This is a genomic window from Streptomyces sp. NPDC107765 (genome assembly GCF_055657085.1).
Window position 1 is genome coordinate 56,439 of record NZ_JBVKBL010000009.1, and the last position, 55,017, is coordinate 111,455.

Genomic DNA, 55,017 nt, shown 5'->3' on the forward strand with positions numbered 1-55,017 from the left:
GTCCTCGGCGTTGCAGATCCCCGCCGACGGCTTCCTTCCCGCCCGGCGGCGCCGGCTCAGGGGGGGAGGTGAAGACTTTGGCCGCTTTGTGAACGCAACCTTTTGCCCGCGGCTCTCAGGGGCATCTCGGCCAGCGCCTTCCAGAAGTCCGGGCACCGTCCTCACTGCGGGCGAGCACCAGGCGCGCATGCCCCGGCGGGCACGCCACCGACGCTCCGCGGCCTGGCTATTCCTCCGGGCGGATCCAGGTCCTGGCACGTTCCGCCACCCAGGCAGCCGCCGCATCCGGACCGGGCGGCGGCGCACCGACAACGACGAGTTCGGTGACCCCCGCCGCACCAAGTGCCGGCAGCTGCTCGGGAACGCCGTCGCTCAGCGCCACCGCAACCGTCAGCTCCTCCACAGCGCGACCATGGCGGGCGCACTCCTCGGCAAGAACGGCGATGCGCCCCGGCACATCGGCCGCCGCAACGTTGAAGCCGTACCAGCCGTCGGCGAGCCTGGCCGCGCGGCGCAAGGCGGCATCGCTGTTGCCGCCGACCACGACCGGCAGCCGACCGCCGCGCAGCGGCTTGGGGTTGACCCGGATCGCCTCGAAGCGAGTGAACTCCCCTGTGAAGGACGCCGGATCCTCCGCCCACAGGACGCGCATCGCGGCGAGATACTCCTCGGTGCGCCGCCCACGCCTGGCGAAAGGGACTCCCAGCGCCGCGAATTCCTCGGCCGACCAGCCGACGCCGATCCCGAGGCTGAACCGCCCGGCGCAGAGCACGTCGAGTGTGGCGGCCTGTTTGGCGACCAGGACCGGGTTGTGCTCGGGCAACAGCAGCATCCCGGAGGCGAGCTCGATCCGGTCGGTGACCGCCGCCGCGAAGGTCAGGGCAAGCAGCGGGTCCAGCCAGTCGGCGTCCGCGGGCACAGCGATCCGGCCGTCCGCGGAGTAGGGGTAGCGAGAGGCGGGCGCGTCCACGAGCACCACGTGCTCACCGCACCACAGCCTCGCGAAACCGTGCGTCTCCGCGGCCGTGGCCACCGCACGGATCACCTCCGGACGGGCACCCTCACCGATACCCAGCGCGTGCAACCCCACTCGCATCCGCCACCTCCGGGCGCCACCTTAAGTACCAGGCGCGGACGCGCCCGGGCGACATGGCTGGCGTCGGCTGAAGAGGCTCGTGGAAATCCCCATCCGGCCCGGCCACACAGCCGTCCGACTCAGGCGCGCGCCATGCGAGACGATCAGACATGTGAGCAAGACTGTGAGCCATTCAGGCGCTCATTCGATCTCCCTACGCTGGATAGCACCACACCGAATCAACACCGAAACACACAGGGGAGATCCTGATGCGAGCTGTCATCCAGAACACCTTCGGCGGTCCTGAGGTCCTCAAGGTCACCGAGGTCGAACGCCCCCGCCCGCTCTCCGGCGAGGTCCTCATCCGGGTCCACGCCAGCGCGGTCAACCCCGTCGACGCCGCCGTCAGGTCCGGCGCGTTCCCGCTCCTGGGCGAACCGCCGTTCGGGGTCGGCTGGGATGTCTCCGGTGTCGTGGAGGAGGCGGGACCCGGCGCCCGGTTCGCGGTGGGCGACGAGGTGTACGGGATGCCGTTCTTTCCCCGCGCCGCCACCGGATACGCCGAATACGTCGCCGCTCCGTCGCGGCAGGTCGCCCGCAAGCCCACCACCCTCGATCACGTACACGCCGCCGCCCTGCCGCTCGCCGCACTCACCGCCTGGCAGGGACTGGTGGACGCGGCACACGTCAAGGAGGGCGACCGGGTGCTGATCCACCGGGCGGCCGGCGGCGTCGGCCACCTCGCCGTGCAGATCGCCAAGGCGCACGGCGCGCACGTCACCGCGCTCGCCAGCGCCGCCAGGCACGAGTTCGTGACCAAGCTGGGAGCGGACGAGGTGATCGACTACCACACCACCGACTTCACCCAGGCGGTACAGGACGCGGACGTGGTCTTCGATTCCACCGCCCAAGGCGCACGTTCGCTGCGCGCACTGCGCCCGGGAGGCGTGCTGGTCAGCATCCTCGAACACGGCGACCCCGACCTCGCGGCCACCGTCGCGGCGGCCGGGCGGCGCTTCGCCGGAATCTCCGTGGAGCCGGACTACGCAAGCCTGGAGGCGATCGCCGCGCTCGTGGACGCCGGCCGGATCCGCCCCCACGTCGAGCAGACCTTCCCGCTGGCCGAGGCCGGCAAAGCACATCAGCTGATCGAGTCGGGGCGGGTGCAGGGCAAGGTCGTACTGACGGTCTGATACGGATACCGGCCGCTCTCTCCCCCGAGGGCGGCCGTATCGTTCCTCATCGTTCGTCATTGTTCGTCATCGAAGAAGGGGGAGCGGCGGTGGACATCCTCACCGAGGCACTGGCCTCCATGCGCACCGGCAGCCCGGCGTCCGTCCGCACCGACGGCCGCGCACCATGGGGACTGCGGCTGCCGCCGGTCGCGGGGGCGGGATTCCACGTGGTGCTGCACGGAACCTGCTGGCTCGTCCCGCTGGACGACACCGCGCCGATCCCGCTCGCCCCCGGCGACGTGGTCTTCGTACGGGACGGCCGAGGCCATGTCCTCGCCGACCACCCCTCGACACCGGCCGAGGAGCCCCGCCCCGAGCAGTTCAGCGACTCCATGCCGATCGGCTCCGTCTCGCTGGGCGGCGACGGCCCGCGCACCAGTCTGCTGTGCGGCAACTACCATCTGGACCAAGGCCGTCCACACCCCCTGGTCACGCGGCTTCCGGAGATCATCCACCTGCCCACCCGGCACGGCCGCCATCCCGAACTCAGCGCCGCCGTCCAGCTGTTGGGCGCCGAACTGGACAACCCGCGCATCGGCTCCGAAGGCATCGTGCCCAGCCTGATCGACTCACTGCTGCTCTACATCCTGCGCGCCTGGCTGGACGACCAACCCACCGACACCACCCAGGGCTGGGCCGCCGCCCTGCGCGACGCCGCGGTCGCCCCCGCTCTGGCAGCCATCCACCAGACACCCGCGACGCAGTGGACCGTCGAGTCCCTGGCCACCCGCTCCGGCCTGTCCCGCGCGGCCTTCGCCCGCCGCTTCACCGCACTGGTCGGCGAGCCGCCGATGGCCTACCTGACCCGCTGGCGCATGACGAGGGCCGCGCAACTGCTGCAGCAGTCCGACGCACCACTGACGACCGTGGCGGCACAGACCGGGTACGGCTCCGAGTTCGCCTTCGCCAAGGCATTCAAGCGGGAATTCGGCCTCGCCCCCGGACTGTATCGACGCCAGACGCGCGCCGCATGACACCACCCCCAGACCGAAGAGACGCCGCGGGAAGGCTTGCTGGCCCTTGCTGAGCCTGTTGGACCTTGCTGAAGCCCTCCGCGTGGCTCTTCAACAGCCCCGCCCCGCTGCACCGCTGGAACCTCGGCATCTGGCTCGTTCGAAGTCGCCGCTGAGAAGCACAAACCCGCGGTCCATATCGCTAGGTCTTCTCCGAACTACCGAGGGCGTCCCGTGATCGGGTTGTCCCGTCTCCGATGACCTGGTCCGGGAGTGGGGCCGTTGCCTGCGCCGACCAGATCGGTGGAGACGCCGCGTCGCCGGAGATCCCCGTCGGTCTGGTCCCTGTCGGACAGGTGCCTGACGCTCTCTCAGTCAATCAGGTCCTTCTCCACCGTTTCGTGAATGGACTTACCGGAGCCTCGTCGATTCACGGCGGGTTCGTGATCACCAGGGGACGACGCCGTCGTCCTCGAAGAACGAACCGGTCGGGCCGCCGTCGGGCAGGGTGGCGAGCCGGATCGCTGTGGCCGCGCCCTGTTCAGGAGTGCGGGGCCCTTGGAAGCCCGTGAAGTCGGTCGCGACCAGGCCCGGACAGGCGGCGTTGATCAGGATGTTCGTACCGGCGAACTGCCGGGCGTACTGCACGGTGAGGGCGTTGAGGAACGACTTCGACGGCGCGTAGGCCGCCATGATCGGGAGCTCGATGTCCGGGTCCGTCTGCCGGGCCAGGGAGCCGACGCTGCTGGAGACGTTGACGATGCGTGGCGAGGCCGAGCGCCGCAGCAGTGGCAGCATCGCGTTGGTCACCCGGACGACACCCATGACGTTGGTATCCACGACCGTGCGGAGCACCTCCAGGTCGAGCGCGGTCGGGTCCTGCACCCACCCCGGGCCCATCTCGCCCGAGATGCCGGCATTGTTGACCAGGGCGTCCAGGCGCCCGGCCAGCCGTTCGATCAGTTCCGTGGCATCAGTGACGCTCTGGTCGTCGGTCACGTCCAGCGGTACCCCGAACGCGTCCACGCCGACGGCGCGCAGCTTCCCGACGGCGGTTTCGCGTCGGGCGGCGTCGCGGGCTCCCACGCCCACGCGGTACCCGAGCCTGCCCAGCCCGGCCGCGATCTCGTACCCAATGCCCTTGTTCGCGCCGGTCACCAGCGCGATCATCGTTTCGCTCATGCTGATGATGTTGGCTCGCGGACGAGTGGCACGGCCAACACCGATACGGTGTCCTGTCATACCTGCCAGGTATCACCGCGTATGCTGCGGACGTGGACACCCTGGAGACCCGCGAGCTGAGGTACTTCGTGGCCGTCGCCGAGGAACTGCACTTCGGGCGCGCCGCCGAGCGCCTCGGCATGGCCCAGCCGCCGCTGTCGCGGGCGATCCAGCAGCTCGAACGGCGCCTCGGGGTCTGCCTGTTGCAGCGCAACCGCCGTGGCGTCCGCCTGACCGGTGCCGGAGAGGTGCTGCTGCACGAGGGCCGGGCGGCCCTCGACGCGACCGCTGCCGCCGCTCGCCGCACCCGGCGCGCCGGGGGTGCCGACAGCCCTGGCGGCCCCCGCGGTCGGCTGGTCCTCGCGGTGAAGGCCGCCGCGTCCCACGAACTGCTGCGGAAACTTCTCGACGCCTACGCGGCCGAGCCCGACAGTGCCGAGATCGAGGTGCTGCCGTGCGGCATTTCCGAGCAGGAAGAGCTGCTGCGCGACGGACGCGCTGATGTCGCGCTCATGCACACGCCGTGGAATTCCCTCGCCGGGTTCGACAGCGAGGCACTGACGACCGAGGGGCAGGTTGCCGTCCTGCCTGCCGGGCACCCCCTCGCCGCCCGCGAGACCTTGTCCCTGGCCGATGTCAGGGACGTCCCCGATCTGCCGCTCGCCCGCTGGCCCACCCACGGCACCTACGCACCCGGACCGGGCCCCGAGATCCACAACCAGACGCAACTGGCCCAGTTGATCGCCCTCGGACGCACCGTGGCGGTCGTCCCCGACTCCGCCCGCTCCTGGCTGTGGGCCGAGCACACGGCCGTCCCCTTGACCGACGCGCCTCCCGTCGTGACCCACATCGCCTGGCCCGCCCACAGCCGCTCCCTCGCCCTGGCCGGCCTGATCCGCACGGCCGCACGGCTATGACCAGCGGTCGCCAAGGGCGCCGCAGTGTTCACCACAGCGGGTGGTGGCGGCCTCGAGGGATGCCCTTCATCCAGGCATCCTCCTGGTAGAGCCGCAGTCATACGAACGCGTCGGGGTGCTGGGCAGCTCCTGGTATTCGCGGCTGCCGGGGATCCGCCGCGGGACCTGCTGAGGAGCGGTAGGACGGTAGAGGCCCGTGCGCCGGTTCCGGTGCCTTTTCTCACCATCGCTCTGTGACCCGGGCCGAGCCGAGCGGCGTTCGCGAACCAGCGGAAACGGGTTGACGAGCAATGCCCCGACGTTCCCCTCCAGATGGAAGTCGTAGGACTACCGCAGCACCGTTTCACAGTGAGCACGAGTTCTCGGCGAGCACTTCGCTCCGACGGTGGGCTTGCCGGTCACCGGATTCGGTGTTCCCGGCACCGGCCTGTCCATGCGAGGCGGCGGGATCTCTCAGGGCACCTTGCCTCGACGGCGCCAATGCACGAGTAACGGCTTGTTGGCCACCTTCATCCACAACATGAAGTCCCGGGCATCCTCCCGGGTAGCACGGTCCCACTCGATCCGGAGCACCCACAACAACCGGAACCAGCACAGCACATCCATGCCGTACGACCGCGGCGTCAGCGGCGACCTGTCCCTCGCCGCCGTTGTGACCACGCGCCGTCTAGAGTGCGGGCATGATCTCGCAGAGCTACCTGTCCGAACTGTTCTCGCTGGACGACCGGGTCGCCGTGGTGACGGGCGGCAGTTCCGGTATTGGCCGAGCGATCGCTGAGGCTCTCGCACGAGCGGGGGCGAGCGTGGTGATCGTGGCACGCAAGGAGTCGGAACTGGCCGCCACGGTCGATGAGCTCGCGGCGAACGGCTGCCGGGCGGCCTGGGTGAGCGCGGACCTGAGCACCCGCGACGGAGTGCGCGCGGCTGCGGAGCAGGCAGCCGAGGTGTTCGGCGAGCCCGACATTCTCGTCAACAGCGCCGGGATCAACCTGCGGCCGCCGATGGGAGAGCTGGGCGAGGAGGTGTGGGACGCCACGATGGCGGTGAACCTGGAGGCGCCCTACTTGTTGGGCCAGCGGTTCGGGCCGGGCATGGCCGAGCGGGGCTTCGGGCGCATCATCCACATCACCTCCCAGCAGGCGCGACGGGCGTTCGTCCAGAGCGGCGCCTACGGGGTCTCCAAGGGGGCGCTGGAGTCGCTGGCCCGCTCTCAGGCCGAGGCGTGGTCGCCCCACGGCGTCACCTGCAACACGCTGGTGCCCGGCTTCGTCATGACCCCGCTCAACGCACGGTTGTCGTCCGACCCGGAGCAGGTGGCGGCGCTGGCGGCACGCACGATGGTCGGGCGCAACGGCCTGGCCGAGGACTTCGCCGGAGCGGCGGTGTTCCTGGCCAGCCGTGCATCCGGTTACGTCACCGGCCAGGCGATCTTCGTCGACGGCGGGTTGTCCGTTCACTGAGCCCAACACCGCACGTTCACTGCTTCCCATGCCCTACGTTGACTGAGCCCGCTCCTCGGTGAGCCCGCGGTGTTGTGGTCATGTGCTGCGGCTCCATGCGTCGACAGTGGCGGCGGCCCAAGCCCTGACGCGTTCCGCGAACTCTTCGGCGGGGAACGTCCCGTCGACGGCAACCTCTTCGATCGTGACGGAGAAACGGGATGGTGGCGCGTCCCGGCGCGGCAGCGGCGCGTCGCGGACGACCCGTGCGGGGGTGTTCTTCCCGCGGTGGGAATTGCCACGACGAGCCTGGCCGACAAGCTGGTTCACTTCATCGAGGCCGCCTTCGAGATATGCGTGCAGGAGGGCCCAGGCCCTCGCACCCCCGTCGGCGGGAAGCCGACTGGGATGCTGCAAGAGGAAGCAAGAGACGGAGACACCGTGCAACGGCCCCCACGGTGCCTGACGTGCATGGTCCAACGCGAGCAAGACATCGAACAGGTCGTCACAGGATCGTGAGTCCATGGACGCACCGCATTCCGCGCAGCGTTTCATGCCTCCTCCTTGATCGTCGATTTCGCGTTCAGTAGTGGGGGTTCAGTAGTGGGGCTTCAGTAGTTGGTGTTCAGTAGTTGGGGCGGATGGGCTGCTCAGCGCTCCACGCGCTGCACATTCTTCAGGCCGCGCACGGCTGGGATCGTCAGCAGCAGGGCGCAGGCGACGAGCGCCATGGACGCGGACACACACAGGAGCGGCACCGTCCCTGCGACGACCGCGAACGGCCCTGCCACCGCCTGCCCGACCGGCTTCATCACCAGCGAGCCGGCCGCGTCGTACGCATGCACCCTTCCGAGAACGGCCTGTGGGACGTGCGTCTGCACGCTCGTGTGGAACATGACGATCCAGAATGCCATGCCCACGCCGCTCACCCCGTAGCACCCGGCGATGAGCGGCGCGGGAAGGCCGAGAGCGACCCCCAACGGCATGAGTGCCCACAGGGGCATGGAGAGGGCGCCGGCCCGGAGTGGATGCCGCGGGCGGAGCCTGATCGCGACGATTCCGCCCACCACGCTTCCCGCGCCGAGGGACGACATGACCAGGCCGAACGTCGGTGCTCCGTAGTCGGTGACCAGCGTGCTGTTGCCGAGAGTCATGGTGGGACCGGCCCCCGCCAACTGCCAGAGCATGAAGACGACGATGACGCTCCACAGCCAGGTTCTGGCCCGGAACTCCCGCCATCCCTCGACGAGATCGGCCCGGAAGGACGAGGCGCCGTCCCGCGCGGCCGGTCCCATCGGGACCGAGCGGAGCAGGAGCAGGCAGGTGCCGCTGACCGCATAGGTCAAGGCGTCGAGGGCGACCACCGTCGCCGGGGAGGAGACGACCAGCAGCAGGCCGGCCAGCGAGGGGCCGATGACGGCGGTGACGGACTCCGAGATGCGCAGGGTGGCGTTGGCCTTCAGCACGTCCTGGGCCATGCGCGGGGTGATGCTGGCGACTCCGGGCTGGAAGAGCGCGCTGCCTGCCCCGACCAGGGCCAGCAGCACCAGGATCTGCCACAGCTGCGGCGTACCCAGCAGGAACAGCAGGGCAAGCGCTGCCTGGAAACACAGCCGGGCCGTGTCCGAGATGACCATCAGTCGTCGGGCGCCGAAGCGGTCGGACAGCACCCCACCGAAGATGATCAGTGCCGCGAACGGTGCTACGAGCGCGGCCAGCGCATAGCCCACCCCGCTTGTCCCGTATCCCGCCCGGATCACGGCGGCCGTGATCGCGACGGGGAGCATCGCGTCGCCCAGCAGAGAGGTGGTGCGGGCGGCGAAGAACAGCCGGAAGTCCGTTGTCCACAGCGGCAGATCGGACGAGGTCTCCTTGACGTGCAGGTCATGGGCCATGTCCGAGCCAGCCACCGCTCACCGTCCCCCATATGCCGTTGGTCCCGACCAGGGCGACACTTTCCTGCCTCGGACGTCCCTCGGTCAACGGAATATCTCCGGCAGGCTCAGCATGCACCGCGAGTGCGAAGACTCCGCGCAAGGGCCTCACGGGAGGGGGCACTCGCGATGCCGGAGACGCACGCCAGGGCGTGCCGCCGTGGCGCCCTGCCCGCGCCGCGAGCACCGGGGAGGTGGTGCTCGCGGCCCGACCGAGCAGGAACCACCGAAGTGGCCTGTCACAGCGTCAGGAGAACGGGCTCAGGGCGCGCACCGCTGCTGGAGTACTAACCCTGCTTGCGTTCCAAGTGGAGGTGCGCGCGCATGAGTTCGCCCGGGTTCGTCAGCGCGGCCATGGTGGAGAGTTCGCCGCACAGCACCGTGGCGGCCGCGAGGACGGCGAGTCGGCGTGCGTTCTCTCCCGGTTCGCGCTCGGCCCGGCAGCCGAGCCGCGTCAGATTGGCCTCGACGAAGTCCAGATCCTTGCCGTTGCCGACCGTGCCCACGATCAGGTTCGGCAAGGTGCACGAGAAATAGAGGTCACCCTCCCGGTCCTCGGCCACGGTCACACCCTGTGAGCCTTCGACGATATTTGCCGCGTCCTGGCCGGTGGCCAGGTAGAAGGCGAGCAGCATGTTCGCGTAGTGCGAGTTGGCCGAGCGTATGCCGCCGGCGAGCAGCGTTCCGATCAGATTCTTGCGCACGTTCAGCTCTGCTATCTTGGCGGCCGTGGTGTGCAGCATTTCGGTAACTACGGTGCGCGGCACGAGCAGTTCGGTTACCACATTCTTGCCACGACCCAGGATTCCGTTGACGGCGGTCGCTTTCTTGTCGGTGCAGTAGTTCCCGGAAATCGATCCGTAGGAAACTCCCGGAATGTTTTCCAGGATGTGCGCCAAGAGCGCGTCGGCCGCGAGCGTCGCCATGTTGTGGCCGGACGCGTCGCCGGTGGTGAACTCGAACCGGATGAACAAAAGGTTGGCCGCGATCTCGTGCCGGATGCCGACCAGTTCGGCGAATCCGCTGCAGGCGCGCACGATCTTGTTCAAGTCGTCGAACTGCGCGTCGAGCCGGCGGGCGGCTGCGTACGCGGTCTGTGCGTCTTCGGCTTCGACGAGCACCGAGCGGGTCATCCGTTCGTCGACGAGGGTGGCGACGATACCGCGCTCGGTCTGCCGGGATATCTTTGCGCCGCGCCCCACGGAAGGCCACAGAGGCGACTCGTAGGTGGCGAGCGGGACTTCGGTCTCCGTGGTCGCTACATTTCCCGAGATCTTCAGTGGTCCCACCCACCTCATGGGGACCCCGGCAATGCCGTGCATGTCGTTCATCGTGCATTTCCCGTCGTCTGGCGGATGGCGCGAGGCGCCGGAACACGGGTCCGGTCGCACGCGTCCCGACTCCGCGGTCGGTCCGCAGCAGCGTAGAGTGCCGTGGATCATGAGGCACACCGGTTTCCGCACGGTGTGAATCCCCCTCGGGGTCGGATGCGCATCACTACCGCACTCGGGAGCCTGCAGCCATGACGAACTCCCTTCCGGCGTCGAGAGGCTGGCGCCCTTGGTCGCACCGGACCCGTCGGGGCGTGGACCTCGCCCTCGCGATTCCGCTGTTCCTGCTGGAGACCGCGTGGCTCGTGCTGGACTGGATGTTCGGCCTCGGTATGGAGGTGTGGGCGGCGCAGGGCGACTGGGAGCGGGCGCGAACTGCTGAGCAGGGGCTGCCGCTCCTCCTCACCCAGGTCCAGACACCAGAGGTCCAGACACCAGAGGTTCAGACACCAGAAGTCCAGACACCAGAGAACCGGAAAGCAGAGTCCCTCAATTCCGCAGGAAGTAGGAGCACGCGTACGGGCCGAGGGAATCGCCGCCGGCGCGAAGGGTCACCTGGACGTCGTCCGGGCGGACCTCGGGGTGGAGGGTGGCCTGTGCGCGGGCCAGGCTGCACACCAACTGTCCGTTGGGAAGCCGTGCGTCGGCGGAGAGGTGGGAGTCCGGCGCCTCCAAGGTGACGCGGTGGCCGTTTCCGGATACCTGGTACGAGCCGTCGAACGCGACGAGGTTGGTGAGTCCGCTCTTCTGCTCCGATGCGTTCGGGCCGGCGATGAGGAGTTTGACGACGGCGCTGAGGGAGCGCACCTTCACGTCGGGTCGTGAGACACCACGAAGGCCCGTGTCGGAGGCGAAGTAGATCCGCATGCCCTTGGTGAGGCCGGTCACGGGCTCACCGGCGTCGATCACTCCGGTCGGCCTGATGCCGCAACCGGCGACTGTCGACAGCAGAAGCAGGACTGTGGCGGCCACGGTGCGTGTGCCTCTCATCGCACCTCCTCGGGAGGGTTGCCGGCGGGCAGTCGGAGGGTGAAGACCGCGCCGCCGCCGGCCCGGTTGGCGGCCGTGAGGGTGCCACCGTGCAGGTGGGCGTTCTCCAGGGCGATGGCGCTGCCGAGGCCGCTGCCCTCGGACCGTCTGCGGGCGGTGTCGGCCTTGTAGAAGCGGTCGAAGACGTGCGGCAACGCCTCGGAGGGCAGTCCGGGGCCGCGGTCGGTCACCTCCAGTGTGACGTCGTGGCCGGTGACGCGGAGCACCACGGTGACGGGCTGCTCCCCGTGCTGCAGCGCATTGCCGACGAGGTTCGCCACCACGACGTCGATCCGGCGACGGTCGACCCGCGCCCGTATCCCGTCGGGGAGGTCCGTGTGCACCTGGTCGGTCCAGCCTCGGCGGGTGAGCGTCGAGCGGACGAGCTCCGCCAGGTCGGTCTCCGCGGCGTCGAGCGAGACGGTTTTGGCGTCGAAGCGGGAGATCTCGATGAGGTCCTGCACGAGGCGGGTGAGCTGGGCGATCTCCGCGCTGACCGTGCGGGCGGCCTGGGCGGAGTCGGGCGGCAGTTGGTCGGCGTCCTCGTCCAGCACGGTCGAGACCATGGTCATCGCGGCGAGCGGGGTGCGCAGTTCGTGGGAGACGTCCGCGACGAAGCGGCGGGCGCGCGCTTCCTGGGCCCGCAGTTCGGCAACGGAGCTCTGCAGGCTCTCGGCGGTGTGGTTGAAGGTGTCGGCCAGTTCGGCGAGTTCGTCCCGGCCCTTGACCGCGACCCGGGCGGAGAGTTCACCCGCGGCGAGCATCCGGGTGGCCCGGCCCAGGTCCCGTACGGGCCGCAGCACGGTGCGGGCGGCGAGCAGGGCGAGTACCGCCGCCAGCAGGACGACGGGTATGAGTCCCTCGCGTACGGTCGTCAGCAGTACGGCGATGTCCTCTTCCTCGGCGCTGAGCGGGGCGATGGTGAAGACGTCGAGATCGGAGGTGCGCCCGGTGTCGAAGGCCACGGAAGCCCCGACCACCACATAGGGCTGGCCCTGCCGCTCGACGCGTTGGAAACGCATCCGGCCGGTGGTTCTGACCGCGGTCCGCAGCTCGGGGCTGATCCGTGACTGGTCCGCGCGGGTATCCGAGGTGGCCGTCAGGTCGTGGTACCGGGCCACGACGACGGCATCGCCGAGGCCGTGCGCGACGCTCGTCGTGAACCGGCTGAGGGTGTCGTGGTCCGGGGGGATGTCCAGGTCGGCGGCGACTTCGCCGACCCGGTTGCGGAAGTCGGTCTGGATCGCGTGCTGGGCCCGTTCCAGCACGGCGTTGCGGGCTTCGCGGTAGGCGAGGGCGGTCGCGGTCACCGCGGTGATCAGGGTGACGAGGACGAAGGCGACCACGAGTCGGGTGCGCAGCCCGCCCGTAGGGACCCGGAGGCGTCTCATCGGTGCGTCACACGGGGCCGAAGCGGTAGCCGAAGCCCCGCACGGTCTGGATGTAGCGGGGCTTGGCGGGCAGGTCCTCGATCTTGGTGCGCAGCCTGCGCACGGCGGCGTCCACCAGTCGTGAGTCGCCCAGGTAGTCGAGGTCCCAGACCGATGCCAGGAGTTGCTCGCGGCTCAGGACCCGGCCCGGCGCGGACGACAGTTCCAGCAGCAGCCGCATCTCCATCGGCGGGAGCGGGACCGGAGTGTCCAGCTTGGTGACGGTCAGGGCGGCCCGGTCGATGACGAGCCCGCCGTGGTGTTCTCCCGGCCGGGAATCGGGCACCGGCTCGGCGCGGCGCAAAGCCGCCCGGATACGGGCTTCGAGCACCCGGGCGGTGACCGGTTTGACGACGTAGTCGTCGGCGCCCGCTTCGAGGCCCGTGACGATGTCCTGGTCGTCGCCGCGTGCGGTGAGCATGATTACCGGGATGGTGCTGCGGGCCCGGATCGCGCGGCAGACCTCGAACCCGTCCATTCCGGGCAGCATCAGGTCGAGCACGACGAGCTCGACCGGTTTCCCGGGTGGCCCGGCCAGCAGCGGAAGGGCCTCCTCCCCGGTGCCGGCGACGGATACGTCGTAGTGGTGTCGGCGCAGTACGAGTTCCATCCCGTCGCGTACCGAGATGTCGTCCTCGATGAGCAGCACATGCGGCATGCCCACGATTATGCGGGAGCGTTTGCCCATGTCAGACCGGGTCGGCCGGGGGATTCGCGGTCCGCGGCCGATTGTTACCTCCCCATCATCCAGGCATCCACGGTTGATGACGTGACTGGCCGAGCGTGGTGGGCATGGACATCCGCACGTCATCCCCAACCGCCCGCCGCCGCCACCGCCTGGCGGCACTTGTCACCCTTCCCGTCCTGGTCCTCTCCGCCGCTTGCGGTGGAGAGGACGGCGGGCCGGGGGCCGGCAAGGAGGTCGCCTCCGTTCCCGGTGATGCCCCGGCCGACAGCAAGAGTTCGGACAAGCAGCCTGGCACGGGTGACAAGGGGGCCTTCTACGACGCACAGATGAAGTACGTGCAGTGCATGCGGGGGAAGGCCGGCATCGAGGACTTCCCCGACCCGAAGATCAGCGGCTACCTCGACTGGACGAAGATCGACCAGATCGCTCAGAAACCCGGGAACGAAGAGGCGTCCAAGGGTGGCAAGAACGGCGTCTGCGGCAAGGAGATGTCCGCTGCCATGCGTCTGGAGCCGAAGCGCGATGTGCAGACGGAGTACGAATCACTGCTGTCGCACGCCACATGCATGCGCAAGCACGGCGTCTCGAAATTCGCCAACCCCACGATGTCCGGCGGCAACGTAATACCCGGCGGTGACCCCAACCCGGTCGCTTCGTCCATCGACACCGGATCTCCCGCCTACAAGCGCGCCCGTCAGGCATGCAAGGACAAGCTGCTGGACGGCCTGGACGGCATGCAGTGAAGCGCCGCACGACGCTGATGACAGCGGGCGCGGTGACGGCCGCCGTCGCGCTCGGCGCCGGCACCTTGGTCATCGCGGCCGGCGACCACGACGCACCGGCCGACACAAGGAACGACCTGCCGCCGGCCACCACCGAGATCACCCGCACCGACCTGGTACAGAGCAAGACCGTCGACGGACACCTCGACTACGCACAACGGCGCACGGTGAAGTCGCCGGTGGAGGGGACCGTCACCAAGGCCGCCGAGGAAGGCCGAACGGTCAGGACCGGACAGCGGCTGTACGAGCGGGACGCCCGGCCGGTGATCCTGATGTACGGGCCGACGCCGGCGTTCCGGGCGTTGAAGGTCGGTGACCGGGGGCCCGACGTCCTCCAGCTGGAGCGCAACCTCCGCGACCTGGGATTCGGCGCCGGCCTGTACGTCGACACCCGCTACGACAAGGGCACCGAAGCCGCGGTCAAGAGCTGGCAGAGATCCCTCGGCATCGAGAACCCGGACGGCCGGGTCGGCAGGGGAGACGTCGTCTTCCAGCCCGGCACGGTGCGGGTGGTATCGGCGGATGCCGCACTCGCCGACCAGATCGGCCCGGACAAGGCCGTAGTGACCGTGGCCTCCACCAGACCGGTCGTACGGGCCCCACTCGACCAGAACGAAACGGCCCTGACGAGGCCCGGCACCAAGGTCGAACTCACCCTGCCCAGCGGCCGGACCGCCACCGGCAAGGTGGCCGGGACCGTACGGCCGGAGGCCCCGGAGGGCTCCGCCGCACCGAGCCAGGAGGGCATCACGGTGGAGATCACCTTCGACCACCCCCGGACCGCCCTGGCCTCCGAGGATCCCAAGGCCACCACCAGCGTGAAGTTCATCAGCGAGAGCCGCAAGAACGTGCTGACCGTACCGGTCGAGGCGGTCGTCGCCCTGCGCGGCGAAAACGGCGGCTACGGACTGGAAGTCGTCCAGGGCCGGACCACCAGGATGGTGCGGGTCACCACCGGCATGACCGCAGACGGACGCATCGAGGTCAGCGGCGGCGGCCTCGCCGAGGGGATGACGGTGGGAGTGGCCAAGCAATGACCGTCATCGAACTGCAGGCCGTCACCAAGTCCTACCCCGGAGACGTCCATGCCCTGCGCGGGGTGGACCTCCGCATCGAACCGGGCGAACTCCTCGCCATCGTCGGCCCGTCCGGCTCCGGGAAGTCGACCCTGCTCAACCTGATCGGCACCCTCGACCTGCCCACCTCGGGCACGGTCCGGGTGGCCGGTCACGACGTGGGCGCACTGTCCGACAGCCGGCTGTCCGCGCTGCGGGCCCGCCACATCGGCTTCGTCTTCCAGCACTTCCACCTCTTCCCCGGCCGGGACGCGGTCGACAATGTCGCGGACGGCCTGCTCTACACGGGCGTTCCGCGCAAGGAACGCCGCGCCCGGGCCCGGATCGCGCTCGACCGGGTCCGCCTCGGCCACCGGCTCTCGCACCGGCCGCACGAGCTCTCCGGCGGCGAGAAGCAACGCGTCGCCATCGCCCGTGCTCTCGTCGGCGAGCCCGACCTGTTGCTCGCCGACGAGCCCACCGGCGCCCTGGACACCGCGTCCGGCCGGATAGTGATGGAACTCCTGCGGGAGTGCCAGGCGTCGGGCACCACGATCTGCGTGATCACCCATGACAACGACATCGCCGCGTCCCTGCCCCGGCACATCCGCGTCAGGGACGGCGCAGTGGTGCGCGACGACCGCTCCGGGGCCGCCGCATGACCGGGCCCGCACTCAAACCCGTTCGCCTCGCGGGAGCCGACATCCTGCGCAGCGGCGCCGTCGGCCTGCGCGTCCGTCGTGCTCGGGTCGTGCTCTCCGGCCTCGGCATCGCGATCGGCATCGCCACGATGGTCGCGGTCGTCGGCCTGTCCAGCTCCAGCCGGGCCGACCTGATGGGGCGGCTCGACCGGCTGGGAACGAATCTGCTCACCGCCGAGGCCGGCAAGGACGCCCTGGGCCAGGACGTGAAGCTTCCGAAGAACGCGGAGGCCATGGTCGAGCGGATCGGCCCGGTGCAACGAGCCACCGCCCTCGCGCAGGTGGACGCCCGGATCCGCCGCAGTGACGTGGTTCCCGAGGACCAGCCGACCGGAGTGACCGCACAGGCCGCCCGAACGGACCTGCTGACCACGCTCAATGCCCGGACATCCAAGGGGCGTTGGCTCGACCGCGCCGCTGAGCAGCTCCCGGTCACCGTCCTCGGCGCCGTCGCTGCCCAGCGACTGGGCATCACCGCACCCGGCGAGAAGATCATGATGAACGACCACTACGTCGTGGTCATCGGCATCCTCCGCCCCGTCGAACTCGTCCCCAACCTCGACCGGGTGGCCCTGGTCGGCTTCCCGGCCGCACAGAAGTACCTCCGGTTCGACGGACACCCCACGACCGTCTTGGAACGGTCCCCGGACGCCTCGGTCGAGGACGTGCGCACCGTGCTCGCACGGACGGTCATGCCCGGCAACGAGCAGTCCGTGAAGGTCTCCCGCCCGTCCGACGCACTGGCGGCCAAGGCAGCCGCCGACCAGGGCCTCACCCACCTGATGCTCGGCCTGGGCGCGGTCGCCCTCCTGGTCGGCGGCGTCGGCGTGGCCAACACCATGGTCATCTCGGTACTGGAACGCCGACAGGAGATCGGCCTGCGCCGCGCCCTCGGCGCCACCAAGGGCGCCATCCGGCTGCAATTCGTCACCGAGTCACTCCTGCTCTCGGCGCTGGGCGGCCTCGCGGGCGCGGCCCTCGGCGCCGCGGCGACCGCTGCCTTCGCCATGGGGCAGGGCTGGGCGGTCGTCGTCCCCCCGTGGTCACTCGGCGGCGGTATGGCCGCCACACTCCTCATCGGCGCCCTGGCCGGCCTCTACCCCGCGATCCGCGCTTCCCGTCTGCATCCGACGGTGGCGCTCCATGCCACGTGAGTCCCTCCTCGGCAACGGGGGAATTCCGGCACTCACTTCGCCTGCCAACCTCGCGGACAGTGCCTCCTGGCCGGGGCGCTCCTGCGAGGGTTACCAGGGCACGGGCTGATCCTGGTAGTTGAGGAACTGCAGACCCGGTTCGCCGCTGTGGCGGTCGATCGTGTCCGCCACGCCAGGGATGGACTGGTCGATGGTCAACGGTGCGGCGGGACCGCCGAGTTGGGTGCGGACGTGGCCGGGGCAGAGGAGCAGCAGGGTGTGTCCGGCATCGGCGTACCGGGCGGCGTAGCTGCACATCAGCTGGTTCAGGGCGGACTTGCTGGCGCGGTAGACGTCGTGACCGCCTCTGGTGTTCAGACTGAGGCTGCCTTGACGTGAGGACATGACCCCGATGGTCCCGGTCGGCGCGACCAGCGAGCGGAAGGACTCGACCACCCGCATCGGGCTGAGCGCATTGGTGACCATGACCTCGACGAACACCTCCGTGGGGACCTCGCCCACGGGAACGTTGTCCCGCGCGATGGCGGCGTTGACGAACAGCAGGTCCAGGGTGCGGTCCGCCAGGCGTTCGCGGAACGCGGCGATCTGCTCCGGCTCGGTCATGTCCAGCGACTCGACGGTGACGCGTCCCTCGGATGCCTCGGCCAGGTCGTGGAGGCCGGTGCGCCGATCGCCCCGGACGGTCCCGATGACGTCCCAGCCCCGCTGTACGTACTCGGTGACCAGGGCGAGCCCGAGGGCTCGGGACGCCCCGACGATCAGGGCGGTCTTGGCGCTCATGCCTGGACCGCCGGCTTGAGGACCTGCTCGCACCACTGGCGGAAGGTCGTGGGGCTCGCGGTCTGCGGGGTGCGCGGTACCCCGTCGTCGAGGCCGTCGCCCTTGGCCCGCATCATGTCGACGTAGCCCTGCACGAGCGCGTCCCCCATGCCTCGCCCCGTGAGCGCGTGGCGCAAGTCGTCGAGCGTCTGCCGTTCGTAGCGGATCGGGCGGCCGAGCACGTCGGACATGATGCGCGCCAGGTCGTTCGGCGAAAGGTCCTCGGGGCCGAGCACCGGGACCTCGCCCGTCCCCGTCCACGTGCGGTCGAGCAGGAGGCCGGCGGCGACCGCGGCGATGTCGCGGGTGGCGACCCTCGGTGCCGTGCGGTCGGCGGCGACGGTCTCGGTGAACACGCCGTGGTCGCGGATCGAGGGCACCTGCCACAGCAGGTTGTCGATGAAGGTGGGGTTGGCGAGCGCCCGGTAGGCCACGCCCGAACCCGCGATGAGGTCGTCCATGGCCAGCGATGCCGTCACGTGCCCGGCGCGGCCGGCGACGGGGGTGTTCCGGCCGAGCGCCGAGACGCCGACGACGTGCCCGACTCCATGGGTCGTGAACGCCTTCGCGGCAGCACGGGTGAACCCGGAGTACATGGCGTCCAGGCTCGGCGCCTGTGAGTGTGAGGGAACCAGCCAGAAGACGGCGTCCGCGCCGGTGAAGGCCCGGTCGACGACCTCAGCGTCGCCGTGCGAGCCGGTGACGACGTCGACCCGGGCGCGGACCGCGTCGGGGAGTTTTCCGGGGTCACGCACGATGACGCGCAGCTCTTCGCCGCGCGTGCGGGTGTCGTTGAGGAGGATGTCCAGCAGCCGGCCGCCGATCTGGCCGGTGGGAGCGGTAATGACGATCATGCTTCGAGTCTCGGGCCGGCCGTTCGCGGCGTCCAATACCCTTCCCGACCATTGATACCTTCAGGGTATGGATCTCGATCTTCGCAAGCTCCGCTACTTCGCCGCGTTGGCCGAGCACCGGCACTTCGGCCGTGCGGCGGAACAGCTCTACATCGCCCAGCCGGTGCTCAGCCGCCAAATCAAGTCCCTGGAGCAGGAGTTGGGGTGCACACTGCTGTTACGGACCACCCGCAGTGTGGAGCTGACCGCCGCCGGCAAACAGCTCTACGAGGAGGCGCAGCAGGTCCTTCCGTCGGTCGCCGCGGCGGTCCGCCGTGTCCACGACGTCGACCAGGGTGTCCAACGGCTGGTGGTCGCTTTCTCGCCGGGGCTGCCGGTATCGGAGGCGATCCGGGCGTTCACCTCGCGCCATGCGGACGTCGAGATCGACGTCGTCCCGTCGAGCTGGTGGGAGCCGGACCGGCCGCTTCGGGACGGGCGGGCCCAAGTCGGCTATCTGCGGCGGCAGTTCGACGAATCGGGCTTGCGCATCATTCCCATCGGTCACGATCCCAGGGTCGCCTGCATGCCCGCGACACATCCCCTGGCGGGTCGCCCGGAGCTCACCTCCGCAGACCTCGACGGCGAGCGGATGCTCGACGTACCCAAGCGGCGGACGTGGTCGCTTGAGGAGAAGTTCGAGCTCATCGCCTCCGGGCACGGCATCGCCCTCATCCCGCTGAGCGTCGCGCGGTCCTACGCCCGCCCCGACCTGGTCCATCTCCCCGTCACGGACGCGCCGGGGATCGAGACCTGCCTGGCGGTCACCGAGGGTCGGCGCGAGAGGCTGCTGCGCGACTTCATCGAGATCGCCACCGCGACACTGCGGCGTGCCTGAGCGGAGACGTGCCGCGCGGCCGCCCTCGGCCGCCTGTGTCTCACGAACGTTTGCCTGTCCGGCCGCGCGTGGGTGAGCGGTCCGAACCGTCCCGTGGCCTCTCGGGAGGATTCTCGGGCCCGACGAGGCGATCGCCGGACAGTAGCGTGCCCGCCTGCTTGACGTGCTGTTGAACGGGTGAGACCTCCATGCTTTGCAGGCCGGGCAGGGACCCGATGCGGTCCGACGTGAATTCGAAGAGTTCGTCGAAGTCTCGGCAGTGTGCGACGGCGTGGAGGTTGTAGGGACCGGAGATGGCCGCGGCGAAGGCGATCTCGGGTTCTTGCGCGAGCGTGCGGCCGACGTTCTTCACCGCTGACGGATGCACCCGCAGCCACAGGTTCGCCCGCGCGTGATAGCCCAAGGCGGCTGCGGCGATCTCGACGTCGATGTGGACGACGCGTTGCCGGAGCAGGGCGTGAAGGCGGCGGGATACGCGGCCCGGCGTGGAGTCCGCCGCCGCGGCGAGGTCGACGAGACTGGCGCGACCGTCTGCGGCGAGCGCGTCGAGAATCTTCTCGTCCTCGGCGGCGAGGCGTACGGAGTCGCCGGTGACGACCGGGGACTCCGTGAAAGGCGGGCCGTCGCTCCCGAGCATGGCTTCCTGTTCCGGGGACAGCACGCCGTGCAGTGCGGCCCAGTAGTGGCCGCGGCCTCCCATGAACTGGCGGAGCATGGCGAAGGCGTTGATGTCGAGCACCGCCGCGGTGCGCGGAAGCCGTTGACCGAGCAGTTCTTCGCGCTGCGCTTGAGTCCGTGACTGGGTCGCGCAGGTGACTTCGCAGCCTGCTGCGCCCACGGCCACCCAGTTGACATCGTCGCGCTTGGCGAGTGCGCCGGCGATCGCTGCGACGCTGCCGGGCCGGCAGCGTAGTCGTACCAGCCATCTGCTCTGTCCCAACGCTCCCGGGTTGACCACGCCGGCGACGCGGATGACGCCGTCGGCGCACAGGCGCCGATACCGGCGGTTGACGGCGCTTTCGGTGAGGCCGAGCGCGACCGCGATCGAGGCGAAGGAGGCCCGAGGAGCGACCTGCAGCGCCCGAATGATCCGCACATCGTCGGGCTGCATGACGAAGGATTCAGACATCGATGCACCAGTCATAGGGGGAATCCTATGAACGGGCCGGTGTGGCTCGCGCCTGCGGCAGCACGGCAAACAGACTCGTCCCGTACCGATGAGGAGCCACAGCAGCGTCACCGTCCGACCCCCCAGGCGGTCTCGGCGAAGGACGCACGCAGTGGGCTCACGACACAAGGAACGGAGATGACGCTGGATGTCATCGACTGTCATGGGGCAGCGAACGCGGACCGCTCTCATCGTGGGGGCCTCGCGCGGCCTCGGCCACGCGATGGCGGCCGAATTCCTCGGCAGGGGCTGGAGCGTCATCGGCACGGTCCGCGACCCTGCTGCGCGAACGCCCCTGCACGATCTCGCCGAACGGGCCGAGGGGCGCGTCACCATCGAGCATCTCGACATCACTGAGCCCGACCACCTTGCGCCCCTGCACGAGCGTCTTGCGGAACGCGAGCTCGACCTGCTCTTCGTCAACGCGGGCACCACGAACAATGAGCAGACGCCCATCGGCGCGGTCCCGACAGCCGATTTCGTCGAGGTGATGATCACCAACGCTCTCAGCCCCCTGCGCGTCATCGAGGCGCTCGAAGACCTCGTCTCCCCTACCGGACTCATCGGAGCGATGTCCTCCGGGCAGGGCAGCATCACGAACAACACGACCGCCGGCCGCGAGGTCTACCGGGGAAGCAAAGCGGCGTTGAACATGTTCCTGCGCAGCTTCGCGATCCGGCAGGCCGAGACGCAGCGCGCCGTCGTCCTCCTGGCGCCGGGCTGGATCCGCACCGCGCTCGGTGGGCCGGACGCACCGTTCAGCGTCGAGGAGAGCGTCCCGTTGCTGGTGGACGTCCTGCTCTCCCGACTGGGCACGCCCGGTCCGGCATACCTGGACCGCTCGGGTCGGACAGTGCCCTGGTAAGCCCGGCCGACGGCCCTTGCGGACGGCCGGACGAACAGCAGGCATCGCCAGCGGCCTCATCACTCCCCATGACCCAGCCCTCATTGCCCTTCGCCGGACGTGGCCGACGCACAGGAGATCGCCAAGGATGACGACTACGCCTCTCATCGCAGTCGAAGAACACTGGACCATGCCGGACGTGACGTCCGCCCTACGTGCTCTGCCGCACCCTGAGGAAAGCCTTGTCCTGAACGAGTGGGGCGACAATCAGGAACGTCTGGAGGACATGGGAGCCGGCCGCATCGCCGCCATGGACGCTCAGGGCATCGACGTGTCGATCCTCGCCCTGACACCGCCGGGAGTTCAGCCGCTGCCGCCCAAGGAGGCACTGGCGCTGAGCCGCGCTGCGAACGATATGGCCGCGGCAGCCGTCGCCCGGAATCCGACCCGTTTCCGATCGTTGTCCACGCTGCCCATGTCGTCACCGAAGGACGTCGCGGGCGAGCTGGAAAGGGCCGCGGGCATGGGGCACGTAGGCAGCATGGTCCACGGCCGAGCAGGCGACCTTTTCCTCGACGACCCCGCCTACGACGACTTCTTCTCCGCCGCATCAGGACTCGGCCAGCCCGTGTTCCTCCACCCGCAGCTGCCCTCCAAGGCAGTCCGAGACGCCTCATATCGCGGATTCGACCCCATGACGGACCTCGCCCTCGCCACTTTCGGCTGGGGTTGGCACCTGGACGCCGCCACCGCGGCGCTCCGGCTGATCCTGCGAGGCACGTTCGACCGTCATCCCGACCTTCAGATCGTGCTCGGCCACTGGGGAGAGATGCTGCTGTTCTGGCTCGACCGAGCCGACAGCCTTTCCCGCATCGCCGGCTTGGAGCGATCCGTATCGGACTACGTCCGGTCGAACTTCCACATCACCACGTCCGGCATGCTCAACCCGGCCCTCCTGCAGCACGCGCTGTCCGTCACCACCGTCGACCGGTTGATCTTCTCGACCGACTACCCCTTCCAACGGCCCACCAGAGAAGAGATCGATGCCTTCCTGCATCACTTCTCATCGGACGCGGAACGCCGGCAGTTCTCGTCGGCCAACGCGGCATCCCTGTACGGCATTGACTTCTAGAGGTCGGTTGACAGCAGCGTTCCGGCACGCCTTGGCCTCCCCCTGCCGGTGTCGCAGGGGGAGGCCAAGGCAGGTCGGCGGTCGGCTCAGTGCGTGCTCGCGGCCTCTTCGGGGCGCCGGCCCCATGCGGCGATGGTGACTTGGGGGATGTCGATGAACGCCGGGTCTTCGAGGAGGGTGGTGAATTCCGTCAGGTCGGCTGGGGTGATGAGGCCGTCAGCGAGCATGGCGGGGGCTGCCTGGGTGATCAGGGGCAGCCAGCGGTCCTTGGCGAGCCCACCGCCCATGTGGCCGAGGTTTCCGGTGAAGGACACCTCGTCCAGAGCGTTGCGGGCGAGCAGGGAGGGAAGGCCCCGTGCCCACGTCATGTCTGCGCCGTTGTCGCGGTAGGTGCGCTGATAGGCGGTCAGGATGCGCTGGACGAGAGGAGAAGGTGAGGTGTCGGCCGGCAGGTGGTAGGGCTCTTCGATGACGAGCCATCCGCCGGGGGCGAGCCAGCGGGTGGCTCGCGCGATGACCTCGTCGCGCTGGGGGAGGTGGCACAAGAGGTAGCGGGCGTGGATGAGTTGGAAGCTGCCAGGCGCGTAGTCCTCAGCGGTGATGTCGGCTTCCTGGACTTCCAGGTTGGTGGCGTGGTGGGCGTCGAGGTGCCGGGTGTCGAGGTCTACGGCGACCACACGTCCCTGGGGGCAGTGTGCGGCGAGCCAGTAGGCGATGGAGCCGGCGCCCGCACCCAGTTCCAGGCAGTTGAAGGAGGCTTCGACGGGAAGTGCCTGGAGGACTTTGATGGTGAACGCATCGACGCTGTGCTGGATGGACTGAAGACGTTCACGTTCGTGGGGGGCCTGGTTGCTCAGCATGCCGGTGCGGTAGGGGGCTGTGGTGGCGGGGTGCTGTGTCATGAAGATCGCCTAGGTGGTGGTTGTGGTCGAGGTGTGGTGATCGTGTCCCTCCGGCATGGCGGGCGAGGGCGCGGATGCGGCGGTGGAGTGGACGAAAGAGCGGACGGCGGGAAGTGTGCGAGCTCGCAGGACGGCGAGCAGGAAGTCGCTCTCGCTGCGGAGCCCGTCGTCCTTGAGGTTGACGGGCGTGAGCGGGTTCGATTCGGCAGTGCCTGCGGCCGCCACGGCCTGAAGGGCGCTCTGCAGCCAGCACGCGGTGACGGCCGGTTCGAGGTGTTCTTCGGCAACACCGTGCTCGGTGAGGTGGTGTCGGGCGCGCTCCACCACCTCGGGCCGCACGTAATCCTGCAGGACGAGCAGGACATCGAGGATCTCGATGACCTGGCGGTAGAGCCTGAGCCGGATTGCCTGCGGGCTGCCCACCACTGCACGGATCCGCCGGTGGGGCCTCTCCAGGGTGACGTGCGGAACGGCTTCGGTCAGGTCACGCCACAGGGGACTCAGGCGCCACAGGGCGCGTGCGTCGCGGGCCGCGCGGCGGATGGTCAGCGCCAGGGGCAGGCAGACCCCTGCGGTCATCAGCCAGGCGGTGACGCCGATGTTCAGCGGGAACAGTGCGCCCAGCCAGGCGGGGCGTGCCAGGAGGAAGGCCAGAACGACGCACCAGAACAGGGAGGATGAGGTGAAGCCGGCGGCCAGCAGCAACAGGCCGGTGCGCAAAGGCCGGTCGTCATGGGCCTGGCGGCCGTAGCGCACGCACAGCACGGCGCAGGGGACCGTGCCGACAAGATGCGCTGCCACCAGAATCCACCAGAAGGGGCTGTACCACGGGACGGCCTGCGTCGTGACGCAGCCGGCGTGCGGCGCGATGGTGAAGTTCAGTGCGATCAGCGCGGCGATGGTGACGACCATGGGGCCGTAGATGAGCCACGGGCGGCGCCGGGACATCGCCGCGAGGACGAAATCGAGGATGAGGGCCGAGCTGAGGACGCCCCAGGCGTTCATGAACAACCCGCAGCTCTGGGCGAAGGTGAGGGATTGGTTCAACGCCGCGGTGACCGGGTCGAGGTAGACGGTGATCGACCCGGCGATCCCGACCACGGCGAGCAGCAACATCTTCTGCTGATGGGAGTGGCGGGCGGCAGGCAGCCGCAGGATGATCACCAGCCACAGCGCCAACGCGCCCGAAAGCTCGACCCGGGAACCGAGTTCGTAGAGGGAAAGTGTGCTCATGGTCTGGTCCCTACTCCCGGATCCCGAGTGCGGCCTCCAGCTTGCCCCGCACCCCCGTCGACGGTGAGGGCGTGAGGATCCCCGCGGCGGAGTAGATCAGGCTGGCCACGAGTTCGGCTTCCCGCTCCTGCTCGTCGGTGTAGTTGCTACGGCCCAGGAGCCGGCTGATCATCTCGGGCCGGATGCTGGGCAGCAGTATGGCGAGCACCTCGTGGAACTCCCGGTCGCTGCGGCCGTGTTCGCACAGGATGTGCCCGATTTCATGGAGAATGATGTGTTCTTGATGGAACTTGGTGGTCTTCTCCTCGACGTAGATGTTGTCACCGGCCTCGGTGGCGATCCACAACCCGCAGGCGTTGATGGCGGCCCCGATCGACACCGTGTGGATCCGGATCGGCCGCCCCCGCCGCACCGACAGCCCCTTGACGAATGCATCGACGGAAAACGGCCGGGGTAGGTCGAGCGTCTTGACGAGCGCCTGACACCGTTTGCGTACCTGTCGTGTGGTCATGGTGTCGCCTTGCCCTTCGATCGGACACCGGTGGAAGTGGACGTCATGTTCGTAGCGCATGGCCACCTCCTTAGCAGTTTGCCAAACGGCTCCGAGGGCGGTCGCAGCAAGGCGGCCGCTTCCCGTCGGTGGTCGGCGCCGCATGCCGCGCGGCGAGCCCGGACCCGTCGCGGCACCGGCGGTGCGCGTCACCCGCGCGATGACATCCGGCTGTGCCGGGGTGCGCACGCCTCTGCCTCGTCACCCGAACCGGGAGCCGCGAAAGGGCGAGAACGGCTCGGCCTGTTGCTGCCCATGCTCAACAGACGTACTGCTGACCTTGCTTGGGGTGACTGTTTGCTCGCTCGTTGCACCCTCTTGAAGATCTTCGGGTGAGCTGCTGGGGGCATCCAAGCGGGGGACAGTATGGCGAGCGAACTGCCCGGTCAGGTGCTGTCGTTCCGCCGGCCCATCGGGGTGAACTGGCCGAATATCGACGAGGACAAGGCCCGCGAATTCGCCTCCCATGTGATGGCCCAACGGCGCCCCTGGTCCGGCCGGGTGCCCCGTCGCCGCGAGGGTGCGGGCGGTGTGCCATTGCGCCCGAACGGGTGGCAGATGCCGCGCTGAGACCGTGGGGCGTGCTCTGGCGGGAAAGGCGATGAGGTGAGTCAGTCACCCGCACCGGACGGCAGGTAAGCCATCGTGAGAGCGTTTGTCCTGCGGAAGGTCGGCGAGGTCGGCGTGATCGACAAGCCGATTCCCGAACCCGGACCCAATGACGTGGTCGTCCGCACCACGGCGGCCTTGGTGTGCACGACCGATGTGCACATCATGAGGGGCGTGATTCCGGTCGCTCCGGATGTGGCACTGGGTCATGAGGCGGTCGGTGTCGTGCATGCGCTCGGCTCGGCCGTCGAGGGACTGGTCGAGGGCCAGCGGGTCGCGGCGGCCGGGATCACGCCCTGCTTCCAGTGCGATTCCTGCCAGCGCGGGTTCTCCTCGCAGTGCCGTGGGCAGATGCTGGGCGGCGCCCAGTTCACCAACCGGCGGGACGGGACCCTCGCTCAGTACTTTCTCGTCAACAACGCCCAGGCCAACCTCGCGCCGATCCCCGACGGGCTTTCCGATCACAAGGCGCTGTACGCCACCGACATGCTCTCCACCGGGTTCGTCGCCGCCGAGCACGCGGAACTGGAACTGGGCGAGACGGTCGCTGTCTTCGCCCAGGGTGCGGTGGGTCTGTCGGCGACGATCGGTTGCCGGTTGCGTGGCGCGGGCCTGATCATCGCCGTCGAGTCGGTTCCCGCGCGTCAGCAACTCGCCCGCCGCTTCGGCGCCGATGTGATCGTCGACTACACGCGGTGCGATCCGGTCGAGCGCATCCTGGAGCTGACGGACGGCCAGGGCGTCGACGCCGCCATCGAGGCGCTCGGAACCCCGCAGACCTGGGAGGCGACCTTCCGGGTCACGAAGCCGGGCGGGCGCATTTCCAACGTCGGGTACCACGGCGAGGCGCCTGAGCCGCTGCGGGTCCCCCTGGAGCCGTTCGGCTACGGCATGTCCGACAAGCAGGTCTACGGTGGGTTCAACCGTGGAGGCCGGGGGTGGCTTCGGCGGATCTTCCGGTTGATGGAGACCGGGAAGGTCGATCCCACGCCCATGACCACGCACGAGTTCGGCTTCGACGAGATCGAGCGGGCGTTCCAGATGATGGCTTCGAAAGAGGGAGGCATCATCAAGCCTCTGATCCACTTCGACCAGGCGGGCGCGTAAGCACTACCCGCCCCCTACGCGGTCCTCAACGACCCGGTTTCCCGCTCACCCGGCTCCGGCTTCAGCCGATGTCTGCGTTCGCAGCAGGTCTGTCAGTCGTCTACTGCGTTCGCAGCACGTCAAGTGTCTGCGGACGCGCGACGACAGCCGTGCCGTCACACGGCACCGTAGTCAGTGCCCAAGCGGCCGAACGGACGTCGCGCGTCGAGGGGTGGGAGCAGCATGGATCCTGGTTCAGACCATGAGGAGGTCACTCAAGGCCATGAGGACGTCACCGGAGACGTGATCCGCCGTCGACTGCGCGACACCGTGATCGATGTCGCGCCTGTCTTCGGCTTCACCGTGGGGATTGCTGTCACGCACCGGGTCGTCGTCGCCCTCGCACTGGCCGTCGGGGCCGGCGTAGGGGTCTGCGTCTACCGGTTGGTGCGTGGTGAAGCCGTGCGGCGCGCGCTGGCTGCCCTGGGTCTGATCTGTGTCGGGGGAGTGCTGGCTGCCCGCAGCGGTCAGGCCACGGATTTCTTCCTTCCCGGACTGGTGATCCACTGCGCGATGGCGGTGGTGACGCCGGTGCTGTTGCTGCTCGGATGGCCGCCGATGGGCCTGATGGTCGGGCTGATCACGGGGGAGCGGACCACGTGGCGGCGGTGTGCGGTGCGCCGGCGGGCCTTCGTCAAAGGCAACCTGGTGATGCTCGTCGGGCATCTGGCGATGCTGGCGGTCCAGCTTCCGCTGTTCCTGTCCGGTCAGGTGGTCGCGCTGGGTTCGGTCGACGTCTTCGGCCCGGTCGTGCTCGCACTCGGCGCACTGCTGGGGTGGCGCGTCTACCGGCGCTGTGTCGGAACGCACCGCTGCGGGGCTCCCGGCCCCGTGGGCACCGGCGAGGCTCCCAGCTCCTTGGGCATCGAGGTATCCCACCGTTCTCACTGTCTGGAAAGGACTTCCCAGTCATGACCGAAGCGCAGCCCGTCACCACGACGCAGCCGATGGCGCGGACCTGTCCGTTCGATCCCCCGTCGGAGTACCGCACGCTGCGGGAGCAGAGCCCCGTTGCGGAGGTGACCTTGCCCGATGGTCTGCGGGGCTGGCTGGTCACCGGGTATGAGGAGGCGAGGGCGGTGCTGGCCGATCCGCGGTTCAGCTCCCGCCGTCGCCAGCTGCGGACCGGTGGCGCCCTTGCGGGCGACGCTCCGGTGCCGCCGCCCGCGCCGGGGATGTTCATCATGATGGACGCGCCCGAGCACACCCGGTTCCGCCGGCTGCTCACCGGTCAGTTCACCGTGCGCCGGATGCGGCAGCTGACCCCCGCGGTGGAGAAGATCGTCGCCGAGCACCTGGACGCGCTGGCCGCCGCTGAGGGCCGCCCGGTCGACCTCGTCCAGGCCTTCGCGCTGCCGATCCCCTCGCTGGTGATCTGCGAACTGCTCGGAGTGCCCTACGCCGACCGTGAGCAGTTCCAACGCAACTCCGCCACACTCATCCGGATCGACGCGACCCCCGAGGAACTCCAGGAAGCCCAGCAGGCGTTGGGTCAGTTCATCGGCCGACTCGCGCTCGCCAAGCGGACCGAACCCGGCGATGACATCCTCAGCGGTCTGGTGCAGTCGGGCGAACTGACCGACGAGGAACTGGCCGGTGTCGGGGTGTTGTTGCTGCTGGCCGGGCACGAGACGACGGCCAACATGATCGCGCTGGCCACCATGTGCCTGCTGCAGAACCCCGGTCAGTGGGAGGCCCTGCGCGCCGATCCCTCCCTGATGGACGGCGCCGTGGAGGAACTGCTGCGCTACCTCAGCGTCATCCAGTACGGCGTGCGCCGCACCGCCCTGGAGGACGTGGAGCTGGGCGGCCACCGGATCCCGGCAGGTTCCACAGTGGTGGCCTGTCTGCCGTCGGGGAACCGCGATACGGAGCACTTCACCGGCGACCCCGAGCAGTTGGACGTGCACCGGCCCTACAGCCCGCACCTGGCGTTCGGCCACGGCGTTCACCAGTGCCTGGGACAGCAGCTGGCCCGGGTGGAGATGAAGGCAACTCTGACCGCCCTGATCGACCGGTTCCCCACCCTGCGACTTGCGGTGCCGGCGGAGCAGGTGCCGATGCGCGACAACATGATCGTCTACGGCGTCCATGAACTGCCCGTGACCTGGTAATCCGCGCCGCCTCATCGAACGACCTGCAGAGGAAGATGTCCCATGAAGATCACCGTTGACGAGGACAAGTGCGTCGGGGCCGGGCAGTGTGTGCTGGCTGCCGGCGAGGTCTTCGACCAACGCGATGAGGACGGCATCGTCGTCCTGCTCGCCTCCGCCCCGCCGCAGGAGCTGCTGGCCGAGGTAGAGGACGCCGCCGCCCGCTGCCCCGCGCTGGCCATCGAGGTGGAGAAGTAGTGTCCACCATGGACCGCATCGTCGTGGTGGGCGCGTCGGCCGCGGGCCTGACTGCGGCCGAGACCCTCCGCCGCCAGGGCTTCACCGGCACGCTCACCATGGTCGGTGAGGAACTGCGGCCCCCCTACGACCGGCCACCGCTGTCCAAGCAGATCCTGGCCGGCGACTGGGAACCCCACAAGGCCACCCTGCGTCCGGAGCAGAACATCCAATCCCTGGGGCTCAACCTGAAGTTGGGCCACCGGGCAACGGGGGTGGACCCGGTGGCCCGCACCGTAACCTTGGACGACGGGGACACGGTGGACTACGACGGCTTGATCATCGCCACCGGGCTACGCCCCCGCCGTCTGCCCTTCGGCCACGACCTGGCCGGCGTGCATGTGCTGCGCACCCTCGACGACACGCTGACGCTGCGCGCCCAGCTGCTGGCCGGGCCCCGGGTGGTGGTGATCGGCGCCGGATTCCTCGGCAGCGAGATCGCCGCCACCGCACGCGGCCTCGGCCTGGAGGTCATCCTCGTCGACGTCGAGCCCACCCCGCTGGCCCGGCAAGTGGGCGCTGAAATAGGCGAGTTGGTGGCACAGTTGCATCGCGACCACGGGGTGGGCGTACGTATGCGCCGCCAGGTCACCGGCATGAGCAGCCACGACGGCCGGGTCACCGCGGTGGTTCTCGACGACGGCACCCGGCTGCCCGCCGACGTGGTCGTCGTCGCCATCGGCTCGGCACCGGCCACCGACTGGCTGGCCGACTCCGGGGTCCCACTGGGCGACGGGGTGCTGTGCGATCCCACCTGCCGAGCCGTGTCCGGCGTGTACGCGGCCGGAGACATCGCCAACTGGCCGCACCCCACCGCCGGAGGCCGGATCCGGCTGGAACAACGCACCAACGCCACCCAACAAGCCGTCACCGCCGCCACGAACCTGCTGGCCGGTCCGAGCTGCGCCCTGCCCTACGCCCCGGTGCCGTTCGGCTGGACCGACCACTACGACACGAAGATCCAGATCCATGGCTGGTGCCCGTCCGGCGCAGACATCCAAGTCGTCGACGGCGACCTGCACTCAGACAGGTTCGTCGCCCTCTACCACGCAGGCGGCCGGGTCGTCGGCGCGCTCGGCTGGAACAGCCCGCGCGCCCTGCTCCGGTACCGCGGCCGCCTCACCGAGCCCGCCGTCGCCTGACTCCCGCATCCGGACCGAGGGCGCCGCACCGGCCGGGCTCCGCACCCAGGACGTGATCCGGGTGCGGAGCCCGGCCGGTGCGCAGATCCCGGACACGGACGGGGCTGCGTACGCTGAAGGAGTGCACATGATCGACCGGCCCATAGGGCGGCTGCGGGCCTGGCCGCGGGTGGCCGACCTGACCGTCGCACTCAGCTGCTTCGCCCTGTCCGCCCCCGTGGCGGCGGGCACCGCCTACCGGCACCAGAGCCCGATCGCGTGGTCCGTAGGCGGCCTGGCGCTCGCCTGCGTGCCGCTGGTCGCCCGCACCCGCCGGCCGGCCCAGGTGGTCGCGGCGACGGTGGCCGTCAACATCGCCCAGATCCTCCTCTTCTCCTTCCCCGGGGCCTCGCCCATCCCCACCGCGGTCGCGGTCCATGCCGTGGCCCTGCGGTCCGACCGACGCTTCGCCCGGCGCCTCGCCGCCTGCGTGACCACGGTGCTCCTGGCCGCGTCGCTGATCCGCGAGCCGGGACTGGAGAACCTCTGGCAGCATCTGGCCGTGATCGCCGGGATGTGCCTGGCGGTGGCCAGCGGCGACGCCGCCCGCAGCCGCCGTCGGCTTTTCGCCGGTGCCTTGGAACGGGCCGAACGGGCCGAGCACACCCGGGAGGAGGAGGCCCGCCGACGCGTCACCGAAGAACGCCTGCGCATCGCCCGGGAACTCCACGACGTCGTCGCCCACCACATCACCCTGGTCAACGCCCAGGCAGGCGTCGCCCACCACCTGATGCGCACCGACCCCGACCACGCCTACCAGGCCCTCGAACGCATCCGCGACACCAGCCGGACGGCACTGGACGAGCTGCGCGCCACCGTAGGAGTCCTGCGCCACAGCGATGACCAGACCGTGCCGCGCGAGCCCGCGCCCGGCCTCGCCGGGCTCGGCAATCTGCTGGACTCCTTCCGCCACAGCGGACTTGACCTCACCCTCGAACGGACCGGTCGGCAAACCGGGGTGCCGCTGCCGCCCCTCACCGACCTCGCCGCCTACCGGATCATCCAGGAAGCCCTGACCAACACCCGCAAACACGCAGGCCCCGTTGCGGTGCGCATCCACCTGGACCACCGTCTCGACGTCCTGCGGATCACCGTCGAGGACGACGGCCCCGGCGCACCGGAAGTCAGCGGCGACGACGCTGCCGGCCCGGCGTCCGGCACGGGCCACGGCATGATCGGGATGCGCGAGCGGGCCAAGGCCGCAGGCGGCACCCTCACCGCCGGCCTCCGCCCCACCGGAGGCTTCCGCATCCACACCGAACTGCCGCTGCGCGCCGACCGTAAGGACCTGACCTCATGACGATCCGCGTCCTGCTCGCCGATGACCAGGCCCTCCTGCGCGGAACCTTCCGCATGCTCATCGACTCCACCCCCGACATGGAGGTCGTCGCCGAAGCGGCGACGGGACGCGAGGCCGTCGCACTGGCCCGCAGTCACCACGTCGACCTGGTGCTGATGGACATCCGCATGCCCGACCTCGACGGCCTCGCCGCAACCCAACGCATCAGCGACGACGAGGACCTCGCCGGCGTGAAGATCCTGATCCTGACCACCTTCGAGAACGACGCATACGTGGCCGAGGCGCTCCGCGCCGGTGCGAGCGGCTTCCTCGGCAAGGGCATCAACCCCGACGAACTACTCCATGCCATCCGGGTGGTGGCCGCAGGGGACTCCCTGCTGTCCCCGGTCGCCACCAAGGCCCTGATCGCCCGCTTCCTGGCCCAACCCGCCCCGCCCGGCCGGCACGCCCTGCCGCAACTGGCCACCCTCACTCCGCGGGAGCACGAGGTGGTCACCCTGGTCGCAGCCGGCCTCTCCAACGACGAGATAGCCCAGCGGCTCTTCGTCACCCCCGTCACCGCCAAAACCCACGCCAACCGAGCGATGACCAAACTCGGCGCCCGCGACCGGGCCCAACTCGTCGTCATCGCCTACCAGACCGGGCTGGCCCGCCCCGAGCCCCATGACCAGCAGTGACACCACGCGTCCACGAGCACGACGACTTCGGCGCCAGGGAGCGAACCCACAAGCCGTACAGGCAACCGATGAGCCGTTCCCTCTCCCGGCCGGATCTGCAGGCCGGAGCAAGCTCCAAGTGGTCAGGGGATGGCTGACCGTCAGCAGCATCGGTAGCGTCACCGTGTGGATCAGGAGGAACGGCTACGTCATGCCTCGTCGTTCGGTGCAGCGGCGGTCGCCTACGCCGAGCACCGCCCGAACTACGCGCAGACCGCGGCGCGTTGGGCGCTTGAGCCCGCGCCCGGCCCTCGGGTGCTCGACCTCGGAGCCGGAACCGGCAAGCTGCCCGCCACGCTGGTCGCGCTGGGTGCCGACGTCGTGGCGGTGGAGCCCGACCCGGGGATGCTGACCGAGCTGCGCCGCCAGCTGCCGGCTGTCCGTGCCCCATCGGGCAGCGCCGCACCGCCGATTCTCTCGTCGCGACCCTCGCGACGCGGGCGGGGATGCTCGTCATGCCGGAACAGGAACAAGAGGCCACGCTGGGCCGGATCCGCGCATTCCTCGCGAGGAGACCGGAGACCGCCCACGGCGAGTTCACTCTCCCGATGCTGACCGGCGTGCTACGCGTCCGGCGGCTGTGAAGCATCACGCCCCCACCCGTCCCTCGTACGAGAGCCCCGGGTGTGGTTGTGCTTCACTTCAACGGCTCGGCCCGTCCGCCTTGATGCGGAGCAGGGTGGCGACCCAGCTGCGGTAGGGCCGCCACCGGTCGGCGACCTCGGCCAGTCGGGCGAGGTCGGCGGCGGTCGGGGCGTCGAGCCCGTATGCGGTGGCGATGGCTCGGTGGAGGCGCGGTTCGTGGCGCGGGAAGACGTCGGGGTGTCCCGCTCCCCGGATGAGGACGAGCTCGGCGGAGAAGGGGCCGATGCCGGGCAGGGCCCGCAGCTCGGCGAGGGCGTAGTCGGCGGGCAGGGCGCGCAGGCGGGCTGCGTCGAGTTGACCGTCGAGGGCGGCTTCGGCCAGTGCGTGCAGCCGTTGGAGCTTGATGGCAGTCAGGCCGGGCACGTGGGGGAGGGCGCGCAGGACGGCGGGGGTGGGGAATGCGTGCAGGGTCTGCCCTGCGATGCGGATGCGGTGTCCGTGCTGGTGGGCGATGCGGGCCTTGAGGGCGGCTGCCTGGGGCATGCGGATGCGGTTGCCGATGACGGCCCAGGCGGCGGCTTCGTACGGCGAGTGGAAGCACACCGGGCGCAGCCCTGGATAGTCCGCCATGAGGCCCGCCACCACGGGATCCGCGGCAAGGGCAGGAAATCCGGTGCCGTCGACGTCGAGGGAGAGGATGCGGGCGAGCTGGGCCCGCACGGCCTCGTCGGCCCGAGCCCCGGCGGCCGCCCCCTCCGCCAGGGCGGCGGTGCCGGGGTGCACGGTGAACTCGGCCCGCACCGCGCCGGTGCCGCCGTCCGTTCCCGAGTCCTGCCGGACGGTGGCCGCGACCACGGAGGTCGCGTCGTCGGCGGGGAAGGCCAGGCGGAGGATCCCGTCCGCCGCGTGGTGGTAACCAGCGGGGGTGAAGCCCTCCAGGAACCGGATGCCGGAGGCGAGCGAGAAGGGCCCGGCCGGAACGAAGGAGACGGCGGTCATGGTCAGCCTCCGTGCGCGGTGAGCAGGTAGCCCTCCGGGCCCTCGAAGGAGAACATCGGCCCGAAGGGGCTGTCCGTCATCGGGGTGAGGATCTTGACCCCGGCGGCGGTGAGCCGGTCGTGGAGCTGGTGAGCGTCGGGAGTCCGGAACCAGAGCACCACTCCGAGGCCGGGCCGTGCGGCGTCGGCGAGGTCGATGCCCGGGAGGAGCTCGCGGAGGGCGAACGGGGTCGGCTTGGTGTCGAACACGACCGCGTGCGGCGGTGAGACCGCGGCCCGACGCAGGCCAAGGTGCTGCTCGCAGAAGGCGGCTGCGGCGTCCACGTCGCGGACTTGCAGGGCTACGAAGTCGGGGCCGTCGATGGTGACAGACATGGGTCCTCCTCGATCCTTATGTCAGGACTTTGACATTGAGGAGGCTAGGGCTGCCAGGTTGGCTATGTCAAAATGCTGACATGATGGAGAGCACGCCGGCCGAGCCGCCCCACCTCGCGAAGGACGTCACCCACCACGTGGGCTACCTGCTCAAACGCGCCCAGGCCGCCCTGCGCGGCGCCATGGACAAGGTCTTGCGCGAGCACGGGCTGACCGTGCCGCAGTACGCCACTCTCGAACTCCTGGCCCTGCACCCCGGTATGTCCAACGCCGACCTCGCCCGCGCGACCTTCGTCACCCGCCAGTCCGGAAACGTCGTCCTGCGGGGCCTGCAGGAAGCGGGACTGATCACCCGCCCCGCCACCGCCGACCACGGCCGCGCCCGGCCCGCGCACCTCACCGAGGAGGGCCACACACGCCTCGCCGCGGTCCAGGCCGCCGTCTACGCCATCGAACATCGCATGATCAAGGCGATCCCGCCGCAACGCATGGCAGCGCTCCTCACCGACCTCGACCGCATCGCGTCAGCCCTGGAGGAATGACCCGCCAACCTGTGGCGGGGGCGCCCCTCATGAGGCGGCCGCGATCCCGAAGAGCAGCTCGACCTGCTGTGCCGCACCCTCGCCCGGCCCACCGCGTCCATGGAGGAGGTCTGCGACAACGTCCTCGACGCGCTGCTCCCGGCCCGTCCCGCCGACGACATCGTCCTGCTGATCGCCCGCCCCCACGCGCTGGGAGCCGACCGGGTCGCCCGTTGGGACGTGCCCTCCGATCCCGCCGTCGTCCCCGGACCCGGCGCGATGCGACCGCGCAGTTGACGGCCTGGGGGCTGCACGACGCCGTCTTCACCACCGGGCTGGTGCTCAGCGGACTGGTCACCAACGCCATCCGCTACGGGCAGCCGCCGGTCCGGCCGCGTTCGCGACCAACGCGCCCGGTCCGTCGAAGAGGGCGGCGGGCTCGGCGCCTTCGCCGCTCTCCGGCGTGGACACACCGGCGACGCCTGCATCGTCACCGAGTCGACCGGCGGCACGCTGGTGACCGCGAACGCCGGCGCGCTGACCGTCCGGATGGAGGTCCCGGGCCGGGCCACACACGCAAGCACCCGCGACGCGGGAGTCAGCGCCATTGATGCCTACGCGCCCCTCCACCAGGCGTTGGCCCGGCTGGAAAGCCGCCGGAACAAGGCAGTTGACCCGCTGATGGCGGAGTACACGATCTGGCTCTCCCTCGCCTCACTCGTGTGCGTGGTCGTCCTGATGGCCACCTCCAGCGACACCCGGCCAGGACTGTACGTGTGGGCCGCGTGGTGCACGGCTCTCGCCCTGGCCTACGGGACCATCAAGCGGCGCACCGTGAAGGGTGTCCCCGCACGGCGGTGAGGGCGTGCGCGTCGGTTTGGCCGTGAGCCCGGCCGTACGCCCTGACCGGCCGCTTCCACAGCACTGCGCCCCGTCGACCGAGCGGTCGACGGGGCGCAGCTCAAGGCCGGTGCGTCGCGATCAGGGGCGGTAGAACTTCACGTAGCCGCCGTTGTCCGGGCGGTCGAACCAGCCCTGGAAGGCCCAGTTGATGTAGCCGCCGTCGCCGAGGTTGGTGAATTCACCGTCTTCGAAGACCCAGATGCCGTAGATGACGCCGTCGTAGGTGGCGGAACCGTATGCCTTCACGCCGTTGAGGTGCTGGTCGTAGCCCTGGCTGAGGTTCATCACCATGACGTTGTACTTGCCCTCTGCGGCGTAGAACGCCGATTCCCGCAGGTTCTTGACGAAGCCCTCGCGGTTCTGGGCGGTCTTGATCGACGCCTCTATCTTGTTCGCGATGCCGAGCACGTCGATGTTGAAATTGAGGTTGGCGTTGGCGCTGCCCGTGACGGGCGACTCGGCCGGGGCCGCGGCGGCGACCGGGGCGGCCGTGGCGGTGGCCGGGAAGGCGGCACCGCCCACGGTGAGCGCGGCCCCCAGGGCCACCGCCGTCATGCTCTTCTTCAGGACGCTCGAAGTAGACATTTTTCCCCTCGGTCAATGTGTGTGCGTCATCCTCCGCAGGGGCGGAGGACAGGCCGGCGCAGCGGGAAGAGCCACGGCTCCGGCACGAACACCAGGCTCGGAGCCGTGGCTCATGAACGGCTCATGTTGCGCTCATGCGGCCCGATTTCCGCCGTCGGACCGCATCGTTGCCGGTGTCGGCTGCGCCCGGAGACACCGGAATATCCGGAAGTGAGAAGAGGGCGGGGCCTGTCACACAGTCATCATCTCCGTGGTCTTTAATTGCGTAAGGGCCTTCGGGGCGAGCCCCGTTCGGCGCTATTCATGAGGGCAAATGGTTCAGTTGCGGCTTCTTGGGCCGGTGGAGATCCAGACGGACCAGGGCCTGCCACTGGCTCTGGGAGCGGGACGCATCCGTACCGTGACCGCGGCGCTGATCAGCGAGGTCAATCAGGTGGTCCCGGTGCACCGGCTGATCGACCTGGCATGGGACGGGGATCCGCCGGCCCGGGCGCGGGGCGTGGTCCACAACCATGTGCACCGACTGCGGCGGCTGTTGGCGGGCCATGCCGAACTCGCCACGCAGGGACAGGGATACGTCTTGTTCGCCGATCCGGGCTCGGTGGACGCACACCGCTTCCGGTGCCTGGTCGCCGACGCTCAGGAGGCCGAACCCTGGGTCGCCGTCACCAAGCTGCGTCAGGCACTGGGACTGTGGCGGGGCGAGGTGCTGGCGGATGTCCCCAGCGAACGGGTGCGGCAGACGCTGGGCGTCAGCCTGTCCCAGGCACGGCTGGCCGCACTGCAGGAACTCGGCGGAAAGCTGCTGCTGTTGGGCAGGTACCGGGAACTGGTCACGGAGTTCACCGGGTGGATCGCGGAGCATCCGCTGCACGAGGAGCTGACCGCGCTGCTGATGCGCGCCTTGCAGGCCACCGGTCGGCAGGCCGAGGCCCTCGACCACTACCACCGGGCCCGCCGCTGCCTGTCGGACGAGTTGGGCATCGACCCGGGTCCGGCGCTCAGCGAGGCGTACCTGGAGGTCCTCGGAAACAAGCAGAGCCCCGCGCCGGCCGCCGCTCGCCACCCGAAGCCCGCGGCGCGTACCCAGGCGCCGGCCGCGCGGGCGTGGGCCGGCCCTGGCACCGCGCCGCCCGCGCCGGCGTGCGCGGGTCCGGGCACGGGTCCAGGCACGGGTCCGGGCGCGGCGCCGTATGTCGCCCCGTACGTCTGTGACCACCGGCCCGGCGCCCTGCCCCGAATCGCTCAACTCCCGCCCGGGATGCCGGACTTCTCCGGTCGTGAACGCGAAATCTCGGTGCTGGACCAGCATCTGGACCGGGTGCCTCGGCCGCAGTGCGTGGTACTCGCCGGCGCGGGCGGGACCGGCAAGACATCCCTCGCGGTGCAGTGGGCGCGCCACCGCAAGGAGGAGTTCCCCGACGGGCAGTTCTTCGCGGACCTACGGGGGTTCGAACGGCCCCCGATGCGGCCCGGCACCGTACTCACGGCGTTCCTGCAGTCCCTGGGCGTACCGGAAGCGAAGATCCCCGAGTCGGTGACGGAGGCCTCGGCGCTCTACCGTTCGCTGCTCGCCGGCCGGCGGATGCTGGTCGTACTGGACAACGCCGGCACCGCCGAGCAGGCGCGCCCCCTCCTGCCCGCATCGCCAGGCTGCCTGGCGATAGTCACCAGCCGACGCCGGCTGAGCGGACTCGTGGTGCGGGACGGGGCGGCATTGGTCAAAGTCGGGCCGCTCACCTCTGAGGAGGGGCTGCAACTGCTGCGCAACGCGCTGGGGCGGCAGCGCGTCGAGGCGGAGGCGGCGGCGGCCGGGGCACTCGTGGAGTGGTGCGACCGGATGCCGCTGGCGCTGCGGATCGCCGCCGCCAGGCTGATGGCGCACCCCGAGTGGTCGTTGACGTGCTGGACGAAGAAGCTGGGCGATGAACGACGCCGGCTACAGGAGCTGTCCGCGCACGACGCCGATCTGGGCATGGAGGCATGTCTCTATCTCAGTTACCGTGCCCTGTCGAGCGGCGCCGCCCGGCTCTTCCGCTTCCTGGGGCTGCACCCCGGCCCGTGTGTGGGCGTCGACCACGCCGGGGTGCTGGTCGGCGGAGACGGTGAGGCCACCCGCCGCTACCTCGCCGAGCTGTGCGACGCCCACCTCCTCGAAGAACACGCCCAGGGGCACTACGTACGGTCGGAGATGGTGCGCATCTACGCCGCGCAGCGCGTCGCGGCGGAGGAGCCCCGCTGGGCCCAGGACGAGGCCGTACGACGACTGCTCGCCCACATAGCCCAGCGCCGGGTGTCCGTCGGCTGACGGCGCCCGGGCCGAACACGGCGTCCCCGACCCCGGCCCCGCGCGGCCGGGGGACGCGTCCCGCGGGTTGGTGCGCGCGGGCCATGACCGGGCCCGCGTCTTCTCGCCCTGGTGCGTGGGCGGTTGCTCTGCAGCCCGGGCTTCAGAGACCGGCGGTCACGGGCGGGCAAGTGCGGCGTCGGACCCAGGCGGCACCGGCTGCCACCGTGCCGATCATTCCGGCCGACGCGACCGGGAGGGTGAAGAGGAACTGGTAGTACCCGATCACATACGCCCCGAAGACTCCGATCGCGCAGGCCACCAGGGCCGCGGCCAGGAGGATGAGGGGGAGGGCCTTGGTCAGGGCCCGCATGGTCGCGTCGCGTGCGGGGTCGCCCGGACGCTGGAGGCTCTCGTCCACGGCGCGCCGGACCAAGAAGAAGGCGGTGAGCAGGCATGCGACCCAGCCCAGCCACATCAAGGGAACGCCGGGATCGGGGAACCTGCGCACCTCCCGCACCACCTGCCCGTCGAGCGTGGTCGTCAAGGATTCGCCGCTGGGGTCGAGGAAGTGGGATACGCGGATCCACCAGAAGAGGAGCGCGGCGAAGGCCGGTATCGCGGCCGCCGTGGCCGCCGCGAAGGCGGTCTCCTTCAGACGCTGGTGCACCGGCAGCAGGCCGCGCTCGACTGCCCATGAGGTGGCCAGAGCCTCGACGTCCCCACCGATGTAGTCGGTGACCGACCGGCCATCGGCAGCGGCGGCGGTCAGGTCCGCGGCCAGTTCCTCAGCCATCTCCTCGGCCGGTTCCCCGCTCACCCCAAGGCGGCGCCACGTCTCTACGGCCTGGTGTATCGCGTCCTCGACAGTCAACGTCATGATTCTTCCCGCGCGGTCTGGGTGATCGAGGTCTGGGTGATGATCGAGCCGACACTCGTGGCGAATTGGGTCCAGTCGCGGCTCCACGACCGGAGCATCTGCATGCCTGCTTCGCTGGGCCTGTAGTAGGTCCGGGCAGGACCTCCACCCCCGCTGCGGCGTTCGACCTCCACCAGCTGGCGCTTGCGCAAGCGCGCAAGCGCCGGGTAGATCGACCCGTCCGCGACATCGAGCCCGGCCTTGGCGAGCCGGACGGTCATCTCGTATCCGTAGACCGGGGTTTCGGCCATCAGAGCCAGCAGACACATATCCAGCACCCCGCGCAGCCACTGGGCGCGTGGGGTGGATGTCTCCTCCATGGCCAGAACCTTACACAGCAAGAGTCATGCACTACAAGCTAGTGCGGTGCAAGGTAGTGCGAGGCAAGGTAGTGCGGGATCCCGGGGCACGGCACCGTGACGCGGTGACGGCCGGCACCGGACGGGAGGTGCCTGGCGTTGTTCCTCGCGAACTCCCATACCGGTGGGCCACCGTTGGCCGAGCTCCGGCGGGATGAAACGATCTCGCACATGGCACAACAGAACGCGATCCAGACCGTTGAGGCCCGTGGCGAGGGCCTCGTCGCCGCCGCTCTTGCGGGCGACGAGGAGACGGCCCGCCGGCACACCGACTTCTTTGTCCTCGGCCGCCGGGTCGACGAGGGGATCCCCTACTGGGAACGGGCGGTCGAGGCGGGCGATGCCTTCTCCGCGTACACCCTCGCCCGCTACCGCAAGATCCGTGGTGACCGCCGGGAAGCCGAGCGGCTCTACCGCCTCGCCGCCGACCGTCACTCCGGCTGCGCGTACGGTCTGGCCGTACTGCTCCAGGAGAACGGCGCCCCGGAGGCCGCCACCTGGTTCCGGAAGGGCTGGGACATGGGCCGCCTGGACTGCAAGATCGAGCTGGGCAAGCTTCTGGCAGCTGAGGGAAAGCCGGCCGAGGCCGCCGAGTTCCTGATGAAGGGCGTGGACATCGGGGACATCGCGGTCTTCGAATGGGTGCAGCTCTTCGAGCACATACGCAAGACCTTCGACCAGATCGCCGAGGACCTCGACGCGGCGGAGGCGACCGAGGACGGCGAGGCGGCGTGGGAGGCGCTGGCGCCGCTGAGGGAGATGGCCCGCGAGTTCAAGGACTACCCGGGGCTGCTCACCGAGGCCGGGGAGTACTGCCGCAGAGCAGGAGAGCTCAGCCCGGCGGCTCTCGTCGAACACGCCATCCTTCTTGAGCGCCGGCATGCGGACGACCGCTGGCCCGAGGTTCGTGAACTTCTCCTGCGCTCCCACGCCACCGGGTACAACGGTGCGGCCTTCATCCTGGGCCTGTTCAACGAGGAGCGCGGCGAACTCACCGAGGCCGAGCACTGGTACACCCTCGCTGCCGAGGCGGGGCACAGCTCCGGGCAGCGGATGCTCTCCGACCTGTGCAGACGGCAACGCCGGCTGGACGAGGCGGAGGACTGGCTGGGGGAACTCGACCCCGACGACGAGGACGTCGCCGATCGGCTCGCCACCATCGCCCAGCTCCGCGAGGAGGACGAGGTACCGCACGAGCAGGATCTGCGCCGGCTGCCGGAACTGCGTGAGCGGGCCGACGCGGGGGACCTGCAGGCGTCGTACGCGTACGGGAAGATGCTCTACGAGTGGGGCGGGGCGACGGCGCGCTGGATGCTCCCCCGATACGAAGCGGCAGCGATCGCGGGCGACGCGGCAGCAGCCGCCGATCTCGCATCGCTGTATGACGAACTGGGGAAGCCCGAGCGGCGCGACCACTGGGAGCGGATCGCCGCAGAGGCCGGAAACCACGACTCCTGCAGCACCATGGCCTGGCTCTCCGAGTACCACAAGGACTACCAGGAGGCCGAGCGGTGGCACGTCCGCGCGGCCGGCGACAACAGCGCACTGCACGCGATGCTGGCGGGCAAGGCCATCGCCCAACGCGGCGGGTACGAGGAAGCCGAGCCATACCTGCGCAAGGCCTGGGAAGAGGGCCGGGAGAAGGCTTTCGGAACGGAGACGGCGGGCTACTACGGCCTTGTCCTGAACCGGCTCGGACGCCATGCCGAGGCCAGGGAACTGCTGCGCCTGGCCGCCGAGCGGTGGGCGGACGACGTCACGTGTCGGTACCGCTCGGATGATCTGGACGTGCTGGTTCGGATGCTGGACCCGGAGGAGGAGCTGGAGGCCGCCGAGGAAGCGCTGGCAGCGGGCTGAGCGGGGGCGCTGACAGGGCGCTGACACCTGGACACGGGCGGCTTCGGGTTGGTTCGGGGCCGCACCGGGCGGCGAGGGCGGATCAGCCGCCGACTGCCTGGGGCCAGTTGTGACGGACGGTGCGCAACGCCTTGTTCAGCTCTGCCTCGGTCGGGAACTGCGGTGTGCCCTCGACCGTCGGCAGCCGTGCGGCCAGGGTCTTGTCGAGGGTGCCGTTCTTCGCCATGACGTCCATCAGCACCGGGCGGGCGTAGTCCACGAGGCGCAGGTTCTGGCCCTTCGGGCTGAAGAGGTATTCCTCCCACAGTCGCGCCGCGGCCGGGTGGGGGGCGTGCTTGTTGATCGCCTGTGCGTAGTACTGCGAGAAGCTGCCGTCGAACGGGATGGAGACCTTCCAGTCCACACCCGTCCCGCGGAGCTGGTCGACATGCTGCAGGTTGAGGTAGTCCCACTCGATACTGATGGGTGTCTTGCCCTGGGAGATGGCGGCCGGGTTGGGGTCGGCCCGGTTGTAGTTGCCGATCTGGTCGAGCCGGGCGAAGAAGTCGATGCCGGGCTGGATGTCGTTGAACGACCCTCCGTTGGCGAGTGCCGCCGCGTACACGGCGGCGAAGGCCGATCCCGCGATCGTGGGATCGCCGTGGATCGCGACCAGGCCCTTGTACTCCGGCCGGAGCAGATCCGCGAAGGATTCGGGGCAGGTCCGGACGCGGGCGGCGTCGCAACCGATGGAGATGTACCCACCGTAGTTGTTGTACCAGCGGGCCTTGGGATCCTTCTGTTCCGGTGGGATCTGGTCGAACTGCGCGACCCGGTAAGGGGCCAGCAGGTTCTGCCGCGCCGCGGACTGGGCGAAGGAATCCCCGAGGTCGAGCACGTCGGGGGCGCGTTCCTGGCCGCGGTAGCGCTTCACCGCGTCGATCTCCTGCTGGCTGTGGCCGTACGGATTGGCGACGACCACTTTGATGCGGTACTTCTTCTCGAAGCCGTCGATGAGTCCCTCGTAGTTGGCCCACGGCCGCGGCAGCGCGATCGCGTTGAGCCTGCCCTCCCGCTTCGCCGCCTTGACCAGCGCCGCCGTCCCGCCCGCCTCCGCGACGGACTGGGCCCGGGCCGGCGCCACCGGCCGGGTGGCTTCCCCTCCCTGGCAGGCACTCAGCCCGAGTGCCGCAAGTCCCAGACAGCAGACGAGAGCGCCTGCGCGGACCCGATGGTGTGTAGCCACGACGCCTCCAGCAATGCGGGTGGGGGGCGGTCCGCCGGTGGCCGGCGGAGCAGACAGGACCGGCCACGAGGGATGCGGTCGCAGCACGGTCGGTACGGCGGCCCGACCGCCAAGGACGGCGCACACCCCAAGGTGGGGCGGTATACGGAGGGGCCTGGCAGGCTCGCCGAGCGGGTGTCCTCGGCACTCCCGTGAGGCCGCCGCCGACGTGGCATGCGGGTGATCCCGGCGCCACACCGGGCGACACGCCACCGTCCGACGTTTCTCTCTTCAGCAATGGTCCGGACCAGAGTACTTCGCCCCCTTGCGGATCCCGGCCAGGACGGTGATCGGGCCAGGTCACAGCGGCGAGCAGGGGCAACACGGGTGGCCAGGCACCACCGTGCACCACCCGCCACGCCACGGCCTCACCCCGCCCCGCTCTGTCCTCGATGGCCGGGGAGGTGCTCCTACGGCTCTTCGTCCGAAGGCGGGGCGTCGGGGCCGACCACCTGAGCGGCCCAGATCGTCTTACCCCTGGGGGAGTAGCGGGTGCCCCACTGTTCGGCGAATTGCGTGACCAGGAAGAGGCCACGGCCTTCTTCGTCGGTGTCCTTCGCCTGGCGGACGTGCGGGGAGGTACTGCTGCCGTCGGAGACTTCACAGATCAGGGTCCGGGTGTGCAGGAGCCGCACGTGGATGGGCTCGGAGCCGTAGCGAACGGCGTTCGTGATCAGTTCGCTGAGGATGAGCTCGGTGCTGAAGGCGAGGTCCTCCAGACCCCAGTCGGTCAACTGACGAACGCAGTCATTGCGGACCGGGCCCACGGCCGCGGGGTCGCGGGGCACGTCCCACTCGGCGACCCGCGCCGGGTCCAGCCGCCGGGCCCGGGCCACCAGCAGCGCGACGTCGTCGGCGGACCTGGTCGGCAGCAGCGATTGCATGATGGTGGCGCAGGTCTCCGCCGGCGTACGGTCCGGTCCGACGAGGGCCGCACGCAGCGCTTCCAGGCCCTCGTCCAGGTCACGGCTGCGGTCCTCGACCAGCCCGTCGGTGTACAGCACCAGCCGGGAGTCCTCCGGCAGTGACAGCTCAGCGGGCTCGAAGGGCAGGCCGCTGCTCAGGCCCAGCGGCGGTGAGACCGGGAGGTTCAGGAAGTCCACCCGGCCGTCGGGGTAGGCCACGGCCGGCGGCAGATGGCCGGCCGTGGCCGCGGTGACCCGTCCGGAGACGAAGTCGTACACGACGTACAGGCAGGTGGCGCCGGTGATGGGCGGCCCCGCCTCGGTGTCCTCGTCCTGGACGTCGATGCGGGCCACCAGCTCGTCCAAGTGGCCCAGCAGCTCGTCGGGGGAGAGGTCCAGGGCCGAGAAGTTGTGCACGGCGATGCGCAGCCGGCCCATGGTGGCAGCGGCGTGCAGGCCGTGTCCGACGACGTCCCCGATGACCAGCGCTACCCGGGCGCCGGGCAGCGGGATGACGTCGAACCAGTCACCGCCCACTCCCGCCTGGGCGGGGAGGTAGCGGTGCGCCACCTCCATGGCGTCCTGTTCGGGCAGACCGCGGGGCATCAGGCTGCGCTGCAGCGTCATCGCCATGGTGCGTTCACGGGTGTAGCGCCGGGCGTTGTCGATCCCCACGGCGGCCCGCCCCGCCAGTTCCTCGGCGAAGGACAGGTCCTCGTCGTCGAACGGTGGGGAGCTTCCCGATCGCCAGAAGTCCACCAGGCCCAGCACGACGCCCCGGGCGAGCAGCGGTACGACGACCAAGGAATGCACCCCGTGGTCCAGGATGCGTCGGGCGCGTTCCGGGTCCTGGGACCGCCATTCGGACGAGTCGGCCAGGTCCGGCACCGCTTTGGAGCGGCCCTGGTCCACATCCGCCGCCACCGGGGTGCCCGGGGCGAACCCCATCAGCTCGCCGACGGGGTGGAGCGGATGGTCCGCCTCCAGGCCCGCGAGGGCGGTCCGGTGCAGCTTGGTACCCGCCGCGGCGGGCTCCTCGCCCTGCAGGACCGGGTCCCGCAACTGGACGGCGACGATGTCGGCGAACCGGGGGACCGCCACCTGCGCCAGCGCCGCGGCGGTGCGCTCGACATTCAGCGTGGAGCCGATGCGTACCCCGGCGTCGTACAGCAGCCGCAACCGCTCCCGCGCCCTCTCGGCACGCCCTGTCAGCCACCTCAGTTCTGTGGTGTCGCGCAGAGTCACCACGCTCCCGTGATGGGCTCCGTAGGGCGCCGTGGACCGCTTGTTCAGGGCCAGCAGCCGGTCCTGGGCCAGGTGTACCTCGTCGGTGGCGGTCCGGTCCGACGTCAGGAGGTCGACGGTACGAGTGTCCAGGCCCAGATCGCCGACGTGGCGTCCCTCCGCGTCCGCCGGCAGGTCCAGGAGCCGCCGTGCCTCGTCGTTCGCCAGCAGCAGCCGCCCCCCGCGGCCGACGATGAGGACGCCCTCCCGCACCGCGTGGAGGACCGCATCGTGATGCTCGTACATCCGGGTCATCTCGGCCGGTGCCAGACCGTGTGTCTGCCGGCGCAGCCGGCGGCTCACCAGTCCCGCGCCGCCTCCGGCGAGTGCCAGCGCCCCGACTGCGGTGCCCAGGAAGAGGGGCAGCTGCCGGTTGACCGACTTCTGTACGTTCTCCACCGTGACCGGTGCCGCGACGATGGCGATGACCCGGCCCGAGGAGTCCGTGACGGGCGCCGCGGAGACCACGGAGAGGCCCAGGGCGCCCTGGAAGGTCCTGGTGAAGGGCTTGCCCCGGGCGGCCTCGGCGTAGGGGCCGATGACGTGTTTGCCGATCTCCCGCGGGTCGCTGTGGGTGAGGGCGATCCCGTCGAGTTTGTACACGATGAGGGCGTCGACGCCGGACGCCTTGCGGGCCGCCTCGGCGCGGGGCTGGAGCTTGGCGGTCGGGTCGTCGCTGTTCAGCGCCTCCTGGAGCCCATAGGAGTGGGCGAAGGACTCAGCGGCGGCGAGCGTCCGGTGCCGGGCGTCGGTCATGATGTCCCGCCGCGTCTGGACGACGATGGCCACCACTGCCGCCGCGACGAGCAGCACCACCAGCACCAGCTGGAGCAGGAAGACCTCCCGGGCGACACTGCGCGTCGTCAACCAGGCCCGCAGGCCCCGCGAGCCTCCGGCCCCCGGAGGGTGTCCGCCCTGCCGGCCGTCCGGATCGCTCTCGGTAAGGGAGACGCCCCGGGAAGCGGAACGGCTGGGCGCGCGGCTCAACCAACGCCGAAAGCGCCCTGAATGTCCGGTCATGGTCCAATATTTACCCTGCGGGGCTCGGGAGCTGGCAAGGCGTGCCGCTGTGGCCTGTGCGGCGACCGGGCATCGGCGGACCGGACCGCCAGGAACTGACCGGTCGCCGTACCGGAGCACCTCGTGCGGAGCGGTGCTTTGTGCTGGTGGAGATGGCGTGGTCGGTGGTCGAGCAGCCGGCCGAGCAGTTGGGCATCGAGGACGCGTCGTGCGGGAAGCGGTACACGGAGCGGCGGCAGACGGCGTACGACCACGCGTGGGAGATACGCGACGCGTACGGCTCCCCCGCGTACGGCTCCCGCGCGTATGAGGACAACGTGTATGAGGTCAAGGAAAGGGGCCGGAAGTTCCGGCGTGTTTCGTCGTGGTGGGCCTTACACCGCGTTCCCGACCTGACCGCCGGTCTGCCAAGCGGTGACGCGCCTGACGATGAGGACGAGAAGCAGACCGGCCGCCACATAGAGCGCTGTGAGCAGCGTGGACAGGTTCGCGTTGGTCAGCACTTCGTGCTCGCTGTCCAACTGCGAGGCCGCGCGCCACTGGATCGGCCTGACGAGGACGTTGGCGACGGCGAACAGCGCCCACCAGGCGCTGACCAAGGTGACGGGGACGGACCGCCGGGGGGCGCTGGCCCGCCAGACGTCCGACACGACCTGGTACGGGATCCACAGGTTGGCCACCGGGGTCATCCAGCTGCCCAGCACCCAGCCCCGGGCCCGGCGGTGCGCGGCAGCACCGCTCATCAGCTCGGAGTTGATGCGGGCCCGCCACAGCCAGACGACGCACGTGATGCCGGCCGCGGCCCATACCGGCAGCGACACCCAGAACGACGCCAGCTTCGCGAGGGCATCGGAGTCGGCGGCCAGCAGGTCCGCGACTGTCGCCCTCCCGGCCAGGTAATCGTCGACGAGAAAGTAGACGCGCCAGTTGACCACTGTGACCAACACCTGATTCACGAGCGCCAACGAGATCAGCACCGTCACGGCGGTGGCCGCCCCGGTCACCGCCCTGGGCCGCTCCGCGGCGAACGGACTCGCGTTCGCCGGCATGCCTTGCTGTGGACCGTCCATGATCCTCCCCCGAAGACCGTCGACCCGCCGCGCACTGCGGGGGGCCTGGATGCGATGGGCCTGCCCTGTTGTGTCCCCAGTTTCTCGGCACGTCATGCGGGACGGCCGTAACGGAACGGCACTAACCGGTGCCGAGGAGTTGCAGCGCCCGGCCCCCGAGCCAGCCCATCAGGCCCAGGACCGTGACCAAGGCGAATCCCTTCCACAACGACATCTGGGCGGCGAAGGTGGCCCGCCAGGCCATCGTCCGTTTGCGGACCCCGACGGACGCCAGGGCGTCCTTGATGGTGCGGGCCAGGTGGTGCGTGGGCGTGAACCAGGCCATCGACCCCAGACCGGCCTTCACGCCGGCCTTCACACCGAGGGCCACGCGACGCACCAGCGCACCCCGCGGGAGCTCGGCACGGGGCACGGGCCCCACCGGGTGCACCTGAGGTGTCCACTCGGGGTCGAAGGTGATGACGGCGCCGGTCCAGGGATCGCCCCCGGCCACCTCGGCCAGCCGCGACGGAGCCGACAGGCGCTCGTCCAGCCGCTCGACCAGCTCCGGCACCCCGCCCGGTGCCAGCAGGACGAGCTTGCGCGCGGGCTGGGTGGCGCGGGCCTGCTGGACCTCCCACCACAGCCCCTCTCCCAACCCCAGGCGCAGCACGATGAGTTGGGACAACTCCATCAGCCGCAGCACCGTCGGCTGCCAGTCGTCGAGCGGCAGGTAGAACCGCGCCGCGCCCAGCCGCGGCAGCGGCTCTCCGGGTCTGCCCACCGCGATCACGGGTCCGACGGCACCCAACGCTCCCGTGAGCTGCTCCTCCCGCGAGTGGATGCTGACGAACGTCGCCGAGTCGTCGACCTGGGCACCGGTGTCGTCGTCGGCGAAGCTGCGCAGGTAAAGCACCGGTTGGCGGCCGTCGGCCAGGAGTGCATGGGCCGCACCGCGCGCCGAGCGCGGGCGGGTGTACCGCAGGCTCAGCACGCCGGCACCGAGCGCGGTGAGGCCGCCGACCAGCAACAGCATGAAGCGCATCGGCGACATCTGATAGCCCCGCCGCTGCGCCGCGCCGACGGCGATGGCGCCCGCCGCGAACAGCACGTATCCGGCACCGCTGGCCAGCAGGAACACCGGCCGCCGCCACCACGGCTGAGGCGGGGCGAACCGGCCGACCACCTTGATGATCTCCGCGGCGCCCGACCGGCGCCGACGCCGCAACCACAGCACGGGCCCGAGCAGCACCACGGCGGGCACCGCCCAGTACAGCGCGGTCGCGCGCGACGAGCCTAATTTCCGGTCGAGCCGTGCCCGGTCCCGTCGGACATCCGCCGCCAGCCCGGCGACCCGCTCGCGGGCGAGGGAGACCCGGCCCTTCTCGACGCCAGCAGTGGCGGAGGCGACCGTGGAGCGGCTCGTTCCCGACGGTGCGTTCTCCGTGAACCACGTGTTGCCCGAGCGGATCCCGGCGCGCGCGGACGCCTCCCCGGCGGCATACCGGTCCAGCGCGGCGGTGAACGCGGCGGCCCGTGCGGGGGCGTCGTGGAAGCGGTCGCGGGCGCGCAGGTCCAGGCCCGCGCCGAGCGCCAGGTGCAGCGCGACATAGGCTGTGACGAGCGCGACCGCCGTGATCAGCCGGGCGAACGTCCGTAAGCGCGAGGACACCTCGGCGCACCCCCCCCGTCTCGCCGACACCGCAACCCTGCACGGACCGCGTCCCGGACCACCACCCCGCCCCACCGACCGTGGCCGGTTCAGGCCACCACCACCAGTCAGGTGAAACCGCACGCCTCGCGAACGCACAAGGGGAAGCGCCCCGCGACCATCGACAACGACAACGACAACGACATCACGCTGACGGACACGGCGCCGTCGTCGACCTGTTCAGTGGAACGTCTTGGCGCCGAGCGGGTGCTGCTGGTCGAAGCCGGGGAGGATGAGGAAGGTTGCGCTGGCGGTGGTGGTGGTGAATCGCAGCAGTGCGTCGGAAGCATCCATGTGCGCAAGAGTGCTGGTGAAGGTGCGTAGGTCGTTCTGGAAGCTGATGAAGAGCAGGCCGGGGGTGGGCGCGTCGGTGCTGTAGGAGCGGCGGAGCATGAGACCGACGCCGACCACGTTGGGGTTGGCCCGACGGACGTGGGCGTCGGCCGGGACGAGATAGCGCCCCTCCGGGGTTTTGGCGCCGAGGTTCGGGTCCGAGGCCGCGGTGCCGCCGGAGAGGGGCACCCCGGTGGCTCTGCGCCGGCCGAAGACCGCCTCCTGGTCGGCGACGGAGAGCGCGGTGAACCGCGGCAGGTCGAGTTCCATGCGCCGTACTACGGCGATCGTGCCGCCGACGACGGGAGCCGGTCCGGCCAGCCACAGGTGGCGTTGGTGTTCGGCCGTCGTGTGCGGGCCCACGATGCCGTCGATGAAACCGAGCAGGTTCCGTGGCGCGGAAATGCCCTTGTCCACGGGGACGTTCGGGCCGCGGCGTCCGGACTGCCGCCAGCGTTCCTGTACCCGGTGACCGGCCTGCTCCAGAAGCGCGGTGGCGACGACCGGCAACAGCAAGGGGTCGCTGGCGCAGATCTGTATCAACAGATCACCGCCGCGTGCCTGCGGGGCGATCCGCTCGCGGGAGAACCGGGGGAGGTCTGCCGCGCCGGGCAGGGCGGGGTCGGCCCTGCGCACCAGCCGTGGGCCCACCCCGATCGTCACGGTGAGATCGCCCGGCGGCAGACCCAGCAGTCGTGGATCGGTTCCCGCGGTGAGGGCGTGAACGGCCCGGCCGAGTTCGGCCAGCAGCGGGCCGACGGCTACGGCGTCGCCGAGGTCGGCCACCACCGCCAGGAGGTTCGGCTGGGCCGATTGCGGGAGCGTGATGCCTGCCTGATGGCGGCCGGTCGGCGACACCCCGGTAGGTGACGCGGGGGAAGAAGACCGGCTGGGCCGAGGTGCAGGGGATTCGCACCCGGCGGTGAGCCCGGTGGCAGCTACGGCCCCGGTGGCACCGAGGAACGCGCGGCGTGTTGGAGGGGAGTCGGCTCGGCTCACGGTGTGGAGAATGCCATATCCCTTCCCGCCAAGGCGAGTTGGTCGCAAGCGGCCTCCGTACAGGGATGACTTCGTGCCAGGATGACGCCATGCCTCGTCTCCGCCTTCGCGTGATGGCCGCGTTACTGAGCACACTGACCTGCGTAGTGGCGGGCTGCGGGCCCGGCGATGACGGGGCGGGCCACGGCCGGCGGCCACCCGGCGCGCACGTGACGATCAGGGTGCCGGCTGACGCCCCGACGATCTCGGCTGCGGTGTCTCTCGCTCACCCGGGTGACCTGGTGTTGGTCGCGCCGGGCAGGTACCACGAGTCGGTGAAGGTCTCCACGCCTCGGGTCACTCTTCGTGGTGCGTCCCGGGACGAGGTCGTCATCGACGGGCGGTTGCAGCAACCGAACGGCATCGTCGTCACCGCGCCCGGGGTGGCCGTGGAGAACTTGACCGTGAAGAACAACACGCAGAACGGGGTCCTGGTCACCGGTTCGGCGAAAGCGGTCGCCGGACTGCCGGGGCGTTCCGGAGGCTACGACACCGGCGACGAGCCGGTCACCTTCCTGAAGTCGTTCCTGGTCTCCCACGTGACCGCGACCCGCAACGGGCTGTACGGCATCTACGCGTTCTCCGCGCAGAACGGTGTCATCGAGCACTCGTACGCGTCGGGCGGCGCCGACTCGGGCATCTACGTCGGACAGTGCAAGCCCTGTCGCATCGTGGTGCGGGACAACATCGCCGAACTCAACGCGATCGGTTACGAAGGCACCAACGCCGGCGGAGACATGTACGTGGTCGGCAACCGCCTGGTCGGCAACCGGGTCGGCCTGACCACCGACTCCGACCACCAGGAGAAGCTGCTCCCGCAGCAGGGCGCCGTCATCGCGGGCAATCTGATCGCTGCCAACCAGCAGAGGGCCACCCCGGAGCAGGCCGACGGCGGGTGGGGGACCGGCATCGGCATCGACGGCGGCAGCGACAACCAGTTCATCCGCAACCGCATCGCCGGCAACAGCAGTGCCGGGCTGGTGATCACCGCAACCGCCGACCTGCCTCCGCTCGGCAACCAGATCGTGGACAACACGTTCACCGGCAACGGCGTCGACGTCGGCTGGACGTTCCCCACCGCCACGCGCGGACGGGGCAACTGCCTGCGCGGCAACGACCTGCGCACCACGGTGCCCGCCCGGCTCGCGACCACCGCGTCCTGCCCGCTTCCGGCCAGGTCGCCCTCGCCGGCCGGCAGGTGGACGATGCCGACCGCGCCCGGTGGCATCCCGTTCACCGAGGTCGCGGCGCCGGAGCCACAGCCGCAGTTCCCCCACGCCACCACTACGGGCGCCACCGCTGTCCCGGCCGTCCCGGCCCTGCCGAAGACGGCAGGCATCCCGCTGCCGTCAGCGTCCTTGCTCGCCGCGAACGCGCGGGTGCAGACGTCCTGATCAGCGGCTACCGGTCGGGGTGACTCCGGGTACCGGCTTGACCGGAACGTACCTCTGGGTGTCGAAGTCGATGACCACCGGCTGGGACTCGGAAGCCACGCTGACGCGGACCCGGTACATGGTGCCGTCCGAGCCGACCCAATAGCGCACGTTGCCCGCCGTACCGGAGCGCCCAGGGGAGGCCGGCCCGGTCATGACGTCCACCTGATGCCCGTTGACCTGGTCCCGTCCCCGCCAGGCGGCGCCGTTCTGCGGCAGCAGTTGGGCGTTGTCCGGCCGGTCGCTGCCGAGCCTGAGCGCGATGGTCAGCGAACTGTCCAGGGCGCTGCCGGACGACTGCAGCGGACGGCTGAACCAGGCCGAGCGGGGCGGCGACGCGGGTGCGTGCGCCGGGGCGTTCGCCATCGGGTGGACGGACACCGAGGTGGCCGTCCACGCGATGAGCCCGTCGCTGGATGTGTCGCGCCCGGTGCCGTGCACCACGCCGTAACCGACCTTGCCTCGGTAGTCGACGGACCCGGTGACGATCAGCCCGCCGGCGGTGCCCGGCACAGTGATCCGCACCGCGCGGCCGTGCGCCTCGTAGTTGCGGAACCGCGTGATCGCCAGCCGGTTCGCCTCATCCGAACTCAGCGCGCGCGGACCGCTGGAGCCGGAGCCGCCGCCTGCGAGAAGGAACGCGGCCACCGCGGCCACCGCGACGGCCGCTGCGCCGATGACGGCTGCCGCCCAGCGCGGCCGGAGCCATCGGCGCCGGTCAGCCGCACGGCCTGGTGGGGCTGGTGGGATTCTCGCGCTCCGCACGCGGCTCGACGCTGACACTCTTCTCCTTCACCCTCTCGATCACCACACTGCTCGGCCGCCGTGCGGTCGCGCGGCACTCGGCAGTCCCGTGACAGACGACGCCAAGGCCGGCCCTCGTGGACCGGCCGAGGCGTGATCTGCCCGACCGCGCCTTCGCGACCGCGGGCAGGCAGATCACTGTTCACCGTTGTTCGGTTCGTTCAGTGTTTCTGGGCGCGACGCTTCCGGCCCATGAACGCGATGACCAGGCCCACACCCACCAGCAGACCGACCAGCGCGATCATCTCCGGCAGCCCGGACATACCGGTGTGCGCCAGCGAACCCGAGCCCCCACCGGCCGGGGGGGCCGGGTTGGCGGGCGGTGCGGGTGACGGCGGCGTAGAGGCCGGTGGCGAGGTCGGGCTCGGCGTCGGGGTGCCGGTCGGGGTTGGTGTCGGAGTCGGGGTCGGTGTTGCCTTCGGGATGTACACCCCGGCGTCGATGGTGTGGTTGACGCCGCCCGGCTTGTCCGGTGCCGTGACAGGCGCGTAGCCGTTGCACAACCGCCCGGTGGTCGGCGGGGTGACATTGGAGTCGTGCGCACGGTTGGCACCGGCTCGCGGGAGCGTGAATCGCAGCGCGCTTGCCGGGGGTTGGCCAGGCACCTTGCTGGTGTCCGCGGTACACACGTCGAACTGCACCGTGTACTTCGCACCTGGTGTGAGCTGGTACGCGGCGCCGACACCGCCGAAGTAGTACTCGCCGGCGGCATCGGTCTTCGTCGTGGCGACCTGTTTGCCGTCCGCGTCCAGCAGGTTGATCGTCGCCCCGGGCAGCAGCACGTGCCCCGGGTCCTGGATCCCGTTGTGGTCGCCGTCGAACCACACGACGTTGCCGATCTGGATCGGCGCGTTCGCTGCCGCGTACGCGATGTCACCGAGCCCGCCGGCCTTGCCGAACCCGCCTTGTTCCCGACTGACGAACTGGAACCCGTTGGCGGTCGGGTTGTTGCCCGGGCCCTCACCGGTCGTGATGTTGTGGTAGCCGGTCCCTGAGGTCGCGACGTTGACGACCGGGTCGAATTCCGTGCTGACGACCCACTGCTGCTGGGGGATATAGGCCACCGATCCCAGGGCGGTCTCCTGGTGTGCGCCGGCGAAGGAGTCGCCCGGGAAGTATTCGACGACATCGGCGGCCTGGCCGCCGCTGTTGGCGGGGGTGGCGTGGTTGGGGCAGCTCCCGGTGCCTTCCCACTGGTATTCACCGGTGGAAGTGGCGCAGACCATGGTGATGTCACCACCGGACATGGCGGTTTCCGCCGTGTCGTTCCCCGGGCGGGGGTCCAGCCCTCCCCAACTGAGCACGTCCATGAACCGGTCACGGAAACCCAGGATCATCGAGCCGTCGCGGGCGAAGGCGAGAGAAGCCAGCTCCGGCTGCGGATCGATGAAGTTGTTGCTGTTGGGGGCCGTCTTCCGGTCGTCCCACGTGTCCAGGCCGGTGTTCCACGGGTTCCAGTGGGTGGCCTTGTCGCCGGCACCGAAGACGCTGCCGCGTTGGTCCGTGAGCGGGTGGTTCAGCACCGTGGTGAACCGCTTGCCGTCGTAGGCGGAGACGAAGGCTTTCAGGTCCGCGCGCCGCTGCGTACTCTCCGCGCTGCACACGCCGCCGACGTACAGCGTGTTGTTGTGGACCTGGAGACCGAACGGCCGCCAGTCGTCGGGGCTCGCGCACCCCGGGTCCGGGATCCGGACCGTCGACTTGGGTGCCGAGGCGGTGGCCCCTGTCGCGTCGAAGCTCACCAGGCTGCGGGTTCGCAGGTTCACCGCGTACAGCGTGGAGCCGTCCTCCGACAGGGCCAGGCCGCCGATGCTCTCCTTGCCCGGCGCGTCGGTGAACCCGGGATCCTTGATCAGGTTGGCGGTGTCGTGCCGCGTCACCGCGGCGTCCGGCACCCGCGCGAACAGCTCCGGCGCACCCGAGCCGTTGACCGGCACCGTGTAGATAGCGCCGGCGCCCTTCGGCCCGTAGGGGGCGTACCGGCGGGCGAACGCACCCTGGAACAGCCGGCTGCGGTAGGTGTCGTACGCCAACCCGAACGTCGTGCCCACCTGGGCCTGCGTGGCCAGCGTGTCCGGGCACGACACATCGGTGGGACACGTGCCTCGGGCCTTCGTCCCGA

At 70.0% G+C, this 55,017-nt stretch carries 52 protein-coding genes and 3 pseudogenes (1 of these 55 cut by a window edge); 29 read left to right on the plus strand and 26 right to left on the minus strand.

All coding sequences use genetic code 11. The features are described from left to right. Nucleotides 1-226: 226 nt before the first annotated feature. Entirely contained in the window at nucleotides 227-1,096 is an 870-nt protein-coding gene (locus ACZ7MX_RS22365; RefSeq protein ID WP_472134659.1) for an LLM class F420-dependent oxidoreductase, read from the minus strand. 248 nt (nucleotides 1,097-1,344) lie between these two features. Here ACZ7MX_RS22365 and ACZ7MX_RS22370 point away from each other — a divergent pair, with 248 nt between their 5' ends. Continuing rightward, a complete protein-coding gene (locus ACZ7MX_RS22370) occupies nucleotides 1,345-2,268 on the plus strand; it encodes an NADP-dependent oxidoreductase (RefSeq protein ID WP_472134661.1) in 924 nt (307 codons plus the stop codon). A gap of 89 nt (nucleotides 2,269-2,357) precedes the next feature. Further along, the gene (locus ACZ7MX_RS22375) at nucleotides 2,358-3,284 is read left to right on the plus strand and encodes an AraC family transcriptional regulator (protein WP_472135083.1); all 927 of its coding nucleotides are present in this window, start codon (nucleotides 2,358-2,360) and stop codon (nucleotides 3,282-3,284) included. Between the two features lie 426 nt (nucleotides 3,285-3,710). Here ACZ7MX_RS22375 and ACZ7MX_RS22380 read toward each other — a convergent pair whose 3' ends face one another. Further along, on the minus strand, nucleotides 3,711-4,445 hold the full coding sequence (locus tag ACZ7MX_RS22380) for an SDR family oxidoreductase (RefSeq protein ID WP_472134663.1): 735 nt from the start codon (nucleotides 4,443-4,445) through the stop codon (nucleotides 3,711-3,713). Nucleotides 4,446-4,537: 92 nt separating this feature from the next. Here ACZ7MX_RS22380 and ACZ7MX_RS22385 point away from each other — a divergent pair, with 92 nt between their 5' ends. Both ACZ7MX_RS22385 and ACZ7MX_RS22390 read left to right on the plus strand, forming a co-directional pair. Continuing rightward, a complete protein-coding gene (locus tag ACZ7MX_RS22385) occupies nucleotides 4,538-5,401 on the plus strand; it encodes a LysR family transcriptional regulator (RefSeq protein ID WP_405755079.1) in 864 nt (287 codons plus the stop codon). 680 nt (nucleotides 5,402-6,081) lie between these two features. Beyond that, a complete protein-coding gene (locus tag ACZ7MX_RS22390; RefSeq protein WP_472134665.1) occupies nucleotides 6,082-6,861 on the plus strand; it encodes an SDR family NAD(P)-dependent oxidoreductase in 780 nt (259 codons plus the stop codon). A gap of 78 nt (nucleotides 6,862-6,939) precedes the next feature. Here ACZ7MX_RS22390 and ACZ7MX_RS22395 read toward each other — a convergent pair whose 3' ends face one another. From ACZ7MX_RS22395 to ACZ7MX_RS22405, 3 genes are all read right to left on the minus strand, one after another. Next, a complete protein-coding gene (locus ACZ7MX_RS22395; RefSeq protein ID WP_472134667.1) occupies nucleotides 6,940-7,395 on the minus strand; it encodes a DUF5946 family protein in 456 nt (151 codons plus the stop codon). 95 nt (nucleotides 7,396-7,490) lie between these two features. After that, on the minus strand, nucleotides 7,491-8,735 hold the full coding sequence (locus ACZ7MX_RS22400) for an MFS transporter (RefSeq protein WP_472135085.1): 1,245 nt from the start codon (nucleotides 8,733-8,735) through the stop codon (nucleotides 7,491-7,493). 326 nt (nucleotides 8,736-9,061) lie between these two features. Continuing rightward, nucleotides 9,062-10,105 carry a hydroxymethylglutaryl-CoA reductase gene (locus tag ACZ7MX_RS22405; RefSeq protein WP_472134669.1) on the minus strand — a complete coding sequence of 348 codons (1,044 nt, stop codon included), beginning with the start codon at nucleotides 10,103-10,105 and terminating at the stop codon, nucleotides 9,062-9,064. Between the two features lie 191 nt (nucleotides 10,106-10,296). Between ACZ7MX_RS22405 and ACZ7MX_RS22410 the strand changes: the two are divergent. Beyond that, a pseudogene (locus ACZ7MX_RS22410) lies at nucleotides 10,297-10,494 on the plus strand (DUF6234 family protein); the annotation flags it as partial. 100 nt (nucleotides 10,495-10,594) lie between these two features. On the opposite strand, the gene ACZ7MX_RS22415 reads toward ACZ7MX_RS22410, so the two are convergent. The 3 genes from ACZ7MX_RS22415 to ACZ7MX_RS22425 are packed head-to-tail and all read right to left on the minus strand — an operon-like array spanning nucleotide 10,595 to nucleotide 13,222. Beyond that, nucleotides 10,595-11,095 (minus strand): GerMN domain-containing protein, encoded by a 501-nt coding sequence (locus ACZ7MX_RS22415; protein ID WP_472134671.1) that lies wholly within the window; start codon nucleotides 11,093-11,095, stop codon nucleotides 10,595-10,597. Further along, nucleotides 11,092-12,525, minus strand: a complete 1,434-nt coding sequence (locus ACZ7MX_RS22420) for an ATP-binding protein (protein ID WP_472134673.1) — start codon at nucleotides 12,523-12,525, stop codon at nucleotides 11,092-11,094. The genes ACZ7MX_RS22415 and ACZ7MX_RS22420 overlap by 4 nt, the downstream gene beginning before the upstream one ends. A 7-nt stretch (nucleotides 12,526-12,532) precedes the next feature. After that, nucleotides 12,533-13,222 carry a response regulator gene (locus tag ACZ7MX_RS22425; RefSeq protein ID WP_472134675.1) on the minus strand — a complete coding sequence of 230 codons (690 nt, stop codon included), beginning with the start codon at nucleotides 13,220-13,222 and terminating at the stop codon, nucleotides 12,533-12,535. A gap of 134 nt (nucleotides 13,223-13,356) precedes the next feature. Between ACZ7MX_RS22425 and ACZ7MX_RS22430 the strand changes: the two genes are divergently transcribed. The 4 genes from ACZ7MX_RS22430 to ACZ7MX_RS22445 are packed head-to-tail and all read left to right on the plus strand — an operon-like array spanning nucleotide 13,357 to nucleotide 16,944. Next, entirely contained in the window at nucleotides 13,357-13,995 is a 639-nt protein-coding gene (locus ACZ7MX_RS22430) for a hypothetical protein (RefSeq protein ID WP_472134677.1), read from the plus strand. Then, a complete protein-coding gene (locus ACZ7MX_RS22435) occupies nucleotides 13,992-15,071 on the plus strand; it encodes an efflux RND transporter periplasmic adaptor subunit (protein ID WP_472134679.1) in 1,080 nt (359 codons plus the stop codon). The genes ACZ7MX_RS22430 and ACZ7MX_RS22435 overlap by 4 nt, the downstream gene beginning before the upstream one ends. After that, a complete protein-coding gene (locus ACZ7MX_RS22440; protein WP_472134681.1) occupies nucleotides 15,068-15,751 on the plus strand; it encodes an ABC transporter ATP-binding protein in 684 nt (227 codons plus the stop codon). Before ACZ7MX_RS22435 ends, ACZ7MX_RS22440 begins: the two co-directional genes overlap by 4 nt. Then, the gene (locus ACZ7MX_RS22445) at nucleotides 15,748-16,944 is read left to right on the plus strand and encodes an ABC transporter permease (RefSeq protein WP_472134683.1); all 1,197 of its coding nucleotides are present in this window, start codon (nucleotides 15,748-15,750) and stop codon (nucleotides 16,942-16,944) included. The genes ACZ7MX_RS22440 and ACZ7MX_RS22445 overlap by 4 nt, the downstream gene beginning before the upstream one ends. Before the next feature lie 90 nt (nucleotides 16,945-17,034). On the opposite strand, the gene ACZ7MX_RS22450 is transcribed toward ACZ7MX_RS22445, so the two are convergent. Both ACZ7MX_RS22450 and ACZ7MX_RS22455 read right to left on the minus strand, forming a co-directional pair. Next, complete coding sequence (locus tag ACZ7MX_RS22450) at nucleotides 17,035-17,724, minus strand: SDR family NAD(P)-dependent oxidoreductase (RefSeq protein ID WP_472134685.1); 690 nt, start codon at nucleotides 17,722-17,724, stop codon at nucleotides 17,035-17,037. Beyond that, complete coding sequence (locus tag ACZ7MX_RS22455) at nucleotides 17,721-18,617, minus strand: NAD(P)H-binding protein (RefSeq protein WP_472134687.1); 897 nt, start codon at nucleotides 18,615-18,617, stop codon at nucleotides 17,721-17,723. The genes ACZ7MX_RS22450 and ACZ7MX_RS22455 overlap by 4 nt, the downstream gene beginning before the upstream one ends. 67 nt (nucleotides 18,618-18,684) lie before the next feature. Between ACZ7MX_RS22455 and ACZ7MX_RS22460 the strand changes: the two genes are divergently transcribed. After that, entirely contained in the window at nucleotides 18,685-19,494 is an 810-nt protein-coding gene (locus tag ACZ7MX_RS22460; RefSeq protein ID WP_472134689.1) for a LysR family transcriptional regulator, read from the plus strand. Between the two features lie 40 nt (nucleotides 19,495-19,534). On the opposite strand, the gene ACZ7MX_RS22465 is transcribed toward ACZ7MX_RS22460, so the two are convergent. Next, nucleotides 19,535-20,638, minus strand: coding sequence for an Lrp/AsnC family transcriptional regulator (locus tag ACZ7MX_RS22465; protein WP_472134691.1), 1,104 nt, complete (start codon nucleotides 20,636-20,638; stop codon nucleotides 19,535-19,537). A 172-nt stretch (nucleotides 20,639-20,810) separates the two neighbouring features. Here ACZ7MX_RS22465 and ACZ7MX_RS22470 point away from each other — a divergent pair, with 172 nt between their 5' ends. Beyond that, nucleotides 20,811-21,527: an SDR family NAD(P)-dependent oxidoreductase gene (locus ACZ7MX_RS22470; RefSeq protein WP_472134692.1), complete on the plus strand. Its 717-nt coding sequence runs from the start codon at nucleotides 20,811-20,813 to the stop codon at nucleotides 21,525-21,527. Nucleotides 21,528-21,654: 127 nt separating this feature from the next. After that, the gene (locus ACZ7MX_RS22475; protein ID WP_472134694.1) at nucleotides 21,655-22,638 is read left to right on the plus strand and encodes an amidohydrolase family protein; all 984 of its coding nucleotides are present in this window, start codon (nucleotides 21,655-21,657) and stop codon (nucleotides 22,636-22,638) included. 86 nt (nucleotides 22,639-22,724) lie between these two features. Here ACZ7MX_RS22475 and ACZ7MX_RS22480 read toward each other — a convergent pair whose 3' ends face one another. The 3 genes from ACZ7MX_RS22480 to ACZ7MX_RS22490 are packed head-to-tail and all read right to left on the minus strand — an operon-like array spanning nucleotide 22,725 to nucleotide 25,512. Continuing rightward, on the minus strand, nucleotides 22,725-23,540 hold the full coding sequence (locus ACZ7MX_RS22480; RefSeq protein WP_472134695.1) for a methyltransferase domain-containing protein: 816 nt from the start codon (nucleotides 23,538-23,540) through the stop codon (nucleotides 22,725-22,727). Between the two features lie 9 nt (nucleotides 23,541-23,549). Then, on the minus strand, nucleotides 23,550-24,773 hold the full coding sequence (locus tag ACZ7MX_RS22485) for an MAB_1171c family putative transporter (RefSeq protein ID WP_472134697.1): 1,224 nt from the start codon (nucleotides 24,771-24,773) through the stop codon (nucleotides 23,550-23,552). 10 nt (nucleotides 24,774-24,783) lie between these two features. Then, nucleotides 24,784-25,512, minus strand: coding sequence for an ImmA/IrrE family metallo-endopeptidase (locus ACZ7MX_RS22490; RefSeq protein ID WP_472134699.1), 729 nt, complete (start codon nucleotides 25,510-25,512; stop codon nucleotides 24,784-24,786). 177 nt (nucleotides 25,513-25,689) lie between these two features. On the opposite strand from ACZ7MX_RS22490, the gene ACZ7MX_RS22495 reads away from it, so the two are divergent. From ACZ7MX_RS22495 to ACZ7MX_RS22540, 10 genes and pseudogenes are all read left to right on the plus strand, one after another. Next, entirely contained in the window at nucleotides 25,690-25,893 is a 204-nt protein-coding gene (locus tag ACZ7MX_RS22495) for a hypothetical protein (protein ID WP_472134701.1), read from the plus strand. Nucleotides 25,894-26,007: 114 nt separating this feature from the next. Next, the gene (locus tag ACZ7MX_RS22500; protein ID WP_472134703.1) at nucleotides 26,008-27,039 is read left to right on the plus strand and encodes a zinc-binding dehydrogenase; all 1,032 of its coding nucleotides are present in this window, start codon (nucleotides 26,008-26,010) and stop codon (nucleotides 27,037-27,039) included. A 309-nt stretch (nucleotides 27,040-27,348) separates the two neighbouring features. Beyond that, entirely contained in the window at nucleotides 27,349-27,993 is a 645-nt protein-coding gene (locus ACZ7MX_RS22505; protein WP_472134705.1) for a DUF3159 domain-containing protein, read from the plus strand. After that, nucleotides 27,990-29,192 (plus strand): cytochrome P450, encoded by a 1,203-nt coding sequence (locus ACZ7MX_RS22510; RefSeq protein ID WP_472134707.1) that lies wholly within the window; start codon nucleotides 27,990-27,992, stop codon nucleotides 29,190-29,192. Before ACZ7MX_RS22505 ends, ACZ7MX_RS22510 begins: the two co-directional genes overlap by 4 nt. Nucleotides 29,193-29,234: 42 nt before the next feature. Then, a complete protein-coding gene (locus ACZ7MX_RS22515) occupies nucleotides 29,235-29,429 on the plus strand; it encodes a ferredoxin (RefSeq protein WP_472134709.1) in 195 nt (64 codons plus the stop codon). A gap of 8 nt (nucleotides 29,430-29,437) precedes the next feature. Further along, the gene (locus ACZ7MX_RS22520) at nucleotides 29,438-30,610 is read left to right on the plus strand and encodes an NAD(P)/FAD-dependent oxidoreductase (protein ID WP_472135087.1); all 1,173 of its coding nucleotides are present in this window, start codon (nucleotides 29,438-29,440) and stop codon (nucleotides 30,608-30,610) included. Nucleotides 30,611-30,737: 127 nt separating this feature from the next. Continuing rightward, nucleotides 30,738-31,949, plus strand: coding sequence for a sensor histidine kinase (locus ACZ7MX_RS22525; protein ID WP_472134711.1), 1,212 nt, complete (start codon nucleotides 30,738-30,740; stop codon nucleotides 31,947-31,949). Then, on the plus strand, nucleotides 31,946-32,626 hold the full coding sequence (locus ACZ7MX_RS22530; protein ID WP_472134713.1) for a response regulator: 681 nt from the start codon (nucleotides 31,946-31,948) through the stop codon (nucleotides 32,624-32,626). The genes ACZ7MX_RS22525 and ACZ7MX_RS22530 overlap by 4 nt, the downstream gene beginning before the upstream one ends. Nucleotides 32,627-32,920: 294 nt before the next feature. Continuing rightward, a pseudogene (locus ACZ7MX_RS22535) lies at nucleotides 32,921-32,986 on the plus strand (hypothetical protein); the annotation flags it as partial. Between the two features lie 134 nt (nucleotides 32,987-33,120). After that, on the plus strand, nucleotides 33,121-33,249 hold the full coding sequence (locus ACZ7MX_RS22540; RefSeq protein WP_472135103.1) for a hypothetical protein: 129 nt from the start codon (nucleotides 33,121-33,123) through the stop codon (nucleotides 33,247-33,249). A 58-nt stretch (nucleotides 33,250-33,307) separates the two neighbouring features. Here the strand turns inward: ACZ7MX_RS22540 and ACZ7MX_RS22545 are convergent, their stop codons facing one another. Then, entirely contained in the window at nucleotides 33,308-34,249 is a 942-nt protein-coding gene (locus ACZ7MX_RS22545) for a DNA-3-methyladenine glycosylase family protein (RefSeq protein WP_472134715.1), read from the minus strand. Nucleotides 34,250-34,251: 2 nt separating this feature from the next. Next, a complete protein-coding gene (locus ACZ7MX_RS22550; RefSeq protein ID WP_472134717.1) occupies nucleotides 34,252-34,623 on the minus strand; it encodes a VOC family protein in 372 nt (123 codons plus the stop codon). 80 nt (nucleotides 34,624-34,703) lie between these two features. On the opposite strand from ACZ7MX_RS22550, the gene ACZ7MX_RS22555 reads away from it, so the two are divergent. The 3 genes from ACZ7MX_RS22555 to ACZ7MX_RS22565 all read left to right on the plus strand — a co-directional run bounded on the left by ACZ7MX_RS22555 (nucleotide 34,704) and on the right by ACZ7MX_RS22565 (nucleotide 36,005). Then, nucleotides 34,704-35,165, plus strand: a complete 462-nt coding sequence (locus tag ACZ7MX_RS22555; protein WP_472134719.1) for a MarR family winged helix-turn-helix transcriptional regulator — start codon at nucleotides 34,704-34,706, stop codon at nucleotides 35,163-35,165. 99 nt (nucleotides 35,166-35,264) lie between these two features. Then, the gene (locus tag ACZ7MX_RS22560; protein WP_472134721.1) at nucleotides 35,265-35,441 is read left to right on the plus strand and encodes a hypothetical protein; all 177 of its coding nucleotides are present in this window, start codon (nucleotides 35,265-35,267) and stop codon (nucleotides 35,439-35,441) included. Nucleotides 35,442-35,660: 219 nt separating this feature from the next. Continuing rightward, nucleotides 35,661-36,005, plus strand: a complete 345-nt coding sequence (locus ACZ7MX_RS22565) for a peptidase dimerization domain-containing protein (protein ID WP_472134723.1) — start codon at nucleotides 35,661-35,663, stop codon at nucleotides 36,003-36,005. Nucleotides 36,006-36,125: 120 nt separating this feature from the next. Here ACZ7MX_RS22565 and ACZ7MX_RS22570 read toward each other — a convergent pair whose 3' ends face one another. Further along, on the minus strand, nucleotides 36,126-36,632 hold the full coding sequence (locus ACZ7MX_RS22570; RefSeq protein ID WP_472134725.1) for a stress protein: 507 nt from the start codon (nucleotides 36,630-36,632) through the stop codon (nucleotides 36,126-36,128). A gap of 340 nt (nucleotides 36,633-36,972) precedes the next feature. Between ACZ7MX_RS22570 and ACZ7MX_RS22575 the strand changes: the two genes are divergently transcribed. After that, a complete protein-coding gene (locus tag ACZ7MX_RS22575) occupies nucleotides 36,973-38,940 on the plus strand; it encodes an AfsR/SARP family transcriptional regulator (protein WP_472134727.1) in 1,968 nt (655 codons plus the stop codon). A gap of 142 nt (nucleotides 38,941-39,082) precedes the next feature. Here the strand turns inward: ACZ7MX_RS22575 and ACZ7MX_RS22580 are convergent, their stop codons facing one another. Beyond that, nucleotides 39,083-39,799 carry a hypothetical protein gene (locus tag ACZ7MX_RS22580; RefSeq protein WP_472134729.1) on the minus strand — a complete coding sequence of 239 codons (717 nt, stop codon included), beginning with the start codon at nucleotides 39,797-39,799 and terminating at the stop codon, nucleotides 39,083-39,085. Continuing rightward, entirely contained in the window at nucleotides 39,796-40,158 is a 363-nt protein-coding gene (locus tag ACZ7MX_RS22585; protein ID WP_472134731.1) for a PadR family transcriptional regulator, read from the minus strand. The genes ACZ7MX_RS22580 and ACZ7MX_RS22585 overlap by 4 nt, the downstream gene beginning before the upstream one ends. A gap of 210 nt (nucleotides 40,159-40,368) precedes the next feature. Between ACZ7MX_RS22585 and ACZ7MX_RS22590 the strand changes: the two genes are divergently transcribed. Continuing rightward, nucleotides 40,369-42,054, plus strand: a complete 1,686-nt coding sequence (locus ACZ7MX_RS22590; RefSeq protein WP_472134733.1) for a tetratricopeptide repeat protein — start codon at nucleotides 40,369-40,371, stop codon at nucleotides 42,052-42,054. A gap of 82 nt (nucleotides 42,055-42,136) precedes the next feature. Here ACZ7MX_RS22590 and ACZ7MX_RS22595 read toward each other — a convergent pair whose 3' ends face one another. Both ACZ7MX_RS22595 and ACZ7MX_RS22600 read right to left on the minus strand, forming a co-directional pair. Next, entirely contained in the window at nucleotides 42,137-43,279 is a 1,143-nt protein-coding gene (locus ACZ7MX_RS22595) for an ABC transporter substrate-binding protein (RefSeq protein ID WP_472134735.1), read from the minus strand. Between the two features lie 449 nt (nucleotides 43,280-43,728). Continuing rightward, nucleotides 43,729-46,527, minus strand: a complete 2,799-nt coding sequence (locus tag ACZ7MX_RS22600; protein WP_472134737.1) for a SpoIIE family protein phosphatase — start codon at nucleotides 46,525-46,527, stop codon at nucleotides 43,729-43,731. Nucleotides 46,528-46,685: 158 nt separating this feature from the next. Between ACZ7MX_RS22600 and ACZ7MX_RS22605 the strand changes: the two are divergent. After that, nucleotides 46,686-46,880 (plus strand): annotated as a pseudogene (locus tag ACZ7MX_RS22605) (DUF4158 domain-containing protein); the annotation flags it as partial. A gap of 21 nt (nucleotides 46,881-46,901) precedes the next feature. Here the strand turns inward: ACZ7MX_RS22605 and ACZ7MX_RS22610 are convergent. The 3 genes from ACZ7MX_RS22610 to ACZ7MX_RS22620 all read right to left on the minus strand — a co-directional run bounded on the left by ACZ7MX_RS22610 (nucleotide 46,902) and on the right by ACZ7MX_RS22620 (nucleotide 50,619). Continuing rightward, nucleotides 46,902-47,597, minus strand: a complete 696-nt coding sequence (locus tag ACZ7MX_RS22610) for a DUF4328 domain-containing protein (RefSeq protein WP_472134739.1) — start codon at nucleotides 47,595-47,597, stop codon at nucleotides 46,902-46,904. A gap of 121 nt (nucleotides 47,598-47,718) precedes the next feature. Beyond that, nucleotides 47,719-49,248: a transferase gene (locus ACZ7MX_RS22615; RefSeq protein ID WP_472134741.1), complete on the minus strand. Its 1,530-nt coding sequence runs from the start codon at nucleotides 49,246-49,248 to the stop codon at nucleotides 47,719-47,721. A gap of 219 nt (nucleotides 49,249-49,467) precedes the next feature. Then, the gene (locus ACZ7MX_RS22620; protein ID WP_472134743.1) at nucleotides 49,468-50,619 is read right to left on the minus strand and encodes a Dyp-type peroxidase; all 1,152 of its coding nucleotides are present in this window, start codon (nucleotides 50,617-50,619) and stop codon (nucleotides 49,468-49,470) included. A gap of 89 nt (nucleotides 50,620-50,708) precedes the next feature. Here ACZ7MX_RS22620 and ACZ7MX_RS22625 point away from each other — a divergent pair, with 89 nt between their 5' ends. Next, the gene (locus ACZ7MX_RS22625) at nucleotides 50,709-52,052 is read left to right on the plus strand and encodes a right-handed parallel beta-helix repeat-containing protein (RefSeq protein ID WP_472134745.1); all 1,344 of its coding nucleotides are present in this window, start codon (nucleotides 50,709-50,711) and stop codon (nucleotides 52,050-52,052) included. Here the strand turns inward: ACZ7MX_RS22625 and ACZ7MX_RS22630 are convergent, their stop codons facing one another. Together ACZ7MX_RS22630 and ACZ7MX_RS22635 are read right to left on the minus strand one after the other, a co-directional pair. Further along, nucleotides 52,053-52,739, minus strand: coding sequence for a hypothetical protein (locus tag ACZ7MX_RS22630; protein ID WP_472134747.1), 687 nt, complete (start codon nucleotides 52,737-52,739; stop codon nucleotides 52,053-52,055). A gap of 317 nt (nucleotides 52,740-53,056) precedes the next feature. After that, nucleotides 53,057-55,017, minus strand: partial view of an SdrD B-like domain-containing protein gene (locus ACZ7MX_RS22635; protein ID WP_472134749.1) — the 3' portion only. It continues 466 nt past the right edge of the window; only the last 1,961 of its 2,427 coding nucleotides appear in the window; the start codon falls outside the window, past its right edge — the gene reads right to left on this strand; it ends in the stop codon at nucleotides 53,057-53,059.

Excerpts from the sequence above, each read along its gene's own strand:
- ACZ7MX_RS22400 (WP_472135085.1), bottom strand. The coding sequence starts at position 8,735 with ATGGCCCATGACCTGCACGTCAAGGAGACCTCGTCCGATCTGCCGCTG.
- ACZ7MX_RS22515 (WP_472134709.1), top strand. The coding sequence starts at position 29,235 with ATGAAGATCACCGTTGACGAGGACAAGTGCGTCGGGGCCGGGCAGTGT.
- ACZ7MX_RS22420 (WP_472134673.1), bottom strand. The coding sequence starts at position 12,525 with ATGAGACGCCTCCGGGTCCCTACGGGCGGGCTGCGCACCCGACTCGTG.
- ACZ7MX_RS22485 (WP_472134697.1), bottom strand. The coding sequence starts at position 24,773 with ATGAGCACACTTTCCCTCTACGAACTCGGTTCCCGGGTCGAGCTTTCG.
- ACZ7MX_RS22450 (WP_472134685.1), bottom strand. The coding sequence starts at position 17,724 with ATGAGCGCCAAGACCGCCCTGATCGTCGGGGCGTCCCGAGCCCTCGGG.
- ACZ7MX_RS22585 (WP_472134731.1), bottom strand. The coding sequence starts at position 40,158 with ATGGAGGAGACATCCACCCCACGCGCCCAGTGGCTGCGCGGGGTGCTG.
- ACZ7MX_RS22610 (WP_472134739.1), bottom strand. The coding sequence starts at position 47,597 with ATGGACGGTCCACAGCAAGGCATGCCGGCGAACGCGAGTCCGTTCGCC.
- ACZ7MX_RS22555 (WP_472134719.1), top strand. The coding sequence starts at position 34,704 with ATGATGGAGAGCACGCCGGCCGAGCCGCCCCACCTCGCGAAGGACGTC.
- ACZ7MX_RS22540 (WP_472135103.1), top strand. The coding sequence starts at position 33,121 with ATGCCGGAACAGGAACAAGAGGCCACGCTGGGCCGGATCCGCGCATTC.
- ACZ7MX_RS22570 (WP_472134725.1), bottom strand. The coding sequence starts at position 36,632 with ATGTCTACTTCGAGCGTCCTGAAGAAGAGCATGACGGCGGTGGCCCTG.
- ACZ7MX_RS22395 (WP_472134667.1), bottom strand. The coding sequence starts at position 7,395 with ATGAAACGCTGCGCGGAATGCGGTGCGTCCATGGACTCACGATCCTGT.
- ACZ7MX_RS22365 (WP_472134659.1), bottom strand. The coding sequence starts at position 1,096 with ATGCGAGTGGGGTTGCACGCGCTGGGTATCGGTGAGGGTGCCCGTCCG.
- ACZ7MX_RS22455 (WP_472134687.1), bottom strand. The coding sequence starts at position 18,617 with ATGATCGTCATTACCGCTCCCACCGGCCAGATCGGCGGCCGGCTGCTG.
- ACZ7MX_RS22495 (WP_472134701.1), top strand. The coding sequence starts at position 25,690 with ATGGCGAGCGAACTGCCCGGTCAGGTGCTGTCGTTCCGCCGGCCCATC.
- ACZ7MX_RS22525 (WP_472134711.1), top strand. The coding sequence starts at position 30,738 with ATGATCGACCGGCCCATAGGGCGGCTGCGGGCCTGGCCGCGGGTGGCC.
- ACZ7MX_RS22390 (WP_472134665.1), top strand. The coding sequence starts at position 6,082 with ATGATCTCGCAGAGCTACCTGTCCGAACTGTTCTCGCTGGACGACCGG.
- ACZ7MX_RS22625 (WP_472134745.1), top strand. The coding sequence starts at position 50,709 with ATGCCTCGTCTCCGCCTTCGCGTGATGGCCGCGTTACTGAGCACACTG.
- ACZ7MX_RS22445 (WP_472134683.1), top strand. The coding sequence starts at position 15,748 with ATGACCGGGCCCGCACTCAAACCCGTTCGCCTCGCGGGAGCCGACATC.
- ACZ7MX_RS22580 (WP_472134729.1), bottom strand. The coding sequence starts at position 39,799 with ATGACGTTGACTGTCGAGGACGCGATACACCAGGCCGTAGAGACGTGG.
- ACZ7MX_RS22475 (WP_472134694.1), top strand. The coding sequence starts at position 21,655 with ATGACGACTACGCCTCTCATCGCAGTCGAAGAACACTGGACCATGCCG.
- ACZ7MX_RS22415 (WP_472134671.1), bottom strand. The coding sequence starts at position 11,095 with ATGAGAGGCACACGCACCGTGGCCGCCACAGTCCTGCTTCTGCTGTCG.
- ACZ7MX_RS22600 (WP_472134737.1), bottom strand. The coding sequence starts at position 46,527 with ATGACCGGACATTCAGGGCGCTTTCGGCGTTGGTTGAGCCGCGCGCCC.
- ACZ7MX_RS22590 (WP_472134733.1), top strand. The coding sequence starts at position 40,369 with ATGGCACAACAGAACGCGATCCAGACCGTTGAGGCCCGTGGCGAGGGC.
- ACZ7MX_RS22370 (WP_472134661.1), top strand. The coding sequence starts at position 1,345 with ATGCGAGCTGTCATCCAGAACACCTTCGGCGGTCCTGAGGTCCTCAAG.
- ACZ7MX_RS22530 (WP_472134713.1), top strand. The coding sequence starts at position 31,946 with ATGACGATCCGCGTCCTGCTCGCCGATGACCAGGCCCTCCTGCGCGGA.
- ACZ7MX_RS22460 (WP_472134689.1), top strand. The coding sequence starts at position 18,685 with ATGGATCTCGATCTTCGCAAGCTCCGCTACTTCGCCGCGTTGGCCGAG.
- ACZ7MX_RS22430 (WP_472134677.1), top strand. The coding sequence starts at position 13,357 with ATGGACATCCGCACGTCATCCCCAACCGCCCGCCGCCGCCACCGCCTG.
- ACZ7MX_RS22560 (WP_472134721.1), top strand. The coding sequence starts at position 35,265 with ATGGAGGAGGTCTGCGACAACGTCCTCGACGCGCTGCTCCCGGCCCGT.
- ACZ7MX_RS22545 (WP_472134715.1), bottom strand. The coding sequence starts at position 34,249 with ATGACCGCCGTCTCCTTCGTTCCGGCCGGGCCCTTCTCGCTCGCCTCC.
- ACZ7MX_RS22380 (WP_472134663.1), bottom strand. The coding sequence starts at position 4,445 with ATGAGCGAAACGATGATCGCGCTGGTGACCGGCGCGAACAAGGGCATT.
- ACZ7MX_RS22405 (WP_472134669.1), bottom strand. The coding sequence starts at position 10,105 with ATGAACGACATGCACGGCATTGCCGGGGTCCCCATGAGGTGGGTGGGA.
- ACZ7MX_RS22465 (WP_472134691.1), bottom strand. The coding sequence starts at position 20,638 with ATGACTGGTGCATCGATGTCTGAATCCTTCGTCATGCAGCCCGACGAT.
- ACZ7MX_RS22425 (WP_472134675.1), bottom strand. The coding sequence starts at position 13,222 with ATGCCGCATGTGCTGCTCATCGAGGACGACATCTCGGTACGCGACGGG.
- ACZ7MX_RS22480 (WP_472134695.1), bottom strand. The coding sequence starts at position 23,540 with ATGACACAGCACCCCGCCACCACAGCCCCCTACCGCACCGGCATGCTG.
- ACZ7MX_RS22510 (WP_472134707.1), top strand. The coding sequence starts at position 27,990 with ATGACCGAAGCGCAGCCCGTCACCACGACGCAGCCGATGGCGCGGACC.
- ACZ7MX_RS22470 (WP_472134692.1), top strand. The coding sequence starts at position 20,811 with ATGTCATCGACTGTCATGGGGCAGCGAACGCGGACCGCTCTCATCGTG.
- ACZ7MX_RS22550 (WP_472134717.1), bottom strand. The coding sequence starts at position 34,623 with ATGTCTGTCACCATCGACGGCCCCGACTTCGTAGCCCTGCAAGTCCGC.
- ACZ7MX_RS22520 (WP_472135087.1), top strand. The coding sequence starts at position 29,438 with ATGGACCGCATCGTCGTGGTGGGCGCGTCGGCCGCGGGCCTGACTGCG.
- ACZ7MX_RS22440 (WP_472134681.1), top strand. The coding sequence starts at position 15,068 with ATGACCGTCATCGAACTGCAGGCCGTCACCAAGTCCTACCCCGGAGAC.